This window comes from Kitasatospora sp. NPDC036993 (genome assembly GCF_055607525.1).
This window is the reverse complement of sequence record NZ_JBVJRP010000004.1, coordinates 115,343-169,811: the sequence shown is the minus strand read 5'-3', so window position 1 is coordinate 169,811 and position 54,469 is coordinate 115,343. Positions and strand designations below refer to the sequence as shown.

Genomic DNA, 54,469 nt, shown 5'->3' with positions numbered 1-54,469 from the left:
CTCGTGGTGCCGGGAGAGCTCGGGGACGACGGCGTCCCACAGCCGGGAGTCCATGCCGGAGCCGTGCAGCAGCACCACCGGGCTGCCGGTGCCCCGGCGCTCCGCCCACAGCCGGCCGCCGCCGGGGGCGGGGACGTGGACCTCGGCGGCGGGGTGATCGGTGTGCGGGCTCATGGGGCGATCCTTCCAGAGGCCCCGCCGGGCGGGCCGGTCAGGCGGACTCGGGGAGACGGACGGGCATCAGGACGGAGAAGGTGCCCGCCCGGCCGGGGGTGCGGACGGCCAGCGGGGCGATCGGGCCGCCGAGTTCGAGGAGCAGCTGTCCGGGCTGCCCGGACTCTCGGGGCTCTCCGGACTGTCCGGCGTCGAGGGCGTCCAGCAGGAAGTCCCGGTTGACGGCCAGCCGGTAGCCCTCGGGCGCCGGGTCGTCGGCCACCGCCAGCCGGCCGTCCCCGGTCAGGGTCAGCACGGTGACCGCGCAGTCGGCGCCGCCCGGCCCCGAGGGCAGGGTGCGGGTGGCTCCGGCCGCCACGGCGGCGCGCAGTTCGGCGGCGGACAGGGCGATCCGGTGCTCGGGTTCGAGCCGGGTGACGGCCCGGTGGTCGGGGTAGTCGAAGTCCAGGGCGGCGCCCTCGATCCGGTGCGCCCCGGCCTCGGCGCGGACCAGTCCGGCGCCGAGGGTGAGCGCCACCTCGGGCGCCCCCGCGCCGAGCAGCGCGCGCAGTGCGTCCACCAGCGCGGTCGGGACGACCGTGCCGGCCACCGGGCGCCCGGCCGGGTCCTGGGAGGCGGCGGGCACCTCGGCGAGGGCCATCCGGTAGCGGTCGGTGGCGACCAGGCGCAGCACCGGCCCGTCCGGCTCGAAGAGCACCCCGGCGAGGGAGGGCAGCCCGGGGTCGCCGCAGACCGCGAAGCGGACCGCGTCCAGGGCGGCCGCGAGGCCCTCGGCCGGGACGGTGAGCCGGAGTTCGGCGGAGGCTGTGGTCATCGGTTGCTCCCTCTGCTCGATCATCGTGTGGATCAGGGAGAGCTCGCGGCGGGCGTCGGCCAGGCCGTCCTCCAGCCGGCGCAGGTGCGCGTCGAGCACCCGCCGGGCCTCGCCGCTGCCGGGGGCGGCGGCGAGTACCGCGCGGACGGCCGCCAGCGGCAGGCCGACCCGGCGCAGCCTGGCCAGCAGCCGGGCGTCGGCGAGCTGGCCGGGCCGGTACCAGCGGTAGCCCGTCTGCGGGTCGACCCAGGCGGGGGTGAGCACCTCGGCGCCGTCGTAGTAGCGCAGGGTGCCGACGCCCAGGCCGCTGGCGCGGGCCAGTTCGCCGATGCTGTGCAGCTCGCTCTCCATGCCGGTGACTCTGCGGGCTCGACCTGGTCGAGGGTCAAGCCCGGTCGGCGCCGTCGTCGGGAAGACGGCCCTGATCGGTGAGGGGGCGGGGATCGGTGAGGGGGCCCGTGCCGGTGAGGGTCCCAGGGCCGGTGAGGTGGGCCAGCTTCCGCGGGTTGCGGACGACGCGGATCTCGGAGATCCGCACGGTACCGTCCGGCTGCTCGGCGAACTCGAACACCGCGACGGAGTCGACCGCGCCGTCCACGGTGACCAGCAGGCCGGGCTCGCCGTTGACCAGGACCGGCCGGGCCCCGGCGCCCTCGCCGAGCCGGCGGAACACCCCGAGGACGAAGCGGGCGACGTTCTCGGCGCCGCCGAGCGGCCGCAGCGCGGCGCGGATCACGCCGCCGCCGTCGGTCCAGCCGGTGACGTCGGGGGCGAGCAGTTCGAGCATCCGGTTGAGGTCGCCGCCGACGCTGGCCGCCAGGAACTCGTCGGTGGCGCGGCGGCGCAGCTCGGGCGGCGCGTCGTAGCGCGGCCGGCGGGCGCGCACGTGCGCCCCGGCCCGGCTGCCGACCTGGCGGCAGGCGGCCTCGGTGCGGTCCAGGGCCTCGGCGATCTCCCGGTAGGAGAAGCCGAAGGCCTCCTTGAGCACGAACACCGCCCGCTCCAGCGGGGAAAGGCTCTCCAGCACCACCAGCAGCGCGACCGAGACGGTCTCCGCCCGCTCGACGGCGTCGGTCGCGTCCGGTTCGGTGACCAGCGGCTCGGGCAGCCACGGGCCGACGTAGGACTCGCGGCGGACGGCGGCCGAGTCCAGCTTGTTGAGCGCGAGGTTGGTGACCGTACGGGCCAGGAAGGCGCCGGGGCCGGCGACCGGACCGGTGACCCCGCTCCAGCGCAGCCAGGTGTCCTGGACCAGGTCCTCGGCGTCGGCGACGCTGCCGAGCATCCGGTAGGCGATGCCGAAGACCATCCGCCGGTACCGCTCGAAGTCGGCGAGGCGGGTGTCGTCCTGCCCGTGGTCGCTCTGCCGGGCGTGGTCCTGCCGGGTGTCGTCCTGCCCGTGGTCGTGGGTGTCGGTCACCCGCGCGACGCTACCCCACGGTAGCCGCGGCGCTCAGCCCCGGAAGGCCTCGTAGGCGGGGGCGAGCAGGGCGGCGAGGTCGCGGCCGTGCACGGTGATGCCGGAGCGGCCGAGGCGGCGCAGCGAGGGTTCGTCCGGGCCGTCCTCCTCCGGCGGGGCGGGGCGCAGGGTGAAGTCGCCGCGCCAGTAGGCGGCGACGTTGACGGCGGGCGGTCTCGGTTCGTCGGTCACGCGTCCTCCTCGGCCACGGCGTCCTCCCGGGTGAGGGCGACCAGTTCGCGCAGCGCCTCGGCCGGCAGGTCGGTGAGCCAGCGCTCCCCCTCCCCCACCACCGCATCGGCCAACGAGCGCTTGGCGGCGAGGAGTTCGTCGATCCGCTCCTCGACGGTGCCGACGCAGACCAGCCGGCGGACCTGGACGTCCCGGCGCTGGCCGATCCGGAAGGCGCGGTCGGTGGCCTGCTCCTCGACCGCCGGGTTCCACCAGCGGTCCAGGTGGATCACCTGGTTGGCGGCGGTCAGGTTGAGGCCGGTCCCGCCGGCCCGCAGCGAGAGCAGGAACACCCGTGGCCCGTCCGGGGACTGGAAGCGATCCACCAGCTCCTCGCGGCGCGCCCTGGACAGGCCGCCGTGCAGGTACAGCACCTCCTCACCGAGCCGGCGTTCCAGGTACGGGCGGAGCATCGCCCCGAACTCGGCGTACTGGGTGAAGACCAGCGTCCGGTCGCCCTCGGCCAGCGCCTCCTCCAGCAGTTCGGCCAGCCGGGCGACCTTGCCCGAGCGGCCGCCCACCGCCGAGCCGTCGTGCAGCAGTTGGGCCGGATGGTTGCAGACCTGCTTGAGCTTGCCGATCGCGGCCAGCACCGTGCCGCGCCGCTCCACGCCCCGGATGCCCTCGACCCGCCGCAGCAGGTCGGCGACCACCGCCTGGTACAGGCCGGCCTGCTCGGCGGTGAGGTTGCACCAGACGGTCATCTCCTGCTTGGCGGGCAGCTCGGCCGCCACCGCCGGGTCGGACTTGACCCGGCGGAGTACGAACGGGGCGGTGCGGCGCAGGAGTTCGGCGGTGCGCTCGGGGCTGCGGTGCAGCTCGACCGGGATCGCGTAGCGCTCCTTGAAGCGCTCGGCCGGGCCGAGCAGGCCGGGGTTGGCGAAGTCCAGGACGGCGTGCAGCTCGGCGAGCCGGTTCTCCACCGGGGTGCCGGTGAGCGCGATCCGGTGCCGGGTGACGGGCAGCGCGCGGATCGCCCTGGACTGCGCGGTGCCGGTGTTCTTGATGTGCTGGGCCTCGTCCGCGACCACCCGGCGCCAGCGGATCGCCCGCAGGGCGGCGAGGTCGCGCTGGACCAGCCCGTAGGTGGTGATGACCAGGTCCACGCCCCGTACGGCTGCGGCGAGTTGCTCCGCCCCGAGACGGCCGGCGCCGTGGTGGACGTACCGGCGCAGGCCGGGGGCGAAGCGCTCGGTCTCCCGCTGCCAGTTGCCGACCAGGGACATCGGGCAGACCAGCAGGGTGGGGCCGGTGGCACCGGCGGCTCCCTCGGCGGCCAGCAGGGCGAGGGTCTGGACGGTCTTGCCGAGGCCCATGTCGTCGGCCAGCACGGCGCCGAGGCCGAGCTCGGACATGGTCCGCAGCCAGGCCAGTCCGCGCTCCTGGTACGGGCGCAGCACGGCCCGGAAGTCCGGCGGCAGCTCCGGCGGCGGAGCGGCACCGGCCCGCCCGGCGAGCAGTTCGCCGAGCGGGCCGTCCACGCTGACACCGGTGACCGGCAGCCCGGCGACCGTCGGCTCCGGATCGAGGGCGAGGCGCAGCAGGTCGGCGGCGGCGAGCACGCCGTCGCGCCGGTCGGCGAGGAAGGCGAGCGCGGCGGCGATCTGGTCCGGGTCGGCCTCCAGCCAGGCGCCCCGCACCCGGACCAACCCCTGTTTGGCGGCGGCGAGTTCGGCCAGCTCCTGGTCGGTGAGCGGGCTGCTCTCCGGGCCGAGCGCGGCCTGCCAGCGGAAGTCGACCACGGCGTCCCGGTCCACCTGACTCGTGACCGCGAGCGAGCCGGGCGCGGGCGGGGTGGTGGCGCGCAGCGCGAGCCCGAGCCGGGGGCGGCGGCGCCACCAGGCGGGCAGCAGCACCCCGAAGCCGCCCTCGGCGAGGGCGGGCGCGGCGGCGCGCAGGAAGTCCAGCGCGCCGGCCCGGTCGAGCGACAGGGCGGACGGGCGGGAGCGGTGGCGCAGCCCGTCCAGGGCGGGCCAGCGGTGGGCGGCGCGGGCGAGTTCGGCGACCAGGACCTCGACCGGGTCCTCGGCCCTGCGGGCGAGCGCGGCGTGGGCGGCGCCGCCCTCGTGCAGGTCGGCGGCGCGGACCAGCAGGGAGGGCTCGTCCACGGCCTGGAGCAGGAACTCCAGCCGCCAGGCGTCGTCGGAGGGACTGCCCTCGGGGTCGTCCGGGTCGGGGCCGAGCGGTTCGACCAGGCGGAAGCAGAGCCGCAGCGCCGGGTCGACGGGCCGGGCGGCGGCGTACCAGGCGCCGAGCCGGCGGCCCAGTTCGGCGAGTTCCTCGGGCGGGGCGCCGTCGAGGCCGCCGTCGGGGGTGGTGAGGGCGTGCAGCCAGCGTTCGGCGACGGCCGGCCCCGGTGCGGCTCCGTCCCCGCCCCTGCCCGAGAGGGGCGGTGCGTCGGCCAGGGCGGCGCGGGCCTCGGCGTCCACCAGCGCGCCCAGGGCGGCGGCCAGCAGCCCTTCGCCGCCGCCCGCGCCGTGCGGCCACTCCCCCAGCAGGACGGGCGGGCAGCCGGACGCCAGGGCGGCGGCCTCCCGGCGCCCGGCCGGGGTGAGGTCGGGCTGCCAGCGGGCCCGTGGACGCCCGTCGGCGGCGACGACGGGCAGCGGCAGCACCCGGCCCCGGCCGACCGTCCGCCAGGCGAGGTCGTGCACCCCGGTGAGCCAGCGGAGCGAGGGGCCGTGGACCACCTCGATCCGCCCGGCGCCGGGCAGGTCGGTGCCGGTGACGGCCCAGACCGGGTCGAAGACCTCGCCGAGCAGCTGGGCGGCGGCCCCGGCGTCGAAGAGCAGCGCCGGCACCCGCCAGGGGGCGAGCACGGCGGCGCCGCGCGGCGGGGCGACCGGAAGGTCGGGCGAGGGCGCGGGAACGGTGCCGACGGTGGGCAGCAGCAGGGTGGCCCAGCGCTCGGGGGCCTGCCCGGCGAGCCAGCCGAGGCCGGGGCCGATGCCGCCGAGCACGGCGGCCAGTTCGCCGGCCGGGCAGGCGTAGGGGTGGGCGCGCGGGGCGGGCCGGTCGGGGCGCGGTGCGGCGGCGCCGGGGTGGGCGCGGGCGTCCTCGGCCCAGAGCGCCAGCCGCCCGTCCGCCTGCCAGAGCGCGTGCAGGACGAACATCGGGGGCCTTCCGGGCGGGGTGGAAGCGTCCCTCGCAGCCTAACCGGGAGGGCCGACAGGGCCGCTCCGCTGAGCCGTCCGGGGGACGCCCGGGACTTGTGGTTGAAAGTTGAACGAAACTGCCCTACGCTGGAGCCAACAAGTTGAAGCCTAAACAAATGGCTTCGAACCAAGGAGGAAGCCATGGGCCTGTTCAACCGCACCAAGACCGTCACCGCCCCCGCCGCGGCCGCCGTCCGGACCCCGGCCGGCCCGGACCTCGCCCACCTGACCGGCGACTGGGCGATCGACCACACCCACAGCGAGATCGGCTTCTCGGTGCGCCACGCGATGGTCACCAACGTCAAGGGCCGCTTCACCGAGTACGACGGCAAGCTGCACCTGGACGGGACCCACCCGGTCAAGTCCTCGGCCGAGCTGGTGATCAAGGTCGCGAGCGTCGACACCAACCAGGCCCAGCGCGACGAGCACCTGCGCACCGGCGACTTCTTCGCCGTCGAGGCCCACCCCGAGATCCGCTTCCGCAGCACCGCCGCCGAGCTGGTCCACGGCGACTCGTACCGGATGACCGGCGACCTCACCATCAAGGGCACCACCCGCCCGGTCGTGCTGGACCTGGAGTACACCGGCAGCGCCACCGACGCGTACGGCGCCGACCGGGTCGGCTTCGAGGGCAAGGCCGTCGTCGACCGCACCGAGTTCGGCCTGACCTACAACGCGGCGCTGGAGACCGGCGGCGTGCTGATCGGCGAGAAGGTCAAGCTCAGCTTCGACATCTCCGCCGTCAAGGCCGCCTGAGCCCGCCCCCACGAGCACCGCCCCTGCCCATCCCCCCTGGGCAGGGGCGGTTCCGCGTTCCCGTGCGGGAGCGGCGCCCGCCCTGTACGAGCGGCGGCGACAGAGGACGACGGCGCGTCAGCGGGCGCGTCCGGGCGGGGCGCCGGAAAATGGCGAGCCGATTGTCAGTGCCACCCTCTAACGTCGAGGCATGGGGGAAATCACCTACGTCCGAGGCGATGCCACCACGCCCCAGGGCAAGGGCGTGAAGGTGATCGCGCACGTCTGCAACGATCTCGGCGGCTGGGGCAAGGGCTTCGTGCTCGCGCTCTCCAGACGCCGGCCCGAGCCCGAGGCCGCGTATCGACGCTGGTATCGGGAGCGGGCGACGGCCGGCCGGCGGACCGGGGTGTCCCGGTGACCGTCTACGACTTCGACTGACCGGACGCCCCGGCCCCGGTCACGACTTCCACCGCGTCCACCAGTCCGGCCACCGCCGCCACTTCGACCACGTTCACCGGTTCAGCCGGTTCGGCCACCCCGGCCGCCTCGGCTACGTCGGCTACTTCGGCTACTTCGGCTACTTCGGCTACTTCGACCGATCCACCGGCTCCGGCCGGTCGGATCCGGGCGCCACGCACCCGGCCGGCCAGGCGTACACGTACTCGGGCAGCAGGAACCCACCGGGGAACTCCCCCTCCTGCGCCCGGACCCGCTCGGCGCCCTCGCGCTCGTAGAAGGCGATCGCGCGGGTGTTGTCCCGCAGTACCTCCAGGAAGAGTTCGGCCCCGGGGTGCCGCTCGGCGACACGGGTGCGGGCCGCCGCCAGCAGCTCGCGGCCTATGCCGCCACCGGTCAGGCCGGGGCGCACGTGCAGGTTGTCGATCAGCACCCCGCCGTCCGGTTGCGGGACGAGGTAGATGAACCCGACCGTCACACCCGCCCGTTCCGCCACCAGGAGCTCGGGCACGTTCTCCGGCTCGCCGTAGTCGGCGTCCAGGCGCAGCTCCCACAGCTCGCGCCGCTGGGCGGCCATCCCGTCGCCCAGTCCCTCCTCCGGGACGATCCCCCGGTAGGCGGTACGCCAACTGTGAGCATGCAGTTCGGCGATGGACCCGGCGTCCTGCACTCCGCCGCGCCGGATGACGGTCTGCCCTGAACTGATCATGTGACCAGCCTCCCACAGAGATGGAGTTGAACATGTTCAACCGACACGCCTACAATCCTGTCCAGCCTTTGAACGCGTTCGAAAAGCGGGGGGCCACCGTGGCACCGGATGTGGAGGGGACATCCGGTGTCACGAACACCGACACCGGATGGAACGTCGTCTCCGGCTAGGCTCGTCCCCGTGGACGACCTGGCAGCGACGAACCGAGCGGACGGCGAGAACGGCACGGCCGAGGCTTCGGCCGTGCCAGGACCGGAGGGCGGTCCCGGCCCGGACGGCGGGCCCCTGCCCGGCGGCCGGGCGCAGCCGAAGACCGACAAGAGCGAGGCGACTCGGGCGCTGATCCTGGAGACGGCCATGCGGCTGTTCCAGGAGCGGGGCTACGAGAAGACCACCATGCGCGCGATCGCCACCGAGGCGGGCGTCTCGGTGGGCAACGCGTACTACTACTTCTCGGCGAAGGAATTCCTGATCCAGGGATTCTACGACCGGATGACCTACGACCACGCGGCAGACGCCAAGCGCCGCATGGCCCATACCCGGGACTTCTCCGAGCGGTTGCAGATCGCGCTCACCTCCTGGCTCGACACGGCCGCGCCGTACCACGAGTTCTCCGCGCAGTTCTTCCGCACCGCCGCCGACCCGACCAGCTCGCTGAGCCCGTTCTCCAACGAGTCCCACCCGGCCAGGGCGACCGCGGTCGAGCTGTTCCGCGAGGTGCTCCAGGGTTCGGAGCTGGCGCCCAAGCTGGACGCCGAACTGGTCGACCTGCTGCCGGACGTGCTCTGGCTGTACCTGATGATCGTGGTGCTCTACTGGGTCTTCGACCGCACCCCGGACACCGAGCGGACCAGGGAGTTCGTCCGGCGTTCGACGCCGCTCACGGCCCGGGTGATCAACCTGTCCCGCTACCGGGTCTTCCGGCCGATCGTCCGCGACGCCAAGGGCCTGATCCAGGACTTCATCCTGCCCACCATCGGCAAGGCGGCGGTCAAGTAGCGCCCAGCGGCACACGGAAGGCCGGCCCGATCGCGGGCCGGCCTTCTTCACGGCGCCGGGCTCAGAACTCGGTCGGCGTCCAGGCCCGCACCGGGGTGCGGAGCAGCAGGTCGGCGGCGGCGGCCGCGCCCGGGCGCAGCTCGGTGACCAGGCCGGCCGCGGCGAGCCGGGGCGCCGTCTCACCGCCCAGGTAGAGCGAGCCCAACTCCGAGGCGCCGAGCGCGAGGTCGGCGTCGTCCGTGGTCCGGGCGCAGCGCCCGGTGCCGCCCTCGGCCACCTCCAGCGCCCAACGGCCCGAGGCATAGCCCAGCTTGTCGTCGACCTCCAGCACCACCCGGCCGGGGGCGCCGTAGCTCCGGGCGCCGAACGCGGCCTCGACGTCCAGCAGCCGCAGCCACATGACGTCCCCGTTGTCCTCGTGCCGGGTGGCCGCGCGCGGGTCCTGGAGCAGCAGCGGCAGCGGGTCGTCCGGGCTGAGGTTGCGCGCCTCGACCCGGGCCACCCAGTCCACCGACAGCACCAGGCGCCAGAGTTCGACGGAGGTGGGCAGGTCGAGGGCGATGAACTCGTCCACGGTGAGCTTGCCGTCGGGGTAGGCGCCGTCCCACTTGGCGTCGATCCGGTAGACCACCAGCCCGGTGACCACGCCTGCGGCGTCCCGGTGGACGGCGGCGAACGGCTCCTTGAACTCGTCGCCGGGCGTGGGAACCTCTCCGACGGTGCGCTCCCACCAGAGCGAGTCGCGGTCGATCGCGCCCGGCTGGGTGCGGCGCCAGCGGTCGTACAGCTCCGCTCCCTGCTCGCGCAGCTCCGCCATGGTCACGAAGTCGATCCGGCCGCCGGGGACGCCCGGCAGGCCGTCGCGCAGACCGCGGGTGCGGCGCAGCTCGATGTTCCGGCCGCCGCCGTGGGTGGCCGGGCCGAAGCCGAACCGGCCGTAGATGTTGTACTCGGCGGCGGCCAGGATCGCGACCGCGCTGCCGCGCTCGGCGGCGGCGGCGAGGTCCCGGCGCATCATCGCGCTGAGCAGGCCGCGACGGCGGTGGGTGGAGCTGACCGTGACGTTGGTGATCGCGTCGGCCGGCACGACGGCCCCGCCGGGGACGGTCAGTTCGGCGTCGAAGCTGCGGAAGGTGGCGATCTGGCGCTCGCCGTCGAAGCCGGCCAGCATCCGGCCCGGCGTCCACAGCCGACGGCGCAGATCCCCCGAGGCGGGCACGTGGGGGCGCAGGAAGCCGAAGTTGAGCGCCCGGCCCCACTCCGCCACCTCGTCCACCGAGACGGCCCGGATCCGGAGTCCGCTCACGCTGTCCACGGCCGTGTGATCGATGCTGTCGCCCATGGGGCCACCGTACGGCGGCCCTCCCGGGGCGGCATCCGATTTATTCCGTGCCCAACCCGACGTGCTCGCCCGGCACCACCACCCAGTCGTTGGCGCGCAGGACGCGGTCCGCGAAGTCGAGGTCCCGCTCGCCGAGCAGCCGGAAGCCGAGCGCCCGGCAGATCCCGTTGGACGGTCCGTTGGTGGTCCCCGGGTTGGCGTGCACCTCGCCCCAGCGGCCGTCCGCGGCGGCGGCGTCCAGCACCAGGCGGACCGCCGCCTTGGCGAGGCCGCGGCCCTGGTACCCGGGCAGCACCATCCAGCCGATCTCGGAGACCGTCACGCCGTCCTCCTCGTCCGACCAGAGCGTGACGGCGCCCACCGCCTCGTCGTCCTCGGCGCCGTCCGGCACGATCATCCTGATCCAGGCGTCGTCCGCGGCGGTCAGGGCGAGGTCCTTGCGCAGCCGCGCCTCCACCGTCTCCCGGGGCAGCGGGCCGCCCAGTTCGGCCATCATCACCGGGTCGCAGCGCATCCTGACGTACGCCTCGAGGTCCCCCGCCCGAACATCCCGCAGTCGCATGACGCCTCCTCAGTGCCGGTCCGAGCGGACACGGTAGCGCGGCCCACCGACAGTGGCCCCGGGCGGCCCGACCTGGCATCCTCGTGCCGGTTCAGGTACAGACGATCCGCTTCGGGGGGAACCATGGAGGACGAGTACGTCCGCGCGTTGAAGGAGTACGAGGGCCGGGCGCTGGCGGCGAAGCTGGTCGGCGGGCTGACCGTGGCCGGCTGGCTCTGGGCGATCGGACTGGTCCTCGTCCCGGCCGCGGGGCTCTGCGGCTCACCGGCCTTCTACCAGCCGACCGGCTTCCACATGGCGGAGGTCTGCGACTCCGAGGTGATCGGCCGGATCGGCGGCGCGGTCGCCGTCTTCCTGGCGACGATCCCGCTCGGTGCCCTCTGGGCCTGGACCGTGGTGCGGCTGCGCGACAGCCGTACGGTCGTGTCCGCCCTGGCCGGCCGGTAGCCGACCGCGCCGCCCCGGGCCGGCGCGGAGGCCGCCCCGGACCGGCGCCAAGGGCTCCGAGGCGGGGCGGTCGGCATCGGCAGCGGACACGGAGCCTTCGCAGATCGATCCCCGCGAAGCGGCCGCCCGGATCGAGGGCCCGCGGAGCGTTCCGGAATGCCTAGGGGCGGGCGTAGAAGTTCGGGGTTCCCATGATCCAGAGGCTGGCCTGCTTGACCGGCATGCCGGCCCGCGGGGCCTCGATCATCTGGTCGTCGCCGATGTAGAGCCCGACGTGGTGGATGTCGGCGGCCCGCCCGGTGGCCGTCCAGAAGACCAGGTCACCGGGGCGCAGCTGGCGGTAGCCGATCGGGGTGCTCTGGGCGTACTGGTCGGCGGCGAAGTGGTTGAGCCGCCGGCCGCCCTCGCGCCAGGCCATCATGGTCAGCCCGGAGCAGTCGTAGCCGCCCGGGCCCTCGCCGCCCCAGACGTAGGGCAGGCCGATCTTGGACCTGGCGAAGGCGATCGCGGCGGCCGCGCCCTCGGCGGACCACGGGCGGGCGAGCGGCGGCGGGGCCTGGGCCTGCGTCTGGGCCTGCACTCGGGCCTGGGCCTGAGCTTGCGCCTGGGCCTGAGCTTGCGCCTGCGCCTTGGCGGCGGCCGCCGCCGCTGCCTCCTCGGCCTCCCTGGCGGCCTTCTCGGCGGCGGCGCGGGCGGCGGCCTCGGCCTCGCGGGCGGCGATCGCCTCCAGGGCTTCGCGGCGCTGACGCTCCAGCTCGACGGTGGTGTTCCTGGCGGCGGCCAGCTCGGTGAGCAGCTGCTCGCGGCGCTGCCCGGCGGCGGCGACCTCGCCCTGCTGGGCGGCCAGCCGCTGCTCCGCCCTGGCCCTGGCCGCGCCCACCGCGTCGGCGGCCTTCCCCGCCGCTTCGGTGGCGGCCCTGGCGGCGGCGGAGGCGCTGCGGGCGGCGGCGGCCGTGGAGGTGGCGGCGTCCAGGATCTGCCGGGTGCGCTCGCTGACCTGGCCGACGGCGGCGGCGCGGTCGCCCGCCTCGCGCGGGCCGTGGGCGCCGAGCAGGGCGTTGAGGGCGGACAGTTCGGCGCCCGCGCCCTGACGGTACGTCTCGGCGGCGAGCCCGGCCGCGTCCTCGGCGGCGGCCGAGCGTTCGGCCTCGGCGGTGGCGGCGCGCCGCGCGGCCGCGCTCTCCTCCGCGCGGGCCCTGGTGAGCGCGAGCTGGGCGCCGTTGTAGGCCTCGACGGCCTGTTCGGTGGCGCGCGCGGACCGGTCCAGCTCCGCCCTGGCGGCGGTGAGCGCGGCCTCCAGGGCGGCGGCCGCGGAGGCCTTGCCCTCGGCCTCGGCCCTGGCCCGGTCGATCTCCTCGGTGGTCGGGTACGGCTCCTCGCCCCCGGTCCGACCGGCCACAGGCGCGCCGGCGTCCGGTTCGCCTCCGACCGGTTCACCGACGACCGACGGTTCGGGGCCCGCCGGGGCGGCCTGGGCGGCGGGGAGCAGTCCGAGCAGGGCGGTGAGGGCCAACAGGATGGTCGGCAGGAGCCTGCGCGCCACGCGACGTCCCTTCTGACGGGTCCGGAGGGGACGGCGTCGGACGGCGCGCGGCGTACGGGCGGTCGGCGGCCCGGGGACGGCGGGGAGTCCGAGGAATCATCCCATCACGTGACAGAACGGTCACATGCTGCTCATGTTCTCAATTCCGGTGGCCTTCACACCCGGAACGCGCTGCATCGGTCGAGTGACCATCGGATGATCCGACCAGAACCGGCTCCGAACAGACCCCGCCGGCGGACGGACTACCGGTGGATCCGGCGGGTCCGCGTCCGCAGCCGGGGGTGCCGCTCGGGCCGGCTCTCCAGCCCGGTCGGGCCCACGGCGAAGGTCCGGCTGCGCCCGGCCCGGACGGTACGGCGGCGCTGCTGCGCCAGTCCGGAGCGGACCGGGCCCGGCTCGACCGCCCCGGACGCCGGACCTGCCGCGCCCGGGGCCCTCCCCGCCGTCCCGGCGGCGGCCGCCGAGCGGCGGTCGGCCAGCCGGGCCTGACGGCGGGCCAGCGCCCGCGCGGCGTGCGCGTCGAGATGGGCGGTGGCCCTGGCGGCCATCCGCTCGGCCACCCGGTGCGCGGCGGGGTGGTTGGCGGGCACCTTGTCGGGGGCCCCGGCGATCAGGTCGAACAGCCAGGTGCGGGCCCGGTCCGCGCGCCGGTGCAGCAGGCGCTCACGCCGTAGCGCGCGCGCCCGGCGGCGGGGGCGCCCGGCGTACCGCCAGCGGGCCCACGGGCTGCTCGGGCGGGCCAGCCTGATCGCCCCGATCCAGGACAGGCCGGGGACCATGATCCCGAGCAGACCGGTCCAGACCTTGCCCTTGAGCAGGGTGATCACCGAGGCCAGCGCGTTCACCGAGATGATCGTGATCAGGCCCCACCTGGTCTCCTCGCCGGGCACCACGCCGAGCGGCACGTACCCGACCAGCAGCAGGGCGGTGAACAGGATGCCGAAGATCACCGCGTCCACCGACTTGCGGCCCTGCTCGCTCCAGTACACGTCGTCCAGGTGCAGGATCAGCGCGAACTCGTCCAGCACCAGGCCGCAGCCGATGCCGAAGGCCAGCCCGAACCAGTCGATCCACGGGTGCCCGCCGTAGGTGGCGAACACCCCGATGCCGCCGAGCAGCAGGAAGCCCAGGCCGAACACCATGTGGTGGATGTGCAGGCCGCCGGGGGTCACGTTGCCCGGCCACCAGCGCACCTGGGCGCGGATCATCCGGACGCTGAACCGGATGAAGACGAAGGAGGTGATGAATCCGACCAGCAGCAGGAACAGCGGTTGCTTGTGCGCGCCGACGATGTGCTCGCGGTAGCCGTCCAGCAGTGTGGTCATGGGTCTTACCTTCGTTCCTGGTCCTGCGTCCTGCCTGCCCTGACGTGGCCCCGGGCCCGTACCTGACCCGGCCCCTGGCCCGACGCCCGGTCAGAATCCCCGGGTGCGCTTGGCCGCCCGGCGCGGCATGACCGGGTAGAGCGACGGGCGCTCGTCGCCGACCGGCAGCTTCATGAACAGCCGGGCGATCTCCCCGCCGAGGTTCACCCCGACCGCCAGCGCCATCGCGATCGCCGCCGCCCGGAAGACCGACACCAGGCCGGCGCTGGAGTGCCCCTGGGCGAAGGCGAGCATCCCGAGGTAGAGCGCCGAACCGGGCATCAGCGGCCCGATCGCGGCGGTCACGTACGGCAGCGCCGAACCGTTGCGGTAGCGCGCCATCAGCTGGCCGAAGAGGCCGACCAGCCCAGCCGCCACGCCGGTCGCCGCGATCGGGTTTACGCCCGCGTTGTAGACCAGCGCGCCGTAGCTGGCCCAGCCGATGCCGCTGTTGACCGTGACCAGGGCCAGGGTGCGGCGGTCGGTCTGGAGCAGCGTCGCGAAGGCCAGGGTCAGCACCATCGCGGCGATCATCTGGACCGGCGGGTAGTTGACGCCCACCAGGCTCTCGTCCGGCCGCAGGTTCGCCTCGAAGCCGACCCCCAGGTAGAGGATCACCATCACCCCGATCACGATGCCCGCGACCAGGTAGATCACTTCCAGCAGGCGGGCCGCGGCGGTGATGTAGAAGCCGGTCAGGCCGTCCTGCACGGCGGCGACCAGGGCGCGCCCGGGCAGCAGGGCGAACAGGCCGCCGGTGATCACGACCGAGCCGCGCAGGCCCCAGTCGTTGAGCGAGAGGATGATGCCGGACGCGGCGGCCGGCATCGCGGCCGCCACGAACTGGTAGAACTCCGGCAGCCGGCGCCTGGCCAGCGCGGAGGCCAGCCGGTCGCCGAGGACGGCCGCGACGAAGGCGCTCGCGAACACCAGCCAGCCCTTGTCGTCGGCCCGCCCGCCGACCAGGAAGGTCGCCGCACCGGCCAGCAGGCCGGTGGTCAGGGCGAGGAACCAGGCCGGGTACGGGTGCCGGTTGCGGCGGATCACGGCGAGCCGGCGGTAGGCGTCGTTGACCGACACCTTCTCCGCGGTGATGTCCGCGACCAGCGCGTACACCGCGTCGAGCCGGGTGTAGTCGGAGGTGCGGCGGCGCACCACGCGGTCGGCGGTGACCGGCGGCTCGACCAGCGAGGGCTGGTACGAGATGCCGATCAGGGTGAAGGTGACCTGCGGCTCGCAGCGGTCCAGCCGGTAGGCGTGCGCGATGCCGAGCATCGCCGCCTCGACGTCCTCGGCGGCCTCGCCGCTGGCCAGCAGCAGCTCGCCGATGCGCAGCGTCAGGTCGAGGATGCGGGGGACGTTGCGGGTGACGGCCGCGGCGGGGTGCATGTCGCGGGCGGTGCGCTCGAAGGCGGGGCGCTCGGACATCGGGGTGCGCAGCAGGGTGCGCATCCGGTCCGGCCAGGGTGCCTCGCCGGGGGCGCCGGCGGTCAGCTCCGGGATCGGGATGCCGTCGGGCGGGGTGTAGCCGGCCGCCCGCCACTCCTCGGGGGTCAGGGTGTCCTCGGCGACCGAGCGGCGGCGGGCCGGGCGCCCGGCCTCCGGGCGGGCCCCCGGCACGGGCACCGGCTCGGGCTCGGGTACCGGCTCGGGGGCCAGCAGGCCCCTGGTCTCCGGGACGGGCGGGGCGAGCGGGACGACGGTGGTGGGTTCGACCGGCGGGGCGGGGTGGCCGAGCAGGCCCTCGGTGGGCGGGGCGTCGGCGGGGTGCACCGGTGTCGGGGGTGCCTGCCGCGCCTGTCGTACCGCCCGGCCTCCCCTCGCCCGCTTGCCCGCACCCGGTCGGCCCCGCTTAGGCACTTCCGCTCCTTGCCGCCCCTGGTGGCCTTCGGCCACTGCTCGATCTCGGGTTACACCTTGCCTGATCGAAAAGCGCGACGCACATGTACGCGGCGTCCCACGGACGGGACGGCGGGCGCCTACCCGGCGCGGTGGCGGGCGGCGGAGGCCGCGCCGGAGCGGCGGGCCCGCAGCAGCTCGATGACCACCGGGACCACCGAGACCAGCACGATGCCGACCAGGATGGCCTCGATGTTGTCCCGGACGAACGGGATCTGGCCCAGGAAGTAGCCGAGCACGGTGACGCCGCCGCCCCACAGCACGCCGCCGACCAGGTTGTAGACCACGAAGGTGCGGTAGTTCATCCTGCTCACCCCGGCGACGATCGGGGTGAAGGTCCGCACGATCGGCACGAAGCGGGCCAGCACGATCGCCTTGGGCCCGTGCCGGTCGAAGAAGGCGGCGGCCTTCTCCACGTTCTCCTGCTTGAAGATCCGGGAGTCGGGGCGGCGGAAGAGGCTCGGACCGACCTTGCGGCCGAACAGGTAGCCGACCTGGTCCCCGGCCACCGCGGCGGCCACGATCAGCGCGCAGATCAGCCAGAGCGGCTGGTGCAGGTAGGTGCCGTCGGCCACCAGCAGGCCGGTGGTGAACAGCAGCGAGTCGCCGGGCAGGAAGAAGCCGATCAGCAGGCCGGACTCGGCGAAGACGATGGCCAGGATGCCGATCGGGCCGAAGGTGGAGATCAGGTGGGTCGGATCGAGCCAGGACGGGCCGAGGGCGAGGCTGGTCACGGTGCGGGCACTCCGGAAGGTCGGGTCTTGGCAATGAAACAGTAAAGCATTGACAAAGACTCGCTCCGGGCCGGAATGGTTCCCCGGCCCGCGGGGGCGCCCGGGCCGGGGAACCGTCCGGTCAGAGCCCGTAGCGCTCGACGACCTCCTCGTGCCGGGCGAGGTCCGTGCCCGCCGCCTTGGCCAGGGCCGGCCAGGCGAGCGGGTGCGGCCAGCCGTCGGTCAGCCGCAGCAGCAGGGCGTCGGCCGCGGCGGCCGCGGCGGTCGGCGGGACGCCGAGGGCCGCGTAGATCCCGGGCAGGGTGTCGCCGCCGTCCGCCGGGTCGGTGATCCGGTACTGCTCCCTGCTGTACGCCCAGACCGCGTACCCGGCCGCGTGCAGTTCCTCGCGCAGGGCCGACCAGGGCTCGTCGCCGGGCCAGCCGCCGTCGATCCAGTACGTGGTGTACCCGGCCGGGTCGAGCAGGGTCAGGAACTCGAAGACCGGGCGCCAGTGCCGCCGCTCCTCCTCCGGGGCGTCCTCGGCCGGCGGGTGCTCCAGCAGGGCCGGGGCGAAGACCACCAGGTCGCCGTGGTTGAGCGTCAGGTCGTCGCCGAGCACCGGCAGGATGCGGGCGGTGGCCGGGCCGGTCCGGAGGGCGGGCAGGTCCGCCGTCGACCCGTTGGTGCGGGTGGCGCGGACGGTGACCAGCTGCCACTCCTCGTCCACCGGGCCCTCGGGCTCGTCGAACCCGATGTCGAGCAGCGCACCGGTGGAGCGGACCACGGCCCAGTCCCGGTTGGCGCTGGCCGCGGTGATCAGGTGCCACAGGTCGGGCTCCCGGACCGTCCGGTGGCCGTCCTCCTCGGCGGTGCCCCCAGCTGCGCCCTCGGCGGGTGCCGCGCGCTCCAGCAGCTCCAGGTACAGCCGCTGCGCGGTGGCGTGGTCGCCCAGCTCGGTGGCGGCGCGGGCGGCGAGGCGGCGGGTGTTGAGCACCTCGTCGTCCAGCGCCAGGATCGCCCGGCACTGCTCCAGCACCTCGGCCCAGCGGCCCTCGGCGGCGGCCCAGCGGGCGCGTATCCAGTGCCCGTCGGCCGGGGCGGAGGCGGCCACCCGGTCGGCCAGACGGCGGATGCCCTCGGTGTCCCCCGCGTCGATCAGCATCTCGCCGAGCGCGCCGGTCAGCTCGCGGTCCTCCGGGTCGTCCTCCAGGCACCGCCACAGCAGGTCGGCCGCGGCGCGGGTGTGCCCGAGACCGCCCAGCACGGTGGCCAGGAGCAGCGTCAGCCCGGTGGCGCCGGCCTGCTCGCCCCGGTACCGGTCCAGGGCGGCGGAGAGCAGGTCGGCGCCCGTCTCGTAGTCCACCCCGGCCTCGGCCAGGTGGGCCGTCAGCTCGCCGGGCGGGACGGGCAGCTCGGGCTCCGGCAGGGCCTCGGCGGCCGCGCGCAGGGCCGCGACCCGCTCCGACACGCCGTCGGTGCGCCGCAGCCGGGTGAGCTTGCGCTCCCCCGTCGCGGCGAGCGTCAGCGCGACCGTGCGGGCGCCGCGGGCGACCGCGAGCCGGCCGGCCGCCAGCAGCAGGTCCACGCAGGGGCGGTGCGAGCCGACGCCGTCCAGGTACCCGACCCAGCCGGCCAGCACGGCGCCCAGCCCGGCGTCGTTCTCCCGGGCGCCGGCCGCGACCAGCAGCTCGACCGTCTGCGTCCAGGCGCTGCGCAGGTCGGCGTGCCGCTCGGCCTCGGCCTGCTCCGGCAGCAGGGCGAGCGCCTCCTCGGTGCGGCCGAGCGAGGCGAGCGCGCGGGCCCGCAGCAGCGCGCCCCAGCGCTGGTCGCGCTCGTCCAGCCGGTGCCCCTGTGCCTGCTCGGCCCGCTCGGCGGTGTCGAGCAGCTCCAGCACCTCCTCGTGCCGGCCCAGCAGGTGCAGGGTGCCGGCCCTGGCCTGGTGGAAGCGGAGCGAGACCTGCTGGCCGGCCGCCCGCATCCGGTTGGCCGCGGAGTCCAGGTGGTCCAGCGCCTCGGCCGCCCGGCCGTCGTCCTCCAGGGCGTCCGAGTACTCGCGGGAGAGGCAGTCGTAGCAGGCCCGGTCGGGCTCGATCCGCTCCAGCGTCTCGCCGACCACGGCGAGCCGCTCGGCCACGTACCCGGGCCCGTCGACCCGGGCGTGGCAGATCGCGAAGTCCTGCACCACGCAGACGGACTGCGGGCAGCCCGCCGTCTCCTCCCGGTGCGCGAAGTCCAGCAGGTCGACCGCCTCGGGCAGCGCCGCCTCGCCCTGCTGGCGCTTGTTCAGCAGGTTCTGCATCCGCCAGTGCCGCAGGTAGACCTCGACCCAGGGCAGGCCGAGCGCCCGCGCGGCGCCGAGCGCCTCCGGGTAGAGCGCGTCCAGCTGCTCGTTGCGCCCCTCGGTGGCGTGCTCGGGCAGCTCGACGACGGCGTCGGCGAGCCGGTGGTGGCCGGCCTCGGCCAGCTGCCGGTGGGTGTCCCGCACCCAGGCCCAGATGTCGGTGGTCATGCCTGTTCCCCCTGCGTCGTGCTGATGGGTCGTCTGCCGCGCCCCACTGGCGGTCCGTCCGTCACGGCTCCTCCGAGAGGGCGCCGGGGCTGTCCGGGACCGCGGGGAGACCGGCCGGCACGGTGGCGGTCAGGGCGGAGACCGCGGTACCGATGCCGCCCAGTGCGGCGGTGAGGTCACCGCCCTCGCCGGACGGGCCCGACGAGGCCGCGGCCATGATCACCTTGAGCGAGCGGAGCAGCCCGGCCGCGGTCGCGCTGCCGGTGTGCCCGTCGCGGTAGGCGGCCAGCAGGTCCTGGACGGCGGGACTGGCCAGGTTGAGGTAGAGCCTGGCCCTGACCTCGCCGTCGGTGCGGGCGGTGAAGGCGCGGGCCAGTCGCAGGGCGGCGGACGGTATCCGGGCGTCCGCCTGGTCGTCCTCGATCCTGGCCTTCAGCTCGGCCTCGCGGTCCGGCACCAGCACCAGCGGCAGTCCCGGCGGGTCGAAGCGGGCCGGGACGAGCTGCTCGCCCGGGTCGGCGAGGGCGCCGGCCAGCCAGGCCGACTCGTGCTCGGGGAGCGGGCGCTCCGGGTCGCGGAACAGCTCGCGGTTGCCCTGCTCGCTGCCCAGCTCGACCAGCCGGCAGCCGCGCAGCCGGGCGTATCGGCGCAGGAACGGCAGGACGGCGTAGCGGTCGCCGCGCGCGATCGGCACCTGCATCGCCCGGTACAGCATCTCCTCGAAGCCGCCGCCGCTGCCGAGCGTGACGTGCACCGCGCCGCCTCCCGCCGCCCGCAGCGCGCCGGCCGTCAGGTCGCCCTGCGAGGTGGGCACCGGGACGTCGTCGGCGAGCAGGGTGAACAGCCGCTCGTCGCAGAGCGCGGCGCCGAGCAGGTCGCTGCCGTGCCGGGTGAGGATGCGGCGCCAGGCGGCGGGCCGCAGCCTGGCGGTCTCGTACAGGCCGTCCACGATGGCGTCGGTGAGGGCCTTCCCGAGCGCGTGGTAGTGCTCGTCGCGCTGGAGGTCCTCGCGGCTTGCGGTGGGGGTGAGCCGGTTGGACTCGACCACGCCGCCGATGAACCCGGCCCAGCCGGGCAGCAGGTCGCGGGCGTCCTCGGCGAGCAGCATGCCGCGCAGGTAGACGGCGAGGTCGCGGTTGTCGCTGCTGCCGTAGGTGCTGCCGTCCTGGACCCAGAGCAGGCCGACCGCGTCGGTGACGCCCTCGACCGGGTGGACGGGGAAGGCGGTGAGCGGCTCGAAGCGGCGGCCGAAGGCGGCGGCGAAGCGCATCCGGGCGGCGTACCGGTCGCCCGCCGCCTCCGTGCGCCAGGGCACCTCGACGGAGTTGACCGGCCGCTCGTCCTCGCCGACGTGGACCGGGATCGGCAGCAGCACGCAGTACCGGCCGAGCACGTCGCGCAGCAGGTCCTCGTCAGCGAGGTGGCGGTGCTCGGCCTTGAGCGCCAGTTCGACCACGGTGCCGGGCCGGGGCCTGGCGGGCACCGGATCGACCCGGTACTGCTCGCCGCCGCGGCTGCGGTAGCGGTGGCCGAGCCGGGGCTCGCGGTGCGAGGTGGTGGTGACGGTGACCTCGTCGGCGATCGAGAAGGCGGAGAGGAACCCCAGGCCGAAGGCCCCGATCAGCTCCTGGTTGCCGGTCAGGTCGCGCAGCATCCTGGTGTAGCCGGTGCCGACGGTGGCCAGGTAGGAGTGGATCTCGGGCTCGGTCAGGCCGGCCCCGGTGTCCTCGATGGCGACGGTCCGCCGGGCGGCGTCGGCGCGCACCCGGATCAGCGGACGGTGGTCGCCGTCCGGGTCCTCCAGGAGCCGGCGGGTGTGCGAGTCGTGCGCGTTCTGGACGAGTTCGCGCAGGGCCACCAGCGGGGTGGAGTAGAGGTGGGTGGCGAGGACGTTCACCAGGCCGCCGAGATCGACCTCGGTCGTCCGCAGCTCCTCGGCGGGGGTGGGCTCGGGCTGGGCACCTTCAGACATGGGTCCTCAGTGTGCCAGTGCGACTATCCGGCGACCATTTCTTTGTCCTCGAAGCGCTCCTGACGCAAGACGGAGCACCGTCAACCCCGGATCGACCGGTCTTCCACCATCGGGGGAATTGTCACCCGTCCGGTGGAGTTCGTCCGCCGCGCCGGTGGATGCTGGACGGGCGACGTCAGGCCACGGTGCGCCGGAGCGGCCACTCCGGACGGCGCCACCATTTCGCACCTCCAGTCAGGGAGACCAGCGTGTCCCGTTTTCGCGCAGCCGCCGCCGTCACCGCCCTCGGGGCGTTCCTCCTCCTCGGTGCCGGTGCCGCCACCGCGCACGCCGACGACGGCGCCGGCGCCGGCGCCGGCGCGCCCGACCGTTCCAACGGCAGCACGGTGAACGACTCCGGCTCCGGCAACATCATCGGCAACGTCCACGGCAACGTGGTCAACACCCAGCAGGCGGCCACCGGTTCGGGTGCGGGTGCGGGCAACCAGGACAACGGCCTCGCGGTGACCGGCAACACCGGGAGCGTCGAGTCCCACCAGAACAACGGCAACGGCGGGGGCAGCTGACCGCACGTCCTCCCCCGGCCCCGGCGAGGGGCCTCTCAGGAGAGCCCCAGCACCGCCCGGCCGAGCCGCAGCAGGCAGTCCCCGAGGTCCGGCCGAGCGCTGTGCGGACGGTTCCGCACCCCGTCGTTGACCAGCGCGAACAGCGCGTGCACCCGGATCCGGGCGGCCGCCGCGTCGGACTCCGGGCGCACCTGCCGCAGCAGGCCGACCCAGGTGCGCAGGAAGTCCCGCCGGAAGTCCACCGCGGCCCTGCGGTCCGGCGGGGCCAGCCGCTCCGTCTCGCTGAGCATCGCGCCCAGGTAGTCCCCGTTGCGCAGCGCGAAGCCGACGTACGCGCCCAGCCCGGCCGCGAGCGCCGCCCCGGGCCCGGCGGCGGTGGCGATCGCGCCGTCCACCTCGTGCCAGAGTCGCTCCCGGCCGCGCACCAGCGAGGCGGCGAGCAGTTCGGCCTTGCTGTCGAAGTGCCGGTACACGCTGGGCCCCGAGATGCCGACGGCGGCGCCGAGCTGGTCGGTGCTGACGTTGTCGAAGCCGCGCTGGTGGAACAGCCGGACGGCCGCCGTGAGCAGTTCCTCCCGGCGCGCCCGCGGCCTGGGCGCCGGCACCGGGACGGCGGCCGGCCCCGCGGCCGTCCCGTCCAGGGAGACCGCGAGGACGGCCGCGACCGTCTCGCGCAGCAGCGCCTCGGCCCGGCGCGGCCGGGGCACCGCCGACTGGTAGGAGAGCCCGGCGCACGCCGAGAGGGCCGACCAGCAGAGCAACTCGGCGTCGGCGGGGGTGAGTCCGGGCCGCTCCGCACGCAGCACCGCGACCATCAGGGCGAGGTCGGCGCGCAGTTCGCGGCGCAGCGCCGCCCGCCGGGCCGGCGGCAGCAGCCGGGCGTCGCGCTGCACCAGGGTGCCGAGCGGGCGGTGGCCCACCGCGACGGCGGCCAGCGCGGCGCCGAGGTCGGCGGTGGTACGGGCCGGGCGCAGCCCTTCGGCGAGCGCGTCCAGGCCCGACCGGACGGCGCGGTCGAGCAGTTCGGGCTTGCCGCGGAAGTGCCGGTAGAGCGCGGGCGCGGTGATGCCGACGCCGGCGGCGACCTCGGTCATCGAGACCTGGTGGTAGCCGCTGCGGTGGAAGCGGTCGGCGGCCACGGCCAGGATCTGGGCGCGCCGCCCGGGCGGCCGTCGGACCACCATCGCGGGCCTCCCTCCCCTTCGGCCGGGCCCCGTCCCGGCGCCGGGACGGCACCCGGGACGGCACCCGGGCCGGCACCCGGGACGGCATCGACGGAAGGCTAGCAAGGATTCACTTCGTACCCGCGCCGACCGTGCTCCCCACCGCCTTTCCGCGCCCGGCCGACTCTGGACAGCCGAAGCTACCGGGGATTAACTTGTGGGGCCATCACCAGGCACGTTACGCCCCGGCCGGCAGCCCCGGCCGGTGCCGTCGAAGGGAGCGCCGCCGTGCGCCGCACCGTGTTCACCGAGGACCACGAGGCCTTCCGGGAGACCATCCGGGACTTCATCGCCAACGAGGTCGTCCCGGTCTACGAGAGCTGGGAGGCCGAGGGCCACCCGCCGCGCGACTTCTACCGGCAGCTCGGCGCGCTCGGCGTCTACGGCATCGAGGTGCCCGAGGAGTACGGCGGCGCGGGCGAGAGCGGGTTCAAGTACCAGGCGGTGGTCGCCGAGGAGACCGCCAGGGCGGGCGTGAGCTTCGGCTCCTCCGGCGTGCACACCGGCCTGGTGCTGCCCTACCTGCTGGAATACGCGAACGAGGAGCAGAAGCGGCGCTGGCTGCCCGGCTTCGTCTCCGGCGACATCATGACCGCGATCGCGATGACCGAGCCCGGCGCCGGCTCCGACCTCGCGGGCATCTCCACCACCGCGCGGCTCTCCGAGGACGGCACCCACTACGTCCTGAACGGCGCCAAGACGTTCATCACCGGCGGCGTGCTGGCCGACCTCGTCCTGGTGGTCTGCCGCACCGCCCCGCACGACCCGGAGAACCGCCGGGCCGGGCTGTCCATCCTCTGCGTGGACACCGCCTCCGAGGGCTACACCGTCGGCCGCAAGCTCCAGAAGATCGGCCTGCGCACCTCGGACACCGCCGAGCTGGCGTTCAGCGACGTCCGGGTGCCGGTGGAGAACCTGCTCGGCGAGGAGGGCAGGGCGTTCTCCTACCTGACCCACAACCTGGTGCAGGAGCGGCTGGGGATCGCCGTCAGCGCGTACGCGTCGGCCGCGGCGGCGGTGCGGTTCGCGGTGCAGTACGTCAAGGACCGCAAGGTGTTCGGCAAGGCGGTGGCCGAGTTCCAGAACACCAAGTTCACCCTGGCCGACTGCGAGGCCCAGGTGGTGGCGCAGCAGTCGATGGTGGACCGGGCGCTGGAGCTGTACCAGAACGGCGAGCTGACCGTCGCGGACGCGGCCGCGGCGAAGCTGTTCTGCACCGAGTCGGCCTCCACCGTGATCGACAAGTGCCTCCAGCTGCACGGCGGTTACGGCTACATCCTGGAGTACCCGATCGCCCGGCTCTACACCGACAACCGGGTGTTCCGGATCTACGGCGGCACCAGCGAGGTCATGCGCAGCATCATCGCCAAGTCGCTCGGGCTGTAGGGCCGTTCGGGCCACAGCGGTCGAACGGTCGCAGTGGTCGAACGGTCACAGCGGTCACGGTGGTCGAACGGTCACGTTGGTCGCAGCGGTCACGGTGACCGAGCGGCCGGACCGGTACGGCGGGTCGCCTCCGGGCGGCCCGCCGCGCCCGTGACCGCGGGAGGGTTCCGGCTCAGTTGGGCGAGCCGTGCTCGGCACGCCACGCGTCCCAGCCGGCCGTGGACGCCACCCGCGCCTCGTGCAGGGCCCGGTGAGCGAGGGCGGTCGGCTGGGTCTCCAGGCCGCGCACCCAGCTGCGGCCCGCGGTGACCAGCGCCGCGCAGACCATCGTCGCCCCGGCCGCACTGAGCACCGTGCCGATCGCGGTGAGCACCGCGCCGCCGGTCAGCACCGAGCGGTTGACCTGGAACCCGCTGAAGATTCTCTGGTTGGTCGCCATGCCTCCACGATGCGGGCAGTCGGCGGGGGCTGCACGTCGGGCCGCCAGGACCGGACGGTTCCAGGGCCCCGGGGTGCGGGGCCTCCGGGTGCGGGGCGCCCGGCCGTCCGCGACCCTGGGCACACGGAGTGCCCGGAACCGGCGCCCGGAGCGAGCACCCCGGGCACGTTCCCTGAGCACCTTCCCGGAGCACGTTCCCGGAGCAGCGAGGAGGAGGCGCGGATGCCCGATCTCGAACAGCTCGCCGTGGAGCACGCCGCCCTGGCGGCCGAGAGCCCGCACGGGCGCAGCGCCCACCTGGTCCTGCACGACGGCGTCCTGCGGCAGACCGTGATCGCGCTGACCGCGGGCACCGCGCTGGACGAGCACAACCCGCCCACCGCGGGCAGCGTCCTGGTGCTGCGCGGCCGGGTCTCGCTGACCATCGCCGGCCGGCGGCTGGAACTGCCGGCCGGCCGCCTGGAGCCCGTCCCGCAGGAGCGGCACGGACTGCTGGCCCACGTCGACTCGGTGGTGCTGCTGACCGCCGTCACCGCGTAGCGGGCGGGGGCTCCGCGGGGCCGAGCACACTGTCGCTGACCAGCCGCAGCCCGCGCAGGAAGTCCGTTCCGCTGGGAGCGAGTTCGGGCGCGGCCAGCCACTGGGCGCTGTAGCCGGCCAGCAGGGTCTGGTAGAACGAGCCGCGGACGACCTCCTCCTCGGTGTCCGGCACCTCGGGCAGCCCCTGGAACACCGCGGCCAGCCCGAGCCGCCCCTCCTTCTGTGCCGCCGCGAAGGCCTGCGCGAGTTCGGGCGCGTGCCCGGCCTGGGCGAGCGCCTCGAACTGGGCCGCCCAGAGCCCGCGGTGCTCGGCGAAGACGTCCCGCAGGCCGTCCCAGACGGCCGCGAATCGCACCTCCGGGTCGTCCGACACCCGGTTGGCGGCGATCACCACCGCGCCCAGGGCCTCCCCCATCTCCCCGATCGCCTCGATCATCGCCGCGTTGAGCAGCGCATCCTTCGAGCCGAAGTGGTAGCCGATCGCGGCCAGGCTGACACCGGAGGCGGTCGCGATGTCGCGGGCGGTGGTGCGCCCGTAGCCCTTCTCGTACAGGCAGCGCTTGGCGCCGGCCATCAGGTCTTCGCGGTTTCCCATGCCCCGATCCTACGGAAGACCTGGACGAATGTCTTGCACGGATGTCTTGCACGCTTGATTTACACATCTGTACTAGACAAGTGTCTGACACGCCCGTACCGTCTTCCCCATGACCGCAACCACCGGCCGCGCAGGCCGTCGCGAATGGATCGGCCTGGCCGTCCTCCTGCTCCCGACCCTCGTCCTCACCATGGACATGGGCGTGCTCTTCTTCGCCGTCCCGTACATCTCCACCACGCTGGCGCCGAGCGGCACCCAGCAGCTGTGGATCATGGACATGTACTCGTTCCTGCTGGCCGGGCTGCTGATCACGATGGGCGCGCTGGGCGACCGGATCGGCCGCCGCAAGCTGCTGATGATCGGCGCCGCCGGCTTCGCGGGCGCCTCACTGCTGGCCGCCTGGTCGCAGGACGCCGGCCAGCTGATCGCGGCCCGCGCGCTGCTCGGCGCCGCCGGGGCCACCGTGATGCCCTCGACCCTCGCGCTGATCCGCACCCTGTTCGACGACCCCAGGCAGCGGCAGATCGCGCTCGGTGCCTGGGGCGGCGTCCTCACCGCCGGGGCCACCCTCGGCCCGGTCGCCGGCGGACTGCTGCTGGAGCACTACTGGTGGGGCTCGGCCTTCCTGCTCGCCGTCCCGGTGATGGCCCTGGTGCTGCTGACCGCGCCCGTCCTGCTCCCCGAGTACCGCTCCGCCGCCCGCACCGGCCCCAAGGGCCGCTTCGACCTGCTCGGCGCGGTGCTCTCGCTGGCCGCGATCCTGCCGCTGGTCTACGGCGTCAAGACGATCGCCATCGAGGGCTGGAGCCTGCTGCCCGGGCTCGCCGTCCCCGCCGGACTACTGCCGGCCGCCGCCTTCGTCCGGCGCCAGCGCACCGCCGCGAACCCGCTGCTCGACCTGAGCCTGTTCCGGATCCGCACCTTCACCGGCGCGATCAGCGTCAACACCATCGCGATGTTCGCGATGACGGGCTTCACCCTCTTCACCTCGCAGTACCTCCAGCTGGTCAAGGGCATGAGCCCGCTGACCGCCTCGCTCTGGTCGCTGGTGCCGAGCGTGGGCGTCGGCGCGGCCGTCGGGATCAGCTCGGCGCTGGCCGGGAAGGTCCGCCCCGCGGTGCTGATGGGCGGCGGGTTCCTGGTCGGCTCGGCGGGCTTCGCGATGATGACCCGGGTCGGCGCGCACTCCCCGCTCGCGTTCATCCTCACCGCGGCCGGCGTGCTCGCCGCCGGGACGGTCGGCACCATGACGATGACCGCCGAGATGGTCGTCTCCGCCGCCCCCGCCGAGCAGACCGGCGCCGCCTCCGCCACCTCGGAGACCGCCGTCGAGCTCGGCAGCTCGCTCGGCATCGCGCTGCTCGGCGCGGCCGGCGCCGCGGTCTACCGCCACCAGCTGGACGGCGCCCTCCCCGCGGGCGTCGAGGGCGAGGCCGCCAGGACCGCCCAGGACACCCTCGGCGGCGCGGTCACCGTCGCCGCCCACCTGCCCGGCCGGCTCGGCACCGACCTGCTGGAGACCGCCCGCGCCGCCTTCACCGACGGCCTCCACGTCGCCGCCGCGGTCGGGCTGGTCTTCGCCCTGGGCGCCGCCGTCCTGGCCTACCGCCTGATGCGCCACCTCCCGGCCGCCGCCCCCGCGCCCGAGCCCGAGCCCGCCACCGTCTGACCCGTCCGGCACCGATCCACGCGAGTCATCGAGAGCCCCCGCCCACCCCGGGCGGGGGCTCTCCGCCGTTCCGGCACGGTCAGCGGCCGTGCTCGCGAACCTGGAAGGCCATCCCTTCAAGGCCGACCCAGCCGTCGAGCCCCTCGGCCTCCGACTCGTCCGCGAGGCGGCCGGGCCAGTCGTCCTCGGTCTCCGCGAGGCCCTGCTCTTCGGGCGTCCCGATCATCGATTCGTTCGTGCGGGGAAGGTAGCGCCTGGACCGGTGCCCGCCCCGGACGGCCGAGCCGACCTTGCACGGGCAGCTCGCGGCGGTCGCGGCGGTCGCAGCGGTCGCGGTGAGCCTTCACCCGGTCCAGGCGTGCGGTGCCGTTCGTCCACTGATCGCGCCGGTACGGACGAGGGGGTGGACTTCGGCACCCGTATTCGGCCAGGTGGGCCCCGTGGCACTCGTTCCGTCCTCGCGATCCGCTCGAACGGCACCTGGTTTTTGGCCAGCGTTTCCCAGCTGGTGTATCCGTTCGCCGTCAGGGCCAGGCATACTGGCCAGCACGGGCGGTAGCGCCCGCCATGACCCTAAACAAGAAGGGACCGGTGGCCAGGGATGCTGCGGAACGGTCTTGAGCCCTGGCACATTCTCGTGGTGCTGGCGGTCGTCGTCCTGCTGTTCGGATCGAAGAAGCTGCCCGAGATGGCCCGCGGCCTGGGCAAGTCCATGCGCATCCTGAAGGCCGAGACCAAGGCCATGCGCGAGGACGACACCCCGGCGGACGCCGCTGCCGCCGGCACCGCGCAGAGCACCGCCGCTCCCCAGCAGAGCGCCGACCGTCCGGCCGTCACGCCGACCAACGTGACCAAGGCCACCGAGACCAAGCGGCCCGAGACGACCGCCTGAGCCTCCGTCTCCTCCTTCGGAAAGCCCCCGGTGAGCCACCGGGGGCTTTCCGCTGTTCCGGGCCCGGCCGGGACCGCTCCGGTGTGCCGACCCCCGCCCTGACGCCCGACCGGCCCCGCCCGACCGTCGACTGGCCGCCCGATCTGATCCGTTATCTCCTGATATGCACCCACGGAGGAACGGAGTCCCGGCATGCCGACCGACCAGCCCGGCGACGAACTGGCCGAGCTGCGGGCCCGGCTGAGCGCCGTCGAGGCCCAGGAGGCGCAGCTCGCCCGACAGTTGGCCACCGGGCCGGTGCCACGCCCGCCGCGGCACCGGACACGCTCCTTCCTCGCCGCCCTGCTGATCGTGCTGGCCTGCGTGCTCACCCCGCTCAGCGCCCTCGCGCTCTGGGCGAGGTCCGAGATCAGCGACACCGACCGCTACCTGGCCACGATGGTCCCGCTGGCGAGGGACCCGCGGGTCAAGGCGGCCGTCACCGACCGGGTGACGGCCGAGATCATGAAGAAGCTCCCGCTCGACTCGCTGCTCGACGGCATCGCCCCGGACGACAAGCCCAGGCTCGGCGCCCTGCTGGGCGGCATCGGCCAGGCCCTGGACAGCGGGCTCGGCGGATTCGTCCACACCCAGGTCGCGCGGTTCGTGGACAGCGAGGCCTTCGTCACCGTCTGGACGGACGTCAACCGGGACGCCCACGCCGCGGTCGAGAAGATGGTCACCGGGCAGGGCGGCGGCGCCGTCGAGGTCCACGACGACACCGTGGTGCTCGACCTCGCCCCGGTGATCGCCCGGGTGAAGACCGCCCTGGTGGACCAGGGCCTGCCGCTGGCCTCCCGCATCCCGGAGATCCACACCTCGTACCCGCTGGTGCGGTCCGACGCCCTCCCCGAGGTCCGCACCGCCCTGCGGGTCCTGGACCTGGCCGGCTTCTGGGTGCCGGTGCTGGCCGGCGCCTGCGCACTCGGCGGGGTGCTGCTGGCGGCGCGGCGCCGCCGGGCGGTGGTGGCGACGGCCCTCGGCATGGCCGGCGGGGCCCTGCTGCTGGGCATCGGGCTGAGCGTGTTCCGGGCCGTCTACCTGGACAGGCTCCCGGCCGACGTCGACCAGGCGGCGGCCGAGGCGGTGTACGACACCCTGGTGCGCTACCTGCGCTCGGCCGTCCGGGTGACGGTCACGCTCGGCCTGCTGGTCGCGCTCGGCACCTGGGCCATCGGCGGCGGACGGTGGGCGCGCACCGTCCGGGGCGGCTGGCGCGCCGGGCTGGGCTCGGTGCGGCGGGTGGCCGGACGGGCCGGGCTGCGGCCCGGGCCGGTCGGCCGGTTCGTCCACCGCTGGAAGGCCGCACTCGGCTGGCTGGCCGTCGCGCTCGCGGCGCTGGCCTTCGTGCTGTGGAGCCACCCGACGGTGCTGGTGACGCTCTGTCTGGCGCTCGGACTGGTCGCCGTCCTGGCGGTGCTGGAGCTGCTGGACGAGCCGGGGCGGGGCCGGGAGCCCGGGCGGCCTGAAGGAGGAGCCGCGGTCTCGCCCTGAAGGACGATCACCCGGGGCCCCACGCCTTCTAGGGTCGACGGAGTGTGGGGAACGACGTGGAGGGGCCCGCGGCTGCTGCGGCCCGCGCTGATCGCCTCCGGGCTGGGGTACCTGCTGCTGGCGGGCCGTCCGGACGCGCTGACGACGGCCGACTGGGCGGTCGCCGCGGGCTCGCTGCTGCTCGCGGCGCTCGGCGGGCGCCTGCCGCTCGCGGTGGCACTCGGGCAGTGCGCGCTGACCGTGCCCGCCGTGGCGCACGCCGTGCAGGTGGAGGTGAAGGTCGGCGTGGCGGCGGCCTTCTTCGAGCTGGCCGTACGGCGGTGGGGTCGCCGGGTGGTGTGGCTGTGGGCCGTCCTGCTCTGCGCGGAACTCGCGCACACCTGGCCGTCAGCACCCGCCGCACTGTCCACCGCGCTGCCCGCCGCACTGCCCGCCGCACTGCCCGCCGCGCTCTACCGGACAGCGCTGTTCGGCGGCGTGCCGGTGCTGCTGGCCGCCTACATCAGGGCCGCCGAACGGGTGCGGCGGGCGGCCGAGGAACGGGCCGGGGAGGCCGAGCGCAGCCGCGACCTCGCCGAGTGGGGCGCCCGGATGGGCGAGCGCGCCGCGATCGCCCGCGAGCTGCACGACATGGTCGCCCACCACCTGGCCTCCACCGTGCTGCGGGTGGGCGTCGCCCGGCACGTCCTGCCGGACGCCGACCCCAGGCTCACCGCCGTCCTGGACGACGTGCACGCCGGGGCCACCGCCGCCCTCGCCGACCTGCGCCGGCTGCTCACCGCCCTGCGCGAGCCCGACGCCGGGCAGCTGGCCCCGCTGCTCGCCGAGACCGCCGACCTGCCGGCCGCCGTGGCCGGAGTGGTGGAGCGCTCGCGGGCGGCCGGGCTGCGGGTCGACGCGGTGATCGGCGGCCGGCTCGCCGAACTGGACGCGATCGGCGGGCTGACGGTGCTGCGGCTGGTCCAGGAGGGGCTGGCCAACGTGGTGAAGCACGCCGGCCCGGGGGCGCGGGTCCGGCTGCGGGCGACGACGGAGGACGGGAACGTGGAACTGGAACTGGAGAACACCCAGGGGGCGGGCGGCCCGGCCCCGGTGGGCGGCGGCGGGCACGGGCTGCTCGGGATGCGGGAGCGGGTCGCCCTGGTCGGCGGCACGATCGAGGCCGGTCCGGTGCCGGACGGCTGGCGGCTGGCCGCCTCCTGGCCGCTGGGGGTGGCGGCATGACCAGGGTGCTGATCGTCGACGACCAGCAGCTCGTCCGGGCCGGGGTGCGGATGCTGGTCGAGTCCACGGACGACCTGACGGTGGCCGGGGAGGCGGCGGACGGCGCCCGGGCGGTCGAGCTCTCCCCGCGGCTGCGGCCGGACGTGGTGCTGATGGACCTGCACATGCCGGGGATGGACGGCATCGAGGCCACCGCGCTGCTGCTGTCCCGCCTTCCCTCCGCCCGGGTCGTGGTGCTGACCACCTTCGACGACGACGACCGGCTCTACCCGGCCCTGGCGGCCGGCGCCTGCGGCTTCCTCGCCAAGGACGTCGAGCCGGGCGCGGTGCTGGACGCCGTACGGCGGGCGGCGGCGGGCGAGAGCCCGTACAGCCCGGCGGTGCTGCGGCGGGTGGTGGCGCGGGCGGCGGAGGACTGGGCGGGAGCGGAGCGGCGGGGTGCGCCGGTCCATGTCACCGAGCGGGAGGGCGAGGTGCTGCGGCACCTCGCGGACGGGCTGTCGAACGCCGAGATCGCCGGACGGATGCACCTGGGGGTGACCACGGTGAAGACCCACGTGTCGAACCTGATGACCAAGACGGGCAGCCCGAACCGGGTGCGGCTCGCGGTGCTGGCCATCCAGCGGGGGCTGGCCTGAGCGGAGCAGCCCGAGGGGCGGCCGCGAGCGCCTGCGGAGAAGCTGGGCGGGATGTCCGAGAACCCGCTGCCGCCGCCCGTCGACCTGCGGGCCTGGTGCTGGCTGCTGTGCGCGTCCACGCTGCTGATGACCGGGTACTTCACACTGCCGCTGGAGTGGCTGGGCGACCGCCGGCCGCTGCTGAGCTGGCTGGTGTTCGCGGGTGCGCTGGTCGGGCTGACCTGCCTGCTGCTGGCCAAGATCGTCGGGGTGCTGAGGGGAACGGCGAAGCGGCCGGTGGTCTGGCTCGCCTTCCTGATCTGCCTGGCGCTGACCGTCTTCTCGACGACGTACTACGTGCTCGGCTCGCACAAGCCGGAGTTCGCCGGGCTGGAGACGCGGCTGGACGCGCTGTACTTCACGGTCGTCACGCTGGCGACGGTGGGGTACGGCGACATCACCCCGGCGGGCCAGACGGCCCGGCTCGTGGTGGTGCTGCAGATCGGGTACAACTTCGTGTTCCTCGCGGCGGCGGCCGGGACCGCCTCGCGGGCGGTCCGCGGGAACGTGGAGCGACGGATCCGGGGGAAGGGCTGAGTCCGGTGTCCGGCGAGTCCGGCCACCGCTCCCGGCCCCCGGGCAGCGTCTCGCGGGGGACGTCGGCCCGGCCGGCTTCCCCCGCGCTGCGGTAGACCCACAGCGTTGTCCACAGGCTGTGGACAACGCTGTGGGCTCAGGAGCGGCCGGCGTCGATCACGCAGAACCGGTTGCCCTCGGTGTCTCCCAACACTCTGAACTAGTAGTTCTGGAGTGGCAGCGGGATGGGTATGGCAACGCTGGTCAGGAGCACGTCTGCGGGTCGCGGGAAGTCGGTGCGCTCCAAGCCCGCTGTGACCAAAGAGACCAAAAATCTTCTGGCTGGGACGGTATTCACCGAGACCCTTCGGGGCGTCCGGTGCGTTCGCCTCTCGGTGCTGACCGACGAGACCACCAGCCCTGAGCGGCAGCGCGACGCGGCCGACCACGTAGCCGGTGAGCTTCGTATCGACTTCGGCCAGGGCGACGCCCTACGAGAAGCCGTCGACCTTGACGTCAGCGCATCCAAGACCAGCCCGTGGGAGCGCCCCCAGCTTCTCCGCTGGCTGAGCGACCCGGATGCCTACGACGCGCTTGTCTTCTGGCGCTTCGACCGCGCGATCCGGTCGATGCAGGACATGTACGCGCTCGCCAACTGGGCGCGGAAGCAGCGGAAGGTGCTCGTCTTCGCCGAGGGGCTGGGCGGGGGGCGGCAGGTCTTCGACTTCCGCAACGCCATGGACCCCATGGCGGAGCTCCAGTTGTTCATGCTGGCGTTCGCCGCACAGTTCGAGGCCCAGAGCATCAGCGACCGCGTGAGCGGCGCCCAGGCCGCGTTGCGGGCCATGCCGCTCCGTTGGCGCGGTGGTGGCCGTCCGCCGTACGGCTACATGCCCGCCCCCATGCCTGAGGAGTTCGGCGGCAAGGGATGGACGCTCGTCCCGGACCCCGACGCGGTCAAGGTGATCGAGCGCATTATCCGTGAACTGCTGGAAGGCCGGACCGTTTCCGCAATCGCCATCGGCCTCAACGCGGATAACGTGCCCACGCCGCGCGATCACTGGGCCGTCAAGAACGGTCGCGAAACGGGCGGAAAGACCGGAGGAGTAAAGGGACTCACACGGGACCGGTTCAAGTGGACTCCGGGCGTCATTACTCGAATACTCCGCAATGAAACACTTCTCGGCTGGAAGATGCACAAGGGGAAGCCCGTCCGGGACGGTCAGGGGAATCCGGTTATGGCCGCCCTGAACCCGATCATGACTCGCGAAGAGTTTGATCAGGTCGGCGCGGTTCTCGACTCGCGATCGACGCAGTACCCCAGCGAGCGAACAGATTCAAATGCCTTGCTGCTGGCTGTAGTTCACTGCGCCGGCTGCGGGGGCCGCATGTACTTCAACCGACAGGAGAGCAGCACGGCACAGCACCCGACCTACGGGTGCGGCCACCACGCGCGCGGCGTGAAATGCGAGCAGCCTGCCTATATTCGGCACGACTGGGTGGACGATTTCGTCACTTCCGAATTCCTGCGCTTGGCTGGCCCTATCCCGGTGACTCGCACAGTCGAGATTCCGGGCTATGACCCCCAGCCCGAGATAAATTCCACCATGGCGGAGTACGAATCCCACTTGGAAGAGAAGGGGAAGCAGAAGTCAAAGTCAGCGCTTGCGATGTGGGAAAAGCGCCGTGACGCCCTCGACAGTCGGCTGATCGAGCTGGAGTCCCGGGAGAAGACGGAGCCGCAACGAATCGTCACAGCCACGGGACGCACCTACGCGGACGAATGGAAGGAGGCGGACACCACCCAGCGACGGGGCATGTTGGTCGACGCAGGGGTTCGGCTCGACGTACGAAAGGGCACGCGGGGCGGGTGGCGAAAGCTTGATACCCGGCGCGTCAACTTCAGCATGTCCGGCGAACTGGACCTGGTCGCCGAAGAGCTTGACGCCATCTCCCGACAGGCGGAGTCCGACGTCCGGGGAGACCGCCCGGCAGCCCACAGCAAGATCCGAACGGCGGCCCCCGTGGCCGCCTGACAGCCCCACGCGGCCCCGGTAGGCCCTGAGCCTGCCGGGGCTTCTTCATGCCCGCAGGCGGGCGTCTGGGTCCTTCCAGGTCGGCGCTCGCACGGGGCGCCTGGCCCATCAGCGGCCGGATCGGGCGGGGCCGATGGTGTAGTGATGTTTTGACGAGTTTTCCAGTACGTCATAGAAAACTCTTAAGCAATCAGGAAACGGCGCCAAACCATCTGCGCATCATCCTCGGGTCCGGGAAGTCCTTGCGCTCTAGCCCCTTTGAGAAAGCCAAGAACCCGGAAGGGGGTTCCATGTCATCTGCGCTGATGCGCGATACGGGCATCCAGAAGAGGACGGCGCCGTTCGGCGTTTCGATCCGGAGTTCTGGGGGCGTCAACACGATCAGTGGGTATGCCGTTCGCTTCAATGAGCTGAGCCACGATCTGGGCGGGTTCCGGGAGCGGATCGCCCCGGCCGCGTGGACTCCGGCGACGGACCGAAGCGATGTACTCGCTACGTTCAACCACAACGTTGACTACGTCCTTGGCCGGCGCAGTTCGGGAACACTCCGGCTCACTGCGGACGCGTCGGGGATTCGCTATGAGATCGACGTCCCGAACACACAAGCCGGCCAAGACGTCGCTGAGTTGATCCGGCGGGGCGACGTGGTCGGCAGCTCGTTCACTTTCCGGGTCAACCCGGGCGGGCAGGAGCGGGCCAGCGATGACGACCCCGAGACGGGTCTTCCGGTCCGCGTGATCACGTCGATGACCGTCTACGAACTCGGCCCGGTCACCAATCCGGCCTACCCGACGACGACCACAAGCGCCCGTTCCCTGGACGCTGCCCATCCGATCGAGAGGGAGTCCCGCATGACCGACGTACCTATCCGAACGGCGGACGGATTCCTTCCTGTGAACCGGCGTGCCATTCCGAACGGCTCTCAGTGGACGGCTACGGAACCGGCCGCACTGTGGGTAAACCTGATCGGCCCGAAGTCCCGTTTCCTGGCGAACATCCCGGCGTCGAACAAGCTGCCCATGCACGAGGCTTCGATGATGCTCCCGGCGACCAAGACCGCCGACGGCGGATACGTGGACGCCAACACGCCGATCCCGGAATCGGACACGGACCTGCCCTCCCGCACGTGCTGGGCAACCAAGTTCGGCGCGCTGGAGAAGGCGTCGTCCGAAGTCCTTCAGGACGCCCGTCCGGATCTCGTTGCCGGGATCAACCAGTCCCTTGCGCTCGCCATGGCGCGGGGCATCGACAAGGGCCTGTTCAACGGCGCCGGACCGGCCGACCCGAACGACCCGCGCCGTGTAACTGGGCTACTGCCTCAGGGAGTTACGAAGAACGCGGCTCCGTCCGTCACTGAGATCAGCGCGGCTATCAAGCGCATGGAAGCCACCGGCGCTGAGGCCACGGTCCTATGGGTCGACCCGGTGGCCGCCGAAGCGCTCCGTGCCGAGATACCCGCCGCGCAGTGGAAGGAAGGGATCTACGGACTGGTACCGGTCGTCACCCAGTTCCTTCCCGCCAATACGGCTGTGGTGGCTGACAGTTCGCGAATCTTCGTCGGACTGCACAGCGGTATCTCGATCACGGTTTCCCGCACCGCCCCGGAGGCGTTCTTGCAGGACCGGGCGCTGTTCCGCGCGCTCGCCCGCGTTGCCGGCGTCTGGGTGCAGGAAGCCGGGTCGGTGCAGATCGTGAGCGCCACGCTCCCGGCCAAGACCCCGGACCTTCGGTTGCTCGCCGACCAGCCGGAGTCCTACCTGAACTCCCCGGAGATGATGGCCGCCCAGGCTGCGCAGCACGTTCAGGAGATGGCCGACCACCAGGCCGACCCGAGCAAGCGCTTCACGGTGTCCGCGCCGAAGCTCACGGACGACGAAGCCCAACAGCTCCGCAGCCAGCGACAGCGGGCACAGGCCCAGAAGTGATCACGACCACCGGAGGTAGGGGGGTGTCCCGGGTATGGGGATGCTGAGGAAGGGGGCGGCCCATCTCGCCGCCCTGTGGCGCTGGCACGGCCGACCGCCGCACCGTGAGCCACTGCTGATCGAGATCGCCGCGCGCCTGGCCGAGATCGGACTCAGGAACGTGCCAGTGCCCTGCCAGCACTGCACCGGCACAGGACACGTGGCTGCCGTCGTCCTGGCGTGGACGACGCCGATCCGCGACGGCGGCAGGCGTGAGCGTCACAACGTACACACGTCTTGCCTCGCGTGCTGGCGGGACACGGGCCGGACCGACGGCTTGCCCGTGCTCGAAGGGGCGAGACTCCACCGGCGCCGGACACCGAAGCCGGGCACGGTGATCATCTGCGCCTGACATCCGGCGCACCGGCCGCTGGGCAGAGGGAGAGCGCGGTGAAAGTTCCCGGCGCGTGCCCGCTGGCGTTCCCGGTCCCAGCTCGCCGTACGCGTCCGTCCCGCCCAGGCCCCCACGGACTGTCCGCCAACTCGAAAGGGGAAGAGATGAAACGAAGGTGCGCGCACTCGCCGTGCGGCGCCGAGATTCCTGTCACCGCCGACCCGCGCACCCGGTACTGCACGGACGCACACCGGCGGGCAGCCTCGCGGGCCCGCAAGGCCACAGAGGCGGTCACCAGAAGCCGCCCAGCACCCACAGGACCGACCGGGGAGCGCTACCCGGCACTCCGGGCCATTTGGGATGCCGTAGCCGCGCAGATCGCCGCCGAAGGCGTCATGGTGGCCGGCTCCTCTGGCGTGCCGGTCTCGCACCCGCTGCTGCGGTTCCTGGGGCAGCTCGATGCCGCGCTGTCGGCACATGAACGGGTCAGCGAGACCGCCGTCGAAGCCGATCCCATCGCGGTGGCTCAGGCTGCCGCCCGGACAGCGATGGAGGCATACCGCCGTGAACAGTCCGAGCGATGAACTCCGTGATCTGGCATGCATGTTGGGAGACCAGCGGTCAGACGAGATCGAAGTCCATCCACTCTGGCCGGTCTACGTCGCGCTGTTCCGCGCCGAGCTGAGGACCGATCCCCGCCCGGACGAAGTCAGCGTGATCTGCGGCTGTCCCTCGCACTACTGAGTAGCCCATGCAAGCAAGAGACCCCAGCGGACCATCCCGCTGGGGTCTTTCTGCGTTCCGGGCCGGGTCAGATATCGCCGAACTCGCCGGAGCTGACGGCGGCGACGAACGAAGCCCACGCGGCGGCTGGGAAGATCAGCGCGGGCCCCTCGGGGTCCTTGGAGTCTCGGACGGGGACGGTGCCGGTGAGGCCACTGAACGACACTTCGACGCATTCTCCGCCGTTGCTGCTGTATGACGACTTGAACCACACGGCGGTCACGGCAGTTCCTTCCTTCGTTCCCTGATCAGAGCCACAGAGTCCGCCTGTGAACGTGCCATGGCCTGGAGCTGATAGTAGGTCCCGAGGATAGGTAGCACGGCCGCACTGTCCCGCTCCAAGTTGCCTTGCCGTGAACTCTCGGCGTAGCACATGAGCGCGCGGTTCGGGAAGGTCAGGATGTAGACCGGGAGATCGAACGCCCGATCAGCACCAAGGGTCAACGGGGCAACCTGAAGCATGGTGTGCGGCATGGCGGCGAACTCAATCAGGGCATCCAGCTGACCAGCCATGACGCTGGCGCCGCCGATCGGTCGCTGGATGCAGCTCTCATCCAGGACTGCATGGATCACTGGCGGTGGGTCGCGTCGCAGTTTCTCTTGCCTGCGTGCGAGAACGGCAACCCGCCTGTCGGCCCTCTCGGCAGTGATGCTGCCGCGTCGAACCGCTCCGGCTGCGATCTCCCTTGCGTAGTCGAGCGTCTGTAGGACGCCGGGGATGATGCCCAGGGTGAACACGCGAAGCTCTGTGGCCTTCGCTTCCTCGGCTACGTAGGCAGCAAAGCCTTCGAGAAGCGTGGCGGAGTCGCCTTCGCGGGCCTTGTTCGTAAAGATCGGCCCCATAGCAAATGCTTTGTCAAGTTCCCGTGCAACAGGTGGAGTTGCGCGCCTGTGACCATTTTCCATCTGAGAGATGTGGGTAGGCGTGCAGCCGATCATCTGTGCGACGTCCTGCTGTCGCCAGCCCCGTTCCTCGCGCTTGCTGCGAAGGAAGGCGCCAAACTCAGATGCGGGTGACGCTCCGGGGTCTAGCTTGGACTTGTTCATGGGCCAATTTTTCTACTTAGCAAGCGGATTCGGGACGTTGCGTACCGAAGGAGGCTAGAGGAAAGTGGGCGCTCCTGGTAGCCAAGGCACTACGGAACGGAGCCCCCCATGGCGCCACGTAGACGCACCCCCGCAACCCCGACGCACCCCCAGTCGGCGTCCGCCGGCTCCCCGCCCCTGGCCGATACGGACTTGGAGTCCGAGCCCGACGTGTGCCCGAGGGACGGCGAGGTGATCGTCGCCAACGAGCCGGGCCCGGACAGGTTCGCCGAGTGGTCGTGCGCGTCGGGTCACTTCGGCTTCTTGCTGCCGCCGGAGTACGTGGAGTTGCACCCGGAGGACGACCGCGTTCAGGTGTGCGGCACGAAGCGCCGCAGCGAGGCGAACGCCGCCCGCGTCGTGGTGTGACAGTCCGGTCCTGGAGCCGACTGTGGCTCCACCGGGTCACCCACCCGGTAGTCACGGTTCAGATGTTCTGGGGGCTCCACCTTCAATTCGCCTGGCCGGTAACGATGTTCAGCCAACGGCGTCGCCGGATCATCCGTGACGAGCGCGCCCACGTGACCCCCCGGCACGTGGAGCTTCGGGCGGAACTCGATCGGCGCCGTCTGGGACTGCCATCGGCCCCCGAGTAACACCTACAGACCCCCGTCCCGCCCGGACTATCAGTCACGTGACGTCCGGCCGGGACGGCTTCAACTCCCGTACCCCGCCCCGGGGCTGAAAAAAGTGGGCGGAAGGGTTTGGTACGGGAACGGTCCCGTCCGTACGCGCAACCAACCCCCGTCGTGGACGGGCGGGGCCACCACCTGAAGACCCCCGACGGGAGCCTGCTTGCCGCCGGGAAGCACAACCCCCCGTCCCGGTGACGTGCCAAGGGACGGACGCGGACGACCGGGCGGGGGGCTCATCATCCACATCGAGGAGAGGCGCATGGCGAGGACGAGTCCGAAGGGAGCAGAGCGCCGCGTGGTCGTGCTCCGCCGAGAAGCACGGAACAGGACTTCTGAGCCGGAGGTGAAACCCCAGTTGAACGTTGCTTCACTCGGCTCCGTCGCACGGGACTCCCGCGCCGGCGGGCGGATCGGCATCGTTCACCGCACGACGGGCCACTACGCCTACCTTCGGGAGCCGGGAACGGTGAACGACGTCTGGGAGTGCCCGGTGACCCTGGTCGGACCGCCCAGTCAGGAAGCGGCGGAGCTTGCCCAGCGGCTTGACGTGGGAGTTGTTCCGCACAGGGACCACCCGGAGTAGCCCCCTTCGACTCCCGGCACGATTGCCGGGGCGCCGGTCCCCGCCGGATGTTCTGACACAACGTTTGGCCGGGGGCCGGCAGTTCAAACTCCCGCCCCGGGGCTGTTTCCTCTCCTGTCTCCCCCGGGGCGGGGCCCATCGTGCCCACCATTGGACGGTAACTCCCTTGAACAGCAAGGATATTCGGCGCCCGGAGCGTTGGGTCAGAGCTGAGGTTCTGATCAGGAACGTGCATGGGCGGGTCTTGCTCATGGAACCCACGGACCGGCCGGGCTTCCTGCTGCCGGGGGGACTCGTCCGCCCTGGCGAACAAGTAGCGGACGGTGCAGCGCGAGAACTCGCCGAACAGACCGGTCTGCGTCGGGTGCCCACGCATCACCTGGGCGTCGACCAGGTCCCGGCCAACCCGGCGACGGGCGACGTCGAAGGGTTCAGCATCGTCTGTGACGGCGGGGACGCGTCTCTTCTGGAGATGAAGCTGTTGGCCGAACAGGGCGTCCCGGTCGCCGGGTTCAAGGCGTTCAGCGGGCACCGGTGGGCGTCGCTCGATGAGCTGAACGACCTCGTAGACTCGTACATGTTGACGCGCCTCCGGGTCGCCCTGGGCGTCCTGGACGGTGGACTCCGTCAGCCGCTTCTGTACATGGCGCAGCCGGCGCCGGATCGGCGTAACGCGTGATGGGCGAGACCTCCGGCGGCGGCTTCAACCCAGAGGGCAAAACGTGGCGCGCCGAGTACACGTTCCGGGGGCAGCCCGGTATTCCCGGGGTTATTTCCGGCGGCTCCGACGTCCACGGGTTCGCTGCCACGCATTCGTTCGAACGACTGGCCGCGCACCTGATTTCGGAAGCCGCACGACGCTGGTGGACGCTGGACGTCCCGTCCGTGATGGCCGACTTCGGTGAGATCCTTCTCCGCCACGGCCAGGCGGTCGCGATGCAGCGGGGCAAGTGGACGTACGAACCGGGCGGACGCCAGGAATGGGCGGACGTCACCGTGACCTACCACCCGGTTGGCCGGATCGAACCGGCCTGAGGGCGAGAAAGCCCCGTCCAGGTCCGCCTGGGCGGGGTTACTTCGTGCGGTCCTTCACGTAGCTGCCGCGCCGGGGCACCGTGAAGGCGTACCCCTCACTCCTGAGATAGGCGATTGCGTTCCGGGCCGTGTTCCTGGCGACGCCGTACCGCTGGACAAGATCAGATTCGGACGGGATCGGGCGCCCGACTGCAAGCGAGCCGTTCTCGATATCCCTGATCAGGTCCGCTGCGATCTGCCTATAGGGCGGATCGGGGGACTCATAGTCGATCACGGAGAGGGTCATAGGAAGAAGCCTAGACAAGCCTGTCCGTCGAGCCATACCCATGCATGAGCCTGCTCATGGGTGGACGTACCTATACAAGCAAGGTACTTTCAATGCAACAAAACCCCGGCGACCGCGCCAACGATCCCGGGGATGGCCCTAGCTTTCTCGGAGCTAAGACATGACCCAGCTTATCGTTCTGGCTGCCCTTTGGGCGCTGCGCTTGCTGCTGCCGGCACGGGGAGAGCACCGCGCCCCCAACGCCCAGGCGCCCCAGGAAGCCCCCGTCATCTGCGGGTGGCGCCGACCGTTCCCCGCTCATCTGCTGATCCGCTCCATGCCCCTCCCGGAGCCCACAAGGGTGGTCCCGCTCTACCTCGAAGCCTGGGAGCAGATCCCCGACGGCGAGAAGGCAGCCGTACTCAAGAAGCAGGCAGCAGAACAGATGGAGGAGTGGGTGAAGACCGAACGACGCACGGCAGCCTTCGCAGTACAGCTTGACTTGCCAGACCCGCTTCACTGGCTGGACGACGCCACCACCGCCGACCGGGTACTTACCGGGGCGGTGGCGTGATGACCGACACCACCGACCAGGAAGAGACCCCCGAACCCGGTGTCACCCACATCTGCGCCCGGTGCTCCGGCACCTGCCGCGTGACCGCCATTGGCCACGTGGAGCAGCAGACCGGGGCCGGGTGGACCGTATGGGGCTGTGACGACTGTGCACCGGCCCTCCGTAAGCTGATCGGCTAGACCCTCTGCCCCGTCCGGGTTCGCCTGGGCGGGGCTTATGCAGGACTTCTGCGGTAGGCGCAGAAGTGGGAGTTAGAGGTGTTGGGGTCGGCGAGGACCACGAAGTCGGGGTCCTCCGGGTAGCGCTTCCAGTCCACCCGTTCGGCACCGAGGGCGACGAGACGCCCGACCTCGGCGGCCTGCTCCTGGGCGTCCCCGGCGTAGAGGTCCAGGTGGACGCGCGGCTCCTCCTGGACCGGGGACTCGCTGAGCCCGAGGGCGAGTTGCACGCCGTGGCCAGGGCCGGCCGGGACGAGGACCGTCCAGCCGGCCCCGACCAGGCCGTCGCGCGGGGCGTAGTCGAGGGCGGCCGTCCAGAAGGCGACGGCGCGGGGCATGTCGGAGACACCGAGGACGAGGGAACCGATCGTCAGCATGGGTCCATTCTGGCGGACCGTCAGTCGTCCTGGAGATCGGCGGCGGTGTGGAGGGTGGCGAACAGGGCCGAGAGCCGGGCGTTCCAGTTGGCGTACGTCGGGACGTCGACGGCGTGCTTCTTGCCCATGTCCCTGACCACCTTCTGGGCGGACTTGAGCTCCTGGGCGGCGTCGTCCGGGCTGCCCTCGTTGAGGCGCGCCGCGGTGGCGTCGAGGATCCTCAGCAGGTCCGTCTGCTTGTCGCGCTCCCTGCCGACCTCGGCCTGGGCGACGGCCTGGCGGAAGGACTGGACCTGGAGCGCGGCGGGCTGGTTGCGCGGGACGGGCAGGGCGGACGTCGGGGCTGCCGAGGGAGTGGTGGGGGTCGCGGCCGGGACGGAGGAGGTGGCGGTCGGCTTCGGCGTGGCGGTCGGCTTCGGGGCCGTGGTGGTGGCGGTGGGGCTCGCGGCCGGGGCGGTGGCCGCGGCCGGCTTGGCGGCGGGCGCGTCACCGGCCGGTCCGCCGAAGGCGGTGACGGCCAGCGCGGTGACGCCTGCCAGGCCGGCCACGCCCAACGCCCCGAGCACCAGCGGCTTCCGGCGGCTCCGGGCGGGAGCGGGCGGGAGCGGGGGCGCGGCCGCCGGAACGGGGATCGGCGCCATCACCGAGGTGGCGGCCGGGGGTTGGGGCGGCAGCACGGTGGTGTGCTGCTGGTTCGGCGGCGGGGAGAACGGCACCGGCGGAAGGAACCGCGTGGCGGCCCCGGCGCCCGTGAGCAGGTCGACGGTCGGGTTGCCGACCGCCAACCCCGGGACGGTGCCGAGGAGTTCGGACCGGGCGGCGGCGGCGTCGGCCGGACGGTCGGCCGGGTTCTTGGCCAGCAGCCGCAGCACCGCCGCGTCCAGGGCGGGCGGCAGGCCGGGACGCCGGGCGGACGGCGGCAGCGGCTGTTCGCTGACGTGCTTGAAGGCGATCGCCACCGGGGTCTCGGCGGTGAACGGAGTCGCGCCGGTGAGCATCTCGGTCAGCACGCAGCCGACCGCGTACAGGTCCGTCCGCCCGTCCAGCGCCGAGGCGGTGGCCTGTTCGGGCGAGAGGTAGGCGGCCGTACCGAGCACGCTCGCGGTCTGGGTCAGGTTGCTGGAGGAGCCGGCCCTGGCGATGCCGAAGTCGACGACCTTCACCCCGCCGTCGTCGGTGATCATGATGTTGCCCGGCTTGATGTCCCGGTGCACCAGACCGGCCGCGTGCGCGACCGCCAGCGCCTCGCAGACCGCCGCCGCGATGCCGACGGCGCGCTCCACCGGCAGCGCCCGCTGCTCCGCCAGCAGAGCGGCCAGCGACCGGCCGTTGACCAGCTCCATGACGATGAACGGTGTGCCCTGGTCCACCCCCGAGTCGAAGACCATGACGATCCCCGGGTGCACCAGCATGGCCGCGTGCTGGGCCTCGCGGCTGAAGCGCTCGGCGAAGCGGGGGTCGTCGGCGAGGCCGCCGTTGAGGACCTTGACGGCCACCTGACGCCCCAGCACCCGGTCCACGCCGCGCCAGACGGTGGCCATGCCGCCGACGCCGAGCATGCCGACGAGTTCGTAACGCCCGTTCAGCGCCCGTCCGATCACCTGGAGCTCCCCTCACGTGCCCTGCCCGGGGTTCCGGGCCGCCTCGTGCACCTGTGCACGATAGCCGCACGGCCGAACGGGCCGACCAGGGGCGGAGGGTGGCGGTCGGGGGACCGGGCAGCGGTCCCCCGGCCGCCGGCACGGGGGTGCGGCCCGCCCTGACTGCGGGCGGGCGGGCCGCACGTTTCCGGGCCGGCCGGGCCGGCGGCGCGTCCGGGGTGCGCCTGCCGGTCCGGCCGGAGCCGGCCGGGTGGGCGGAGGGCACGGGGGCGCCCACCGCCCACCCGGGGTCTTCGGGTGGTACTGCGCCCGCGGGGCCTTGCCGGTCCTGTCGGTCCGACCGGTCCCACGGGGTACCGCGATGGTGCTGTTCCGGGTGGGCGGCGAGCCCGGGGGGAGTCGCTCGCCGCCCACCCGGAGTTCTGGGGGCTACCTCCCGGACGACTGCTCGCCCTCGGTCCGGCCGGTCCTGCCCGGGTGGACGTCCGGCGGGGCGGGGCCGGTCCGCGGGGGCGGGACGGTCACGCCGGACTTGCCCGGTCTGGAACCGTTGCCGCCGGAGTCCTGACCGTTGCCGCCGCCGACGGCGTTGCCGCCCTGGTCGCCGTTCTGGTTGCCACTGCCGTTGCTGTTGCCGCTGCCGCCGGCCCGGCCGCCGTCGGTGTTCCCCTTGCCGGCCCCGGCGTTCGAGCCCGGACCGGTACCGGTTCCCGGGACGGTGCCGTTGCCGTTGCCGGTACCGGTGCGCCCGGGTTCGCGCGACGAGGTGCCGGCGCCCTGGTGGTCGCCGTCCCCCTCCTCGGCCGCGGCCTCGCAGTAGGCCGCCACCCGGTCCGCGCCGCCGGCCGCCGCGACCAGCGGGCCGAACAGCGGGTCGCCGGCCAGCCGGCCGGGGCGCTCGCCCTTGGCCGTACGGTCGGCGAAGCCGGTGCAGAGGCCGGCCAGCGCGGACGGGACGGCCGGGACCGCCGGGCGGGCTCCGCGCCCCTCGGCCGAGGAGGTGCCGGGCGTCGCGGGGTCGGACGGGACGACCGCCTGCGGTCCGGCGGAGGCACTGCCGGACGGACGGGCGGAACCGGACGCCACGGCACCGGACGGGGTCACGCCGGCCGACGAGCCGTCGGCCGGGGCGCCCGGCCCCGGGTCGGCGGTCGCACCCCGGCCGCCGAGCGTGTGCTCCGCCTCGGCCGGGCCACCGCCCAGCGCGGACGGCAGGTTGCCGGTGCCGGCGGCGACGGCGACGCCGCACAGCGCGGTGGCGCCGAGCACGACGGCAGTGGCCTTCGTGCTGAAGGCCCTGGCCAGCGCGGCGGTTGCCATCGATCGTCTCCGGACGGGGGTCACTGTCGGGTCGGGCGCGAGACTCGCCTCCCGGAACGCGGCCAGGGCGGCCTCCTCCCCGGCCAGTTCGCCGGCCGCCGCGGGGGCGGCGGCCGCGGCGAGCACCCGGGCGAGCTGCCCGGGACCGCCGTCCGGTCCGGTGAGCGAGGCGTCCTGCCCGGCCGACGGGCCGCCCACGGCGCCACCGAGCAGCTGCTCGGCGGCATCACGGTCGATCCGACGGGATCGGTTGGTGCTCATCTCATGTCCTTCAGCGTCGCGGCCCGGCGTTCTGTCACACCCTGCGGAGAACTTTTTTTCGCGGGTTTCCCCGCGGGTCGCCCGGCGGCCTCGCCACCGCCCGTTCCGGGGGCCGCACCGCCCGTTCCGGGGGCCGCACCGGCCGTTCCGGGGGGCGCACCGGCCGCGGTCGCCGGGCCCCCGGAGGCCGCTCCGTCGCCCCTGACGGCCGGGATGCCGCTCCCCGCGGCGAGCGGCTCCACCAGCTTCGCCAGCCGCCGCAGGCCCCGGTGGGCGGCCATCCGGACACTGCCGGCCCGCTTGCCGAGCACCCGGGCGGCGCTCTCCGCGTCCAGTTCCATGACCACCCGCAGCAGCACCGCCTCGGCCTGGTCGCGCGGCAGCCGGGAGATCAGCGCCAGCGCGTCGGCGGTGCCGACCGTGGCCAGCGCGGCCCTCGCGGTGTCGTCCCCCGCCGCCAGCCCGGCCAGCTGCTCGAAGGGCAGGTCGGCGACCGGACGGCGGCGCCGGGCGCGCAGGTGGTCGAGGGCCCGGTGGCGGGCGACGGTGGCGGCCCAGCCGCGGAAGCCGTCCCCGTCGCCGGAGAAGCCGCGCAGGTCGCGGGCGATCTGGAGCCAGGTCTCCGAGGCGATGTCCTCGGCGTCCTGCGCGTCCTCCGGCCGGCCGCCGACCAGCACCCGCAGGTAGCGCAGCAGACCCGGCTGGACGGTCCGGAACAGCAGCCGGAACGCCTCCTCGTCCCCGCCCTGCGCGGCGCGCACCGCCTCGGTCAGGTCGGGGGGAGCGGGATCCGGGCCGGGCGACGGGCCGGCGGGTGGTACTGGTCCGGACCGGCCGACGGGGCCGCCGGTGCCCGCTCCGGGGCGCTCTGCACTCTGCACCCGCCACATGATGCGCCATGCGGGCGAACGCCTCGGTCCCGGCCGAACGACCGGTCCGGCCGGGGCCAAGGTCCCGAGGACTGCTGCCGTTCGCCCACGGTCCTGAGGGGCCCGTCCGGCCTACGTTGTCGGTAGGCGAAGCAGTCCGGGCCGCCGACGCGCCCGGATGCCGGATCCGCCGACGCACCCGGCCCGCCGCCGTGACCCCGCCGTTCGCGGGCCCCTTCGCGGGCGCCCGCACGACCCGTGCGGGCCCGGTCGCGCGCTCCCTCCCCAGGTCCGTCCGGGCCGTTCCGGGCCGCTCCGATCCGGCGGGAAGCACCACCCCCCGGCAGCCCGACCAGCAGGAAAGACCGTGATGACGAACGCCCACGAGCTCCACGCGAAGGGCCTGCGCGAGCACCTCGCACCCGCCCTGCGCACCCTGGGCCTCACCGGGTGGCGCCGGACCTTCAGCCTGCCGGACGAGACCCACTGGCTGCTGCTCGGCCTGGTCGAGCGCCCCGCCGCCGACCGGGTGCCCTTCACCTTCGGCCTCAGCCTGGTCCGCCGCACCGACTGGACCGCCGCGGCCCTCCCCGGCCATCGGCCCGACCCGCGCACCCGGTACGGCGTCGAGACCTGGCGGGCCCGGATCGGCGAGGTGCTGCCGGTCGGCGAGGACGTCTGGTGGGAGGTGCTGCCCGGGCCGCGCTGGCGGCTCCCGCTGGACGACGCCGTCGCCGCCGTGCGCCACTACGGCCTGCCGGAACTGCGGCGCCGGGCCGAGGCGGACCGTACGTCCACCGGCGGGACCTACCTCTCCCCCGCCGAGCTGGAGGCGGTCAACGCCGCACTGCTGACCGCCTCGGTGGCCCGGGTGCAGCGCGCCGAACTGGCCGGCCGGGCACTGGTGCTGACCGGCGCCTGGACCAGCGGCGACGGTGTCGCCCGGATCGTCCTGGCGGGCACCGCGCGGGGCTTCCTGTCCGCCGGGGACGAGCGCTTCGGCACCGTCCGCTGCCTGGACACCCTGGGCCGCGAGCTGTGGACCTTCCCCGTCGAGGGCTAGGGCGTTTCTGACACGCCCCAGGAAACCGCAGGTCACAGGGGGTGTCACGGCGCGCACCATGACAGCTGTCACGCGGATGACGCAACGGACGGCACTGCTCTGACGGAGGGTCGGACGGAAAGACTGGAGGCACGACGCGGGCAGCGGCCCGCGGCCACCAGCCGAGGAGGAACCCACCGTGAGCCAGACCGTCAGTGCCGCCGCCCTCACCGTCACCGCTCCCGCTCCGGTCGCCCCGGCGGCCACCGGCGCCGAGGCGCCGAACCCGCTGGTCTCCGGGCTCCGCCCGCTCGCCCTCGACGTGGCCGCCCCGCTCGCCGGCTACTTCCTGCTGCACTCGGCCCTCGGTCTGAGCGAGTTCGCCGCGCTGGCCTGGAGCAGTGCCTTCCCGGCCGCCAGGACCGTCCTCGGCCTGCTGCGCGAACGCGTGCTCAACCTGTGGGCCGCGCTGATGCTGACCGTCAACCTGGCGGGCCTGGCCCTGACCTTCGTCACCGGCGACGCCCGGCTGATGATCGCCAAGGACGGCGGGCTGAGCGGCACCGTGGCGCTGGCGATCCTGGTCTCCGCGCTGATCGGCCGGCCGGTGATGACCCCGATACTGATGCCCTTCATCACCAGGGGCAGGCGGGAGCGCGCCGCCGCCTGGCAGCGGCTGGCAGAGGGCCGGGCGGCCGGGTCGCGGGCCTTCCGCCGCCACGAGCGCCTGTTCTCCGGCATCTGGGGCACCGTGCTGCTGGCCGAGTGCGCGGCCCGGGTGACCGGCGCCTTCACCCTTCCGGTGTCGACCATGGCCTGGCTGTCCACGGTCTTCCTGATCGGCGCGATCGTGGCCGGCTCGCTGCTCGGACAGACCGCGACCGACCCGATCGTGCGGCTGGTCCGCGCCGAGGCCGAGGCCCCGACCACCGCCTGAGCACACGGTCCGTCCCGGGCGCCCGGCCCGCCCCTTTCCCGAACAGCCGGTTCCGGGGACTCGAACAGCGAGGAACCATCCGGATCCCCCGGGAGTCGTTATAACGAGGGGGTAACGGGACCCCCGGCGAGAAAACGGGGAGCCCCATGAACCGGACGACGCACGCGCCGATCAGGACCGAGGACCGCACGCTCGTCTGGGACGGCTGCCTGAACGTCCGCGACCTGGGCGGGCTGCCCACCGCGTCCGGCCGGCTCACCGCCCGCGGCGCGATGGTCCGGGCGGACAACCTGGACCGCCTCACCGCCGAGGGCTGGGACACCCTCCTCGACCACGGCGTCCGCACCGTGGTCGACCTGCGCAACGCCGAGGAGTACAAACCGCTCCTCCCGCTCCCCGAGGACGTCGACCTGGTCCGCGTCCCGCTGGACGAACTGGCCGGCCCCGCCTGGTGGGAGGCCCACGGGCGGCTGGACGGCACCCCGCTCGCGCTCCGCCCGTACCTGGGCCACTGCCCGCACGCCGCCGCCGCGCTGGTCTCCGCGATCGCCGGCGCCCGCCCCGGCGGCGTGGTGGTGCACTGCGGCGCCGGCCGTGACCGCACCGGCCTGGCCACCCTGCTGCTGCTCGCCCTGGCCGGGGTCGACCGGACCGCGATCACCGAGGACTACCTGCTGAGCGGCCCCAACGTCCGCCCGCTGTACGGGATGCTCGGCCTGCCGGACCCGTACCGCCGGATCGACGCGGTGCTCGCCGAGGCCGGGACCACCGCCGAGGCCGCGCTGGCGGCCGCGCTCGACGGCTTCGACCCGGCCGGCTACCTGCTCGCGGCCGGTGTGACGCCCGCACGGATCGCCGCCGTCCGGGAGCGGCTGCTGCCGGCCGCGTAGCGCGGGCCCGAGAAACCTCCACGATCATCGTCAACCGATGGTTGACGACCATCGGGTCGACAACCTACGGTTGACGCATGGAGAATCCCGTTGTTCCGACCAGCACTCCGCTGCGCCTCGACGACCTGATCGCCGCGATCAAGAAGGTCCACCCCGACGCGCTCGACCAGCTCTCCGACGCGGTCATCGCCGCCGACCACCTCGGCGACCTCGCCGACCACCTCATCGGCCACTTCGTCGACCAGGCCCGCCGCTCCGGCGCCTCCTGGACCGACATCGGCCGCAGCATGGGCGTCAGCAAGCAGGCCGCCCAGAAGCGCTTCGTCCCCAAGGACCCGGGCGCCCCGAACGACCTCGACCCGAGCCAGGGATTCAGCCGGTTCACGCCCCGGGCCCGCAAGGTCGTGGTGGCCTCGCAGGAGGAGGCCCGGAAGGCCGCCAACGCCGAGATCACCGCGGTGCACCTGCTGCTCGGCCTGCTCGCCGAGCCCGAGGGCATCGCGATCAAGGCGCTCGCCGCCCAGGGCATCACCCCGGAGGCCGTCCGGACGGCGGCCACCGCCGCCCTGCCGACCGCCGTCGAGCAGGTAGTGCCCGCGCTGATCCCGTACGACGCCGAGGGCAAGAAGGTGATCGAGCTGACCTTCCGGGAGGCGCTCAAGCTCGGGCACAACTACGTCGGCACCGAACACATCCTGCTCGCGCTCCTGGAACTGGAGAACGGCCAGGGCGTGCTCGCCGGGCTGCGGGTGGACAAGTCCGAGACGGAGACCTTCGTCTCGGAGGCGATCGCCGCCATCATCGCCGCGCGGAACGAGGAGTCCGGGCCTCAGCAGTGAGGCCGGGCGCCCTGCCCCGGACGGGAGGCTCGCGGACCGGCCTCCCGGACGGGACTCGCGCCCGGGGCAGGGCCCGTCCGCTCAAAACCCGGAGACGCGGGTGGTGACGATCCGGACCCGGCCGTCGACGGCCGCCTCCAGCGCCGCCCGCAGCCGGGCCGAACGGGCCGGTCCGAGCAGGTCCAGCGCCTCCTCGACGGCGGCCCAGCGGTGGTCGTCCAGCTCACCGGCCGGGACGGCCACGGGGGTGCCGTCCGGGACGGTGCCGAAGTCGAACATGAAGTGCTGGGCGGGGTGGTCGAGTTCGGCCGAGGCATGGGTCCAGGAGATGGCCAGCAGCTCGCCCGCCTCCTGGACGATGCCGGTCTCCTCCTCCAACTCCCGCTCGGCGCACTCGACCGGGCCCTCGCCGAGGTCGATCGTGCCGCCGGGGAACTGCCAGTGCTCGCGGTACCCGGCCTTCACGATCAGGATCCGGCCCGACTGGTCCCGCAGCAGGCAGCCCGCCGCCGCGTAGATCCGGGGCAGGGAGGCCAGCCATTCCTCACGGGACTTCAAGGGCTCAGCCGTCACGGTGCTCCTCCTGGGGCGGGGTCGGTCCGGTCGGCCCCACTCTGCCACCCGACCGATGAGTCGCGGGCGACCCGGCGGTCCTATCCGGCATGGACACCATGGAGACCACACCGGGCAGTCCCGTCCTGACCTGCGACCTGGGTGCGCTGACCGCCCCCGACCTGGCCGTCGTCGACGCCCTCGCCCGGCTGCGGCTGGCCGCCGCCCGGCGCGGGGTGGCCGTGGTGCTGCTGAACGCCGGCGGCCCGCTGCGCGACCTGCTGGCGTTCAGCGGCCTCGCGGCGCTGCTGCCGGGCCCCGCCGATCCCCCGGACCTCGCGGAGCTACTCGGCGCCGGGCCCCACGGCGGTCTCCCGCCCCGGCCCGGTGACGGGCCCGGCGTCGAGCCGGGGCGGGAGACCGAAGAGCGGGAAGAGCGCGTCGGTGTCCAGGAAGTTGGTGAAGCCGGTGATCCGGCCCCCTGACACCTCCGGCACGATCAGCGCCCACGGCTCGTGCCCGCCGCCCGGGCTCGGCCGGTACTGGCCGAAGGCCCGGCCGCCGTTGGCCGTCACCGGGAGCAGCCGGGAGCCCCGGCAGCCGTGCCCGGGACCCAGCATCCACTCCCGGATCTCGCCCCGCCCGCGCAGCCACATCGCGAACGGCGGCATGTTGAGCGTGACGTCCTCGTGCAGCAGCGCGGCGAGGCCGTCCATGTCGTACGCCTCGAAGGCGCGGACGTAGCGGTCCAGCAGCGCACGGTGGTCCGCGTCCAGCGCGGGGGCGGGGCGGGCGGCCGAGGCGTCGGTGGCGAGCACCGCCCGGGCGCGCTGGAGCGCGCTGTTGACCGAGGCCACCGTGACGCCGAGCAGCTCGGCCACCTCGGCGGCCTTCCAGCCGAGCACCTCGCGCAGGACCAGCACCGCCCGCTGCCGGGGCGCGAGGCGCTGGAGCACGGCCACGAAGGCCAGCTTCACCGACTCGCGCTGGGCGGCCACCTCGGCCGGATCCCCCGTCTCGGACAGCACCCGGCCGTCCGGCGCGGGACCGATCCACGTCACCTCGGGCAACTGGGTGCCGTGCGCGGTGGCCACCGTGACCGGGCCGGCCAGGTCCATCGGCCGGGCCCGGCTGTTGCGGCCGTTCAGCGCGTCCAGGCAGACGTTGGTGGCTATCCGGTACAGCCAGGAGCGCAGCGCGGCCCGCCCCTCGAAGCCCCGGTGCCCGCGCCAGGCGCGGACCATCGTCTCCTGCACCGCGTCCTCGGCCTCGAAGACGGAGCCGAGCATGCGGTAGCAGTAGCCCGTCAGTTCGGTGCGGTACCGCTCCAGTTGGAGCTCGACCGGCTCCTCCGTGATCACGTCGGCCATGGTGCGCCCGCCCCCGTCGTCCTGCCGTGTGCCCTGGTGAACGCGACGAACGTAGCGCACGGGACTGACAACGGCCCTCCGGGAGCGGTTCGGTGCCGGCCGCCGGGTGCCGGCCTCCCACGGTGCCGGCCGCCCGCGGTGCCGTCGGGCTCAGTGCTGTCCGTACACCTGGCCGGAGCCGAAGCCGGCGGTCACCAGCTTCCACAGGGTGGGGAACTCCTCGCCGCTGATGCCGGTCGGGTTGAGCCCGATGGCCACGCTGCGGGAGAAGTCGCGGGTGGCGAAGACAGCGCTGGTGAAGCCGGGCCTGGAGCCGTTCTTGCCCCAGACCTCGGTGCCGTTCGGCAGGACGGTGCGCAGCAGACCGGCGGTGCTGTAGCAGGCGTGCCCCGCGGTCGGGCCGATCTCGCAGTTCTTGTTGTGGTCGTTCGGCAGGTCGGGGACGGCGAACACCTCGGCCTGCTGGGCGGGCGGCAGCAGCCGGCCGCGGTAGAGCGCCTCGAAGAAGCGTTCCAGGTCGGCGGCGGAGGAGATCATGCCGCCCTCGGCCCACGGGTACGGGCTCTGTTCGGTGACGTCCACCCGGGTGGTGCCGCCGTCGGCGTTCCGGACGTCCACGTAGCCGGTGGCGTGCGGGCCGCGGACGGTCAGGTCGTCGGCGGCCGGGACGTAGGTGGCGCGCAGGCCGAGCGGGCCGGTGATGCGCCGGCGCACCTGGTCCGCGTAGTCGTCGCCGGTGACCTTCTCGATCACCAGCGCGGCGACGAAGTAGCCGTTGCCGTTGTACTGCTGCGCGGTGCCGGGCGCGAAGTTCATCGGCTGGGTGAGCATGTCCTCCACCACCTGCTGCGGGCTGAAGTAGGTGGCCCTGTGCGCGGCGAACCACGCCGTGCTGCCGTCCCCCGAGGTCATGCCGCCGCCTCCGGGCAGGCCGCTGGTGTGGTTGAGCAACTGCCGCACGGTGACCGGCGGGTAGCCGTCCGGGAGCAGTTCCGGCAGGTACTGCTGGACGGTGCCGTCCAGGTCGACCTTGCCCTCGGCGGCGAGCTGGAGCAGCACGGTCGCGGTGAACACCTTGGTGACGCTGCCGATCCGGAACCGGGCGTTCGCCGGCACGTCCTCCCCCGACGTGCCGCGCCACCGCGCGCCCGGGCCGTCGACCCTGACCAGTGCGCCGGTGACGTCGGCGGGCAGCGCGCCGAGGGTCCGGGCCAGCGACTCCCGGTCCGGCGGGCCCGGCCTGGCCGCCGCGGGGGCCGGGCCCGGGGCGGAGACGGGGGCGAGGCCGGGGGCTGGGGCTGGGGCGGCCACGGCACCGGCCGGGGGCGCACCGGCGGCCAGGGCCGGGGTCGCGGCGCCGACGGTGGCGGCGGCGAGCAGCGCGCCGGCCACCGCCAGGACGGGCCAACGGGCAGTGCGGGTACGGGTGTTCATGCGGACTCTCCCCAACGGTGGCCCGCCCGGCGGGCACCGGGCCGCCACGGCCGGCGGCCCGCCCGGCCGGCGGTGGCTCTGATGGGAGAGAGTCTTCGACAGGACACCGGTCCGCGACATCCGGGAACTCCCCCCAACGCCCCCGAGCCATCCCCGAGAAGATCCCTGATCACACGTCAGGGGCGGGCGCCCACGGCCGTCCGACGCCCGCCCCTGCCCCCTGCCCCCTTGTCCCGCGGACCGGCTGAGCGGCGCAGCGGCGCGGTTCAGTGGGCGGAGTGCTTCTCCGCGCCGCGGTGCCTGTGCCCCTTGAGCTCGGCGTGCATCGCCGGTGCGGCGTGCATCGTCGTGCCCGGCGCGTCCCTTCCGCCGTGCCGGAACGTCTCGTCGGCGCCGTACCCGGCGGCGGCACGGGACGCCGCCCCGGCACCCGGCGTCGGCGCGAGCCGGGCGGGCGGGCTCGCCATGCCCCGGCGTTCCAGCAGTTCCTGGGCACCCTGGCGGAGCTTGGCGGCACCGCTGGGAACGTGCTTGGTCATCGTCGGCCTCCCTTCGTCGGCCACCGGCCGGACGGATGCCGACCGGAGGGGCCGCACGGGCGTTATGTCCGGATTTTATCCGGGTTTCGGGCCCGCGCCACCCCAGGGAGGCGACTCACCCCGGCTCCGGCCCCCCCGGCCCAGGCCCGCCCCCGACCCGGGCCCACCCCGGCTCCGGACTCGCCTCAGCCCATGACCTCGTGGACGAAGCACCAGCGCCAGTCCTCCCCCTGCTCGTACGAACGGATCACCGGATGGGAGGTGTTGTGGAAGTGCGCGGTGGCGTGCCGCTGCGGCGAGAAGTCGCAGCAGCCGATGTGGCCGCAGTCCAGGCAGATCCGCAGGTGCACCCAGTCCCGGCGGCCCTGCGCCAGGCAGTCGGCGCAGCCGTCGGCGGGCGGGAGGGGCTCGATGTCCTGAGGGGCCAGAGCGAGGTCTTCGCAGGCGCTCATGCCTGAAAGGCTATGCCGCCCCGGCGCGGAGCGCCTGCTCAGGACGCTTGGGCCCCCGCCGCCTCCGCCCCGCCGGCTTCCCCCCGTCCCACGTCCGACCGCCCCGCGTCCGACCGCCCCGCAT

At 73.6% G+C, this 54,469-nt stretch carries 54 protein-coding genes and 1 pseudogene (2 of these 55 cut by a window edge); 24 read left to right on the top strand and 31 right to left on the bottom strand.

Features of this window, described 5'->3' with window-relative positions; genetic code table 11:
- The 5 genes in view from ACZ7C5_RS09830 to ACZ7C5_RS09810 are tightly spaced (at most 37 nt apart) and all read right to left on the bottom strand, a layout consistent with a single transcriptional unit that may run on beyond the window.
- Window positions 1-174: the 5' end (the start) of an alpha/beta fold hydrolase gene (locus ACZ7C5_RS09830; protein ID WP_470322384.1), read on the bottom strand. Its footprint begins 630 nt before the window's first position; 174 of the gene's 804 nt are visible here — the first part of the coding sequence; the start codon lies at window positions 172-174; its stop codon lies beyond the left edge, outside the window.
- A 37-nt stretch (window positions 175-211) separates the two neighbouring features.
- On the bottom strand, window positions 212-1,339 hold the full coding sequence (locus tag ACZ7C5_RS09825) for a DNA polymerase III subunit beta family protein (protein ID WP_470322383.1): 1,128 nt from the start codon (window positions 1,337-1,339) through the stop codon (window positions 212-214).
- A 34-nt stretch (window positions 1,340-1,373) separates the two neighbouring features.
- The gene (locus tag ACZ7C5_RS09820) at window positions 1,374-2,408 is read right to left on the bottom strand and encodes an RNA polymerase sigma-70 factor (RefSeq protein ID WP_401080284.1); all 1,035 of its coding nucleotides are present in this window, start codon (window positions 2,406-2,408) and stop codon (window positions 1,374-1,376) included.
- A gap of 33 nt (window positions 2,409-2,441) precedes the next feature.
- Window positions 2,442-2,639, bottom strand: a complete 198-nt coding sequence (locus ACZ7C5_RS09815) for a hypothetical protein (RefSeq protein WP_401080286.1) — start codon at window positions 2,637-2,639, stop codon at window positions 2,442-2,444.
- A complete protein-coding gene (locus ACZ7C5_RS09810) occupies window positions 2,636-5,791 on the bottom strand; it encodes a DEAD/DEAH box helicase (RefSeq protein WP_470322382.1) in 3,156 nt (1,051 codons plus the stop codon). Before ACZ7C5_RS09810 ends, ACZ7C5_RS09815 begins: the two co-directional genes overlap by 4 nt.
- A 183-nt stretch (window positions 5,792-5,974) precedes the next feature.
- Here ACZ7C5_RS09810 and ACZ7C5_RS09805 point away from each other — a divergent pair, with 183 nt between their 5' ends.
- Window positions 5,975-6,589, top strand: a complete 615-nt coding sequence (locus tag ACZ7C5_RS09805; protein ID WP_470322381.1) for a YceI family protein — start codon at window positions 5,975-5,977, stop codon at window positions 6,587-6,589.
- Window positions 6,590-6,779: 190 nt separating this feature from the next.
- Window positions 6,780-6,956 (top strand): annotated as a pseudogene (locus tag ACZ7C5_RS09800) (macro domain-containing protein); the annotation flags it as partial.
- 201 nt (window positions 6,957-7,157) lie between these two features.
- On the opposite strand, the gene ACZ7C5_RS09795 reads toward ACZ7C5_RS09800, so the two are convergent.
- Window positions 7,158-7,736 (bottom strand): GNAT family N-acetyltransferase, encoded by a 579-nt coding sequence (locus tag ACZ7C5_RS09795; RefSeq protein ID WP_470322380.1) that lies wholly within the window; start codon window positions 7,734-7,736, stop codon window positions 7,158-7,160.
- Between the two features lie 180 nt (window positions 7,737-7,916).
- Between ACZ7C5_RS09795 and ACZ7C5_RS09790 the strand changes: the two genes are divergently transcribed.
- Window positions 7,917-8,735, top strand: a complete 819-nt coding sequence (locus ACZ7C5_RS09790; protein ID WP_317620327.1) for a TetR/AcrR family transcriptional regulator — start codon at window positions 7,917-7,919, stop codon at window positions 8,733-8,735.
- Between the two features lie 61 nt (window positions 8,736-8,796).
- On the opposite strand, the gene ACZ7C5_RS09785 is transcribed toward ACZ7C5_RS09790, so the two are convergent.
- Together ACZ7C5_RS09785 and ACZ7C5_RS09780 are read right to left on the bottom strand one after the other, a co-directional pair.
- A complete protein-coding gene (locus ACZ7C5_RS09785; protein ID WP_470322379.1) occupies window positions 8,797-10,077 on the bottom strand; it encodes a GNAT family N-acetyltransferase in 1,281 nt (426 codons plus the stop codon).
- A 40-nt stretch (window positions 10,078-10,117) separates the two neighbouring features.
- Window positions 10,118-10,639 carry a GNAT family N-acetyltransferase gene (locus ACZ7C5_RS09780; RefSeq protein ID WP_470322378.1) on the bottom strand — a complete coding sequence of 174 codons (522 nt, stop codon included), beginning with the start codon at window positions 10,637-10,639 and terminating at the stop codon, window positions 10,118-10,120.
- A gap of 123 nt (window positions 10,640-10,762) precedes the next feature.
- On the opposite strand from ACZ7C5_RS09780, the gene ACZ7C5_RS09775 reads away from it, so the two are divergent.
- A complete protein-coding gene (locus ACZ7C5_RS09775) occupies window positions 10,763-11,086 on the top strand; it encodes a hypothetical protein (protein WP_401080299.1) in 324 nt (107 codons plus the stop codon).
- A 160-nt stretch (window positions 11,087-11,246) separates the two neighbouring features.
- On the opposite strand, the gene ACZ7C5_RS09770 is transcribed toward ACZ7C5_RS09775, so the two are convergent.
- The 6 genes from ACZ7C5_RS09770 to ACZ7C5_RS09745 form a co-directional block, all read right to left on the bottom strand.
- A complete protein-coding gene (locus ACZ7C5_RS09770; RefSeq protein WP_470322377.1) occupies window positions 11,247-12,629 on the bottom strand; it encodes a C40 family peptidase in 1,383 nt (460 codons plus the stop codon).
- A gap of 242 nt (window positions 12,630-12,871) precedes the next feature.
- A complete protein-coding gene (locus ACZ7C5_RS09765; protein WP_401080303.1) occupies window positions 12,872-13,954 on the bottom strand; it encodes a hypothetical protein in 1,083 nt (360 codons plus the stop codon).
- Between the two features lie 90 nt (window positions 13,955-14,044).
- On the bottom strand, window positions 14,045-15,766 hold the full coding sequence (locus tag ACZ7C5_RS09760) for a threonine/serine exporter family protein (RefSeq protein WP_401080305.1): 1,722 nt from the start codon (window positions 15,764-15,766) through the stop codon (window positions 14,045-14,047).
- A 206-nt stretch (window positions 15,767-15,972) separates the two neighbouring features.
- Window positions 15,973-16,626 carry a DedA family protein gene (locus ACZ7C5_RS09755; RefSeq protein ID WP_401080307.1) on the bottom strand — a complete coding sequence of 218 codons (654 nt, stop codon included), beginning with the start codon at window positions 16,624-16,626 and terminating at the stop codon, window positions 15,973-15,975.
- Window positions 16,627-16,747: 121 nt separating this feature from the next.
- A complete protein-coding gene (locus tag ACZ7C5_RS09750) occupies window positions 16,748-19,117 on the bottom strand; it encodes a hypothetical protein (protein WP_470322376.1) in 2,370 nt (789 codons plus the stop codon).
- A gap of 61 nt (window positions 19,118-19,178) precedes the next feature.
- The gene (locus tag ACZ7C5_RS09745; protein WP_401080311.1) at window positions 19,179-21,089 is read right to left on the bottom strand and encodes an ATP-binding protein; all 1,911 of its coding nucleotides are present in this window, start codon (window positions 21,087-21,089) and stop codon (window positions 19,179-19,181) included.
- Between the two features lie 248 nt (window positions 21,090-21,337).
- Here ACZ7C5_RS09745 and ACZ7C5_RS09740 point away from each other — a divergent pair, with 248 nt between their 5' ends.
- Complete coding sequence (locus ACZ7C5_RS09740) at window positions 21,338-21,655, top strand: hypothetical protein (RefSeq protein WP_470322375.1); 318 nt, start codon at window positions 21,338-21,340, stop codon at window positions 21,653-21,655.
- A gap of 35 nt (window positions 21,656-21,690) precedes the next feature.
- Here the strand turns inward: ACZ7C5_RS09740 and ACZ7C5_RS09735 are convergent, their stop codons facing one another.
- Window positions 21,691-22,839: a TetR/AcrR family transcriptional regulator gene (locus ACZ7C5_RS09735; RefSeq protein ID WP_401080315.1), complete on the bottom strand. Its 1,149-nt coding sequence runs from the start codon at window positions 22,837-22,839 to the stop codon at window positions 21,691-21,693.
- A gap of 267 nt (window positions 22,840-23,106) precedes the next feature.
- On the opposite strand from ACZ7C5_RS09735, the gene ACZ7C5_RS09730 reads away from it, so the two are divergent.
- On the top strand, window positions 23,107-24,264 hold the full coding sequence (locus ACZ7C5_RS09730) for an acyl-CoA dehydrogenase family protein (RefSeq protein ID WP_188299971.1): 1,158 nt from the start codon (window positions 23,107-23,109) through the stop codon (window positions 24,262-24,264).
- Between the two features lie 172 nt (window positions 24,265-24,436).
- On the opposite strand, the gene ACZ7C5_RS09725 is transcribed toward ACZ7C5_RS09730, so the two are convergent.
- Window positions 24,437-24,703: a hypothetical protein gene (locus ACZ7C5_RS09725; protein WP_188299972.1), complete on the bottom strand. Its 267-nt coding sequence runs from the start codon at window positions 24,701-24,703 to the stop codon at window positions 24,437-24,439.
- 222 nt (window positions 24,704-24,925) lie between these two features.
- Between ACZ7C5_RS09725 and ACZ7C5_RS09720 the strand changes: the two genes are divergently transcribed.
- Window positions 24,926-25,243, top strand: a complete 318-nt coding sequence (locus ACZ7C5_RS09720; protein WP_401080318.1) for a cupin domain-containing protein — start codon at window positions 24,926-24,928, stop codon at window positions 25,241-25,243.
- Here the strand turns inward: ACZ7C5_RS09720 and ACZ7C5_RS09715 are convergent.
- Window positions 25,233-25,838, bottom strand: a complete 606-nt coding sequence (locus tag ACZ7C5_RS09715; RefSeq protein WP_401080320.1) for a TetR/AcrR family transcriptional regulator — start codon at window positions 25,836-25,838, stop codon at window positions 25,233-25,235. The two genes, ACZ7C5_RS09720 and ACZ7C5_RS09715, sit on opposite strands and share 11 nt — an antisense overlap.
- Window positions 25,839-25,947: 109 nt before the next feature.
- On the opposite strand from ACZ7C5_RS09715, the gene ACZ7C5_RS09710 reads away from it, so the two are divergent.
- Window positions 25,948-27,507, top strand: a complete 1,560-nt coding sequence (locus tag ACZ7C5_RS09710) for an MFS transporter (RefSeq protein WP_470322374.1) — start codon at window positions 25,948-25,950, stop codon at window positions 27,505-27,507.
- A 79-nt stretch (window positions 27,508-27,586) separates the two neighbouring features.
- Here the strand turns inward: ACZ7C5_RS09710 and ACZ7C5_RS09705 are convergent, their stop codons facing one another.
- Entirely contained in the window at window positions 27,587-27,733 is a 147-nt protein-coding gene (locus ACZ7C5_RS09705) for a hypothetical protein (RefSeq protein WP_401080324.1), read from the bottom strand.
- 375 nt (window positions 27,734-28,108) lie between these two features.
- Here ACZ7C5_RS09705 and tatA point away from each other — a divergent pair, with 375 nt between their 5' ends.
- The 8 genes from tatA to ACZ7C5_RS09665 all read left to right on the top strand — a co-directional run bounded on the left by tatA (window position 28,109) and on the right by ACZ7C5_RS09665 (window position 37,267).
- Window positions 28,109-28,399: a Sec-independent protein translocase subunit TatA gene (gene tatA / locus ACZ7C5_RS09700; RefSeq protein WP_401080326.1), complete on the top strand. Its 291-nt coding sequence runs from the start codon at window positions 28,109-28,111 to the stop codon at window positions 28,397-28,399.
- Between the two features lie 192 nt (window positions 28,400-28,591).
- Window positions 28,592-29,932: a hypothetical protein gene (locus ACZ7C5_RS09695; RefSeq protein ID WP_470322373.1), complete on the top strand. Its 1,341-nt coding sequence runs from the start codon at window positions 28,592-28,594 to the stop codon at window positions 29,930-29,932.
- 42 nt (window positions 29,933-29,974) lie between these two features.
- Window positions 29,975-31,156 (top strand): sensor histidine kinase, encoded by a 1,182-nt coding sequence (locus ACZ7C5_RS09690; protein WP_470322372.1) that lies wholly within the window; start codon window positions 29,975-29,977, stop codon window positions 31,154-31,156.
- Window positions 31,153-31,794: a response regulator gene (locus tag ACZ7C5_RS09685; RefSeq protein WP_470322371.1), complete on the top strand. Its 642-nt coding sequence runs from the start codon at window positions 31,153-31,155 to the stop codon at window positions 31,792-31,794. The genes ACZ7C5_RS09690 and ACZ7C5_RS09685 overlap by 4 nt, the downstream gene beginning before the upstream one ends.
- Before the next feature lie 51 nt (window positions 31,795-31,845).
- The gene (locus ACZ7C5_RS09680) at window positions 31,846-32,370 is read left to right on the top strand and encodes a potassium channel family protein (RefSeq protein WP_401080336.1); all 525 of its coding nucleotides are present in this window, start codon (window positions 31,846-31,848) and stop codon (window positions 32,368-32,370) included.
- Window positions 32,371-32,663: 293 nt separating this feature from the next.
- Window positions 32,664-34,385, top strand: coding sequence for a recombinase family protein (locus ACZ7C5_RS09675; protein ID WP_470322370.1), 1,722 nt, complete (start codon window positions 32,664-32,666; stop codon window positions 34,383-34,385).
- Window positions 34,386-34,675: 290 nt separating this feature from the next.
- The gene (locus ACZ7C5_RS09670; RefSeq protein ID WP_470322369.1) at window positions 34,676-36,310 is read left to right on the top strand and encodes an HK97 family phage prohead protease; all 1,635 of its coding nucleotides are present in this window, start codon (window positions 34,676-34,678) and stop codon (window positions 36,308-36,310) included.
- Window positions 36,311-37,078: 768 nt separating this feature from the next.
- On the top strand, window positions 37,079-37,267 hold the full coding sequence (locus ACZ7C5_RS09665; RefSeq protein WP_401080343.1) for a hypothetical protein: 189 nt from the start codon (window positions 37,079-37,081) through the stop codon (window positions 37,265-37,267).
- A gap of 227 nt (window positions 37,268-37,494) precedes the next feature.
- Here the strand turns inward: ACZ7C5_RS09665 and ACZ7C5_RS09660 are convergent, their stop codons facing one another.
- The gene (locus tag ACZ7C5_RS09660; RefSeq protein WP_401080347.1) at window positions 37,495-37,689 is read right to left on the bottom strand and encodes a DUF397 domain-containing protein; all 195 of its coding nucleotides are present in this window, start codon (window positions 37,687-37,689) and stop codon (window positions 37,495-37,497) included.
- On the bottom strand, window positions 37,686-38,513 hold the full coding sequence (locus tag ACZ7C5_RS09655; protein ID WP_401080349.1) for a helix-turn-helix domain-containing protein: 828 nt from the start codon (window positions 38,511-38,513) through the stop codon (window positions 37,686-37,688). The genes ACZ7C5_RS09660 and ACZ7C5_RS09655 overlap by 4 nt, the downstream gene beginning before the upstream one ends.
- 231 nt (window positions 38,514-38,744) lie before the next feature.
- Between ACZ7C5_RS09655 and ACZ7C5_RS09650 the strand changes: the two genes are divergently transcribed.
- From ACZ7C5_RS09650 to ACZ7C5_RS09640, 3 genes are all read left to right on the top strand, one after another.
- Complete coding sequence (locus ACZ7C5_RS09650) at window positions 38,745-38,921, top strand: hypothetical protein (RefSeq protein WP_401080350.1); 177 nt, start codon at window positions 38,745-38,747, stop codon at window positions 38,919-38,921.
- Between the two features lie 1,015 nt (window positions 38,922-39,936).
- Window positions 39,937-40,449: an NUDIX domain-containing protein gene (locus ACZ7C5_RS09645; protein ID WP_470322368.1), complete on the top strand. Its 513-nt coding sequence runs from the start codon at window positions 39,937-39,939 to the stop codon at window positions 40,447-40,449.
- A complete protein-coding gene (locus ACZ7C5_RS09640; RefSeq protein ID WP_470322367.1) occupies window positions 40,446-40,805 on the top strand; it encodes a hypothetical protein in 360 nt (119 codons plus the stop codon). Before ACZ7C5_RS09645 ends, ACZ7C5_RS09640 begins: the two co-directional genes overlap by 4 nt.
- A gap of 37 nt (window positions 40,806-40,842) precedes the next feature.
- Here ACZ7C5_RS09640 and ACZ7C5_RS09635 read toward each other — a convergent pair whose 3' ends face one another.
- A complete protein-coding gene (locus ACZ7C5_RS09635; RefSeq protein WP_401080356.1) occupies window positions 40,843-41,091 on the bottom strand; it encodes a GntR family transcriptional regulator in 249 nt (82 codons plus the stop codon).
- A gap of 160 nt (window positions 41,092-41,251) precedes the next feature.
- On the opposite strand from ACZ7C5_RS09635, the gene ACZ7C5_RS09630 reads away from it, so the two are divergent.
- Window positions 41,252-41,644: a hypothetical protein gene (locus ACZ7C5_RS09630; RefSeq protein WP_470322366.1), complete on the top strand. Its 393-nt coding sequence runs from the start codon at window positions 41,252-41,254 to the stop codon at window positions 41,642-41,644.
- A 214-nt stretch (window positions 41,645-41,858) separates the two neighbouring features.
- On the opposite strand, the gene ACZ7C5_RS09625 is transcribed toward ACZ7C5_RS09630, so the two are convergent.
- The 4 genes from ACZ7C5_RS09625 to ACZ7C5_RS09610 form a co-directional block, all read right to left on the bottom strand.
- Window positions 41,859-42,239, bottom strand: coding sequence for a VOC family protein (locus ACZ7C5_RS09625; protein ID WP_470322365.1), 381 nt, complete (start codon window positions 42,237-42,239; stop codon window positions 41,859-41,861).
- Window positions 42,240-42,259: 20 nt separating this feature from the next.
- On the bottom strand, window positions 42,260-43,840 hold the full coding sequence (locus tag ACZ7C5_RS09620) for a protein kinase domain-containing protein (RefSeq protein WP_470322364.1): 1,581 nt from the start codon (window positions 43,838-43,840) through the stop codon (window positions 42,260-42,262).
- A 429-nt stretch (window positions 43,841-44,269) separates the two neighbouring features.
- A complete protein-coding gene (locus tag ACZ7C5_RS09615; protein WP_470322363.1) occupies window positions 44,270-45,421 on the bottom strand; it encodes a hypothetical protein in 1,152 nt (383 codons plus the stop codon).
- Window positions 45,418-46,311 (bottom strand): RNA polymerase sigma factor, encoded by an 894-nt coding sequence (locus ACZ7C5_RS09610; protein ID WP_470322362.1) that lies wholly within the window; start codon window positions 46,309-46,311, stop codon window positions 45,418-45,420. Before ACZ7C5_RS09610 ends, ACZ7C5_RS09615 begins: the two co-directional genes overlap by 4 nt.
- A 349-nt stretch (window positions 46,312-46,660) precedes the next feature.
- Between ACZ7C5_RS09610 and ACZ7C5_RS09605 the strand changes: the two genes are divergently transcribed.
- The 4 genes from ACZ7C5_RS09605 (at window position 46,661) to ACZ7C5_RS09590 (ending at window position 49,998) form a co-directional block, all read left to right on the top strand.
- Window positions 46,661-47,353: a hypothetical protein gene (locus ACZ7C5_RS09605; protein ID WP_401080368.1), complete on the top strand. Its 693-nt coding sequence runs from the start codon at window positions 46,661-46,663 to the stop codon at window positions 47,351-47,353.
- 178 nt (window positions 47,354-47,531) lie between these two features.
- Window positions 47,532-48,269: a VC0807 family protein gene (locus ACZ7C5_RS09600; RefSeq protein ID WP_470322361.1), complete on the top strand. Its 738-nt coding sequence runs from the start codon at window positions 47,532-47,534 to the stop codon at window positions 48,267-48,269.
- 146 nt (window positions 48,270-48,415) lie between these two features.
- Window positions 48,416-49,159, top strand: coding sequence for a tyrosine-protein phosphatase (locus ACZ7C5_RS09595; RefSeq protein WP_470322360.1), 744 nt, complete (start codon window positions 48,416-48,418; stop codon window positions 49,157-49,159).
- Between the two features lie 77 nt (window positions 49,160-49,236).
- Entirely contained in the window at window positions 49,237-49,998 is a 762-nt protein-coding gene (locus ACZ7C5_RS09590) for a Clp protease N-terminal domain-containing protein (RefSeq protein ID WP_401080374.1), read from the top strand.
- A gap of 81 nt (window positions 49,999-50,079) precedes the next feature.
- Here ACZ7C5_RS09590 and ACZ7C5_RS09585 read toward each other — a convergent pair whose 3' ends face one another.
- From ACZ7C5_RS09585 to ACZ7C5_RS09560, 6 genes are all read right to left on the bottom strand, one after another.
- On the bottom strand, window positions 50,080-50,571 hold the full coding sequence (locus tag ACZ7C5_RS09585) for an NUDIX domain-containing protein (protein WP_401080376.1): 492 nt from the start codon (window positions 50,569-50,571) through the stop codon (window positions 50,080-50,082).
- 323 nt (window positions 50,572-50,894) lie between these two features.
- Window positions 50,895-51,920 carry a sigma-70 family RNA polymerase sigma factor gene (locus tag ACZ7C5_RS09580; RefSeq protein ID WP_470322359.1) on the bottom strand — a complete coding sequence of 342 codons (1,026 nt, stop codon included), beginning with the start codon at window positions 51,918-51,920 and terminating at the stop codon, window positions 50,895-50,897.
- A gap of 150 nt (window positions 51,921-52,070) precedes the next feature.
- Window positions 52,071-53,354 (bottom strand): serine hydrolase domain-containing protein, encoded by a 1,284-nt coding sequence (locus ACZ7C5_RS09575; protein WP_401080380.1) that lies wholly within the window; start codon window positions 53,352-53,354, stop codon window positions 52,071-52,073.
- Window positions 53,355-53,620: 266 nt separating this feature from the next.
- Window positions 53,621-53,893 carry a hypothetical protein gene (locus ACZ7C5_RS09570; RefSeq protein ID WP_401080382.1) on the bottom strand — a complete coding sequence of 91 codons (273 nt, stop codon included), beginning with the start codon at window positions 53,891-53,893 and terminating at the stop codon, window positions 53,621-53,623.
- A 185-nt stretch (window positions 53,894-54,078) separates the two neighbouring features.
- Window positions 54,079-54,345, bottom strand: a complete 267-nt coding sequence (locus ACZ7C5_RS09565) for a UBP-type zinc finger domain-containing protein (RefSeq protein ID WP_401080384.1) — start codon at window positions 54,343-54,345, stop codon at window positions 54,079-54,081.
- Between the two features lie 38 nt (window positions 54,346-54,383).
- Window positions 54,384-54,469: the 3' portion of a helix-turn-helix transcriptional regulator gene (locus ACZ7C5_RS09560; RefSeq protein ID WP_401080386.1), read on the bottom strand. 871 nt of this gene lie beyond the right edge of the window; the window shows 86 of its 957 coding nt (coding positions 872-957); its start codon lies beyond the right edge, outside the window; the stop codon is at window positions 54,384-54,386.

Bases quoted from the DNA above. Each gene is read 5' to 3' on its own strand.
- ACZ7C5_RS09825 (WP_470322383.1), bottom strand. From the start codon at position 1,339: ATGGAGAGCGAGCTGCACAGCATCGGCGAACTGGCCCGCGCCAGCGGC.
- ACZ7C5_RS09810 (WP_470322382.1), bottom strand. From the start codon at position 5,791: ATGTTCGTCCTGCACGCGCTCTGGCAGGCGGACGGGCGGCTGGCGCTC.
- ACZ7C5_RS09805 (WP_470322381.1), top strand. From the start codon at position 5,975: ATGGGCCTGTTCAACCGCACCAAGACCGTCACCGCCCCCGCCGCGGCC.
- ACZ7C5_RS09795 (WP_470322380.1), bottom strand. From the start codon at position 7,736: ATGATCAGTTCAGGGCAGACCGTCATCCGGCGCGGCGGAGTGCAGGAC.
- ACZ7C5_RS09785 (WP_470322379.1), bottom strand. From the start codon at position 10,077: ATGGGCGACAGCATCGATCACACGGCCGTGGACAGCGTGAGCGGACTC.
- ACZ7C5_RS09780 (WP_470322378.1), bottom strand. From the start codon at position 10,639: ATGCGACTGCGGGATGTTCGGGCGGGGGACCTCGAGGCGTACGTCAGG.
- ACZ7C5_RS09775 (WP_401080299.1), top strand. From the start codon at position 10,763: ATGGAGGACGAGTACGTCCGCGCGTTGAAGGAGTACGAGGGCCGGGCG.
- ACZ7C5_RS09765 (WP_401080303.1), bottom strand. From the start codon at position 13,954: ATGACCACACTGCTGGACGGCTACCGCGAGCACATCGTCGGCGCGCAC.
- ACZ7C5_RS09750 (WP_470322376.1), bottom strand. From the start codon at position 19,117: ATGACCACCGACATCTGGGCCTGGGTGCGGGACACCCACCGGCAGCTG.
- ACZ7C5_RS09745 (WP_401080311.1), bottom strand. From the start codon at position 21,089: ATGTCTGAAGGTGCCCAGCCCGAGCCCACCCCCGCCGAGGAGCTGCGG.
- ACZ7C5_RS09735 (WP_401080315.1), bottom strand. From the start codon at position 22,839: ATGGTGGTCCGACGGCCGCCCGGGCGGCGCGCCCAGATCCTGGCCGTG.
- ACZ7C5_RS09725 (WP_188299972.1), bottom strand. From the start codon at position 24,703: ATGGCGACCAACCAGAGAATCTTCAGCGGGTTCCAGGTCAACCGCTCG.
- ACZ7C5_RS09720 (WP_401080318.1), top strand. From the start codon at position 24,926: ATGCCCGATCTCGAACAGCTCGCCGTGGAGCACGCCGCCCTGGCGGCC.
- ACZ7C5_RS09715 (WP_401080320.1), bottom strand. From the start codon at position 25,838: ATGGGAAACCGCGAAGACCTGATGGCCGGCGCCAAGCGCTGCCTGTAC.
- ACZ7C5_RS09710 (WP_470322374.1), top strand. From the start codon at position 25,948: ATGACCGCAACCACCGGCCGCGCAGGCCGTCGCGAATGGATCGGCCTG.
- ACZ7C5_RS09705 (WP_401080324.1), bottom strand. From the start codon at position 27,733: ATGATCGGGACGCCCGAAGAGCAGGGCCTCGCGGAGACCGAGGACGAC.
- tatA (WP_401080326.1), top strand. From the start codon at position 28,109: ATGCTGCGGAACGGTCTTGAGCCCTGGCACATTCTCGTGGTGCTGGCG.
- ACZ7C5_RS09695 (WP_470322373.1), top strand. From the start codon at position 28,592: ATGCCGACCGACCAGCCCGGCGACGAACTGGCCGAGCTGCGGGCCCGG.
- ACZ7C5_RS09685 (WP_470322371.1), top strand. From the start codon at position 31,153: ATGACCAGGGTGCTGATCGTCGACGACCAGCAGCTCGTCCGGGCCGGG.
- ACZ7C5_RS09680 (WP_401080336.1), top strand. From the start codon at position 31,846: ATGTCCGAGAACCCGCTGCCGCCGCCCGTCGACCTGCGGGCCTGGTGC.
- ACZ7C5_RS09670 (WP_470322369.1), top strand. From the start codon at position 34,676: ATGTCATCTGCGCTGATGCGCGATACGGGCATCCAGAAGAGGACGGCG.
- ACZ7C5_RS09665 (WP_401080343.1), top strand. From the start codon at position 37,079: ATGGTGGCCGGCTCCTCTGGCGTGCCGGTCTCGCACCCGCTGCTGCGG.
- ACZ7C5_RS09655 (WP_401080349.1), bottom strand. From the start codon at position 38,513: ATGAACAAGTCCAAGCTAGACCCCGGAGCGTCACCCGCATCTGAGTTT.
- ACZ7C5_RS09635 (WP_401080356.1), bottom strand. From the start codon at position 41,091: ATGACCCTCTCCGTGATCGACTATGAGTCCCCCGATCCGCCCTATAGG.
- ACZ7C5_RS09630 (WP_470322366.1), top strand. From the start codon at position 41,252: ATGACCCAGCTTATCGTTCTGGCTGCCCTTTGGGCGCTGCGCTTGCTG.
- ACZ7C5_RS09625 (WP_470322365.1), bottom strand. From the start codon at position 42,239: ATGCTGACGATCGGTTCCCTCGTCCTCGGTGTCTCCGACATGCCCCGC.
- ACZ7C5_RS09615 (WP_470322363.1), bottom strand. From the start codon at position 45,421: ATGAGCACCAACCGATCCCGTCGGATCGACCGTGATGCCGCCGAGCAG.
- ACZ7C5_RS09610 (WP_470322362.1), bottom strand. From the start codon at position 46,311: ATGTGGCGGGTGCAGAGTGCAGAGCGCCCCGGAGCGGGCACCGGCGGC.
- ACZ7C5_RS09605 (WP_401080368.1), top strand. From the start codon at position 46,661: ATGACGAACGCCCACGAGCTCCACGCGAAGGGCCTGCGCGAGCACCTC.
- ACZ7C5_RS09595 (WP_470322360.1), top strand. From the start codon at position 48,416: ATGAACCGGACGACGCACGCGCCGATCAGGACCGAGGACCGCACGCTC.
- ACZ7C5_RS09590 (WP_401080374.1), top strand. From the start codon at position 49,237: ATGGAGAATCCCGTTGTTCCGACCAGCACTCCGCTGCGCCTCGACGAC.
- ACZ7C5_RS09580 (WP_470322359.1), bottom strand. From the start codon at position 51,920: ATGGCCGACGTGATCACGGAGGAGCCGGTCGAGCTCCAACTGGAGCGG.
- ACZ7C5_RS09575 (WP_401080380.1), bottom strand. From the start codon at position 53,354: ATGAACACCCGTACCCGCACTGCCCGTTGGCCCGTCCTGGCGGTGGCC.
- ACZ7C5_RS09570 (WP_401080382.1), bottom strand. From the start codon at position 53,893: ATGACCAAGCACGTTCCCAGCGGTGCCGCCAAGCTCCGCCAGGGTGCC.
- ACZ7C5_RS09565 (WP_401080384.1), bottom strand. From the start codon at position 54,345: ATGAGCGCCTGCGAAGACCTCGCTCTGGCCCCTCAGGACATCGAGCCC.